Annotated in this window: 55 protein-coding genes and 1 pseudogene (2 of these 56 cut by a window edge); 21 read left to right on the top strand and 35 right to left on the bottom strand. The window is 69.2% G+C overall.

Annotated elements, in window-relative coordinates:
* The 4 genes in view from resB to AC1DH3_RS00545 are tightly spaced (at most 10 nt apart) and all read right to left on the bottom strand, a layout consistent with a single transcriptional unit that may run on beyond the window.
* On the bottom strand, nt 1–805 hold the start of the coding sequence (gene resB / locus AC1DH3_RS00560; RefSeq protein WP_476908386.1) for a cytochrome c biogenesis protein ResB. Its footprint begins 1,025 nt before the window's first position; only the first 805 of its 1,830 coding nucleotides appear in the window; its start codon is at nt 803–805; the stop codon falls past the left edge of the window.
* A complete protein-coding gene (locus tag AC1DH3_RS00555) occupies nt 805–1,560 on the bottom strand; it encodes a cytochrome c biogenesis CcdA family protein (protein WP_441416839.1) in 756 nt (251 codons plus the stop codon). The genes resB and AC1DH3_RS00555 overlap by 1 nt, the downstream gene beginning before the upstream one ends.
* A 10-nt stretch (nt 1,561–1,570) precedes the next feature.
* A complete protein-coding gene (locus AC1DH3_RS00550) occupies nt 1,571–2,182 on the bottom strand; it encodes a TlpA family protein disulfide reductase (protein ID WP_441416838.1) in 612 nt (203 codons plus the stop codon).
* Between the two features lie 2 nt (nt 2,183–2,184).
* Nucleotides 2,185–2,850 carry a histidine phosphatase family protein gene (locus tag AC1DH3_RS00545; RefSeq protein ID WP_441416837.1) on the bottom strand — a complete coding sequence of 222 codons (666 nt, stop codon included), beginning with the start codon at nt 2,848–2,850 and terminating at the stop codon, nt 2,185–2,187.
* A gap of 214 nt (nt 2,851–3,064) precedes the next feature.
* Here AC1DH3_RS00545 and AC1DH3_RS00540 point away from each other — a divergent pair, with 214 nt between their 5' ends.
* The 3 genes from AC1DH3_RS00540 (at nt 3,065) to AC1DH3_RS00530 (ending at nt 5,500) form a co-directional block, all read left to right on the top strand.
* Nucleotides 3,065–3,613 (top strand): YceI family protein, encoded by a 549-nt coding sequence (locus AC1DH3_RS00540; RefSeq protein WP_175321455.1) that lies wholly within the window; start codon nt 3,065–3,067, stop codon nt 3,611–3,613.
* Nucleotides 3,614–3,822: 209 nt separating this feature from the next.
* On the top strand, nt 3,823–4,407 hold the full coding sequence (locus AC1DH3_RS00535; protein ID WP_441416836.1) for a hypothetical protein: 585 nt from the start codon (nt 3,823–3,825) through the stop codon (nt 4,405–4,407).
* Nucleotides 4,408–4,621: 214 nt separating this feature from the next.
* Nucleotides 4,622–5,500 (top strand): GtrA domain-containing protein, encoded by an 879-nt coding sequence (locus AC1DH3_RS00530; protein ID WP_476908853.1) that lies wholly within the window; start codon nt 4,622–4,624, stop codon nt 5,498–5,500.
* A gap of 47 nt (nt 5,501–5,547) precedes the next feature.
* Here the strand turns inward: AC1DH3_RS00530 and AC1DH3_RS00525 are convergent, their stop codons facing one another.
* Nucleotides 5,548–6,243, bottom strand: coding sequence for a redox-sensing transcriptional repressor Rex (locus AC1DH3_RS00525; RefSeq protein ID WP_441416835.1), 696 nt, complete (start codon nt 6,241–6,243; stop codon nt 5,548–5,550).
* 103 nt (nt 6,244–6,346) lie between these two features.
* On the bottom strand, nt 6,347–6,619 hold the full coding sequence (locus AC1DH3_RS00520; protein ID WP_441416834.1) for a glutaredoxin family protein: 273 nt from the start codon (nt 6,617–6,619) through the stop codon (nt 6,347–6,349).
* Between the two features lie 121 nt (nt 6,620–6,740).
* Between AC1DH3_RS00520 and AC1DH3_RS00515 the strand changes: the two genes are divergently transcribed.
* Nucleotides 6,741–7,559 (top strand): HAD family hydrolase, encoded by an 819-nt coding sequence (locus tag AC1DH3_RS00515; RefSeq protein WP_441416833.1) that lies wholly within the window; start codon nt 6,741–6,743, stop codon nt 7,557–7,559.
* 163 nt (nt 7,560–7,722) lie between these two features.
* Here the strand turns inward: AC1DH3_RS00515 and AC1DH3_RS00510 are convergent, their stop codons facing one another.
* From AC1DH3_RS00510 to AC1DH3_RS00500, 3 genes are all read right to left on the bottom strand, one after another.
* A complete protein-coding gene (locus AC1DH3_RS00510; protein ID WP_003792170.1) occupies nt 7,723–7,821 on the bottom strand; it encodes a 30S ribosomal protein bS22 in 99 nt (32 codons plus the stop codon).
* 194 nt (nt 7,822–8,015) lie between these two features.
* Nucleotides 8,016–8,228, bottom strand: a complete 213-nt coding sequence (locus AC1DH3_RS00505; RefSeq protein WP_346957799.1) for a helix-turn-helix domain-containing protein — start codon at nt 8,226–8,228, stop codon at nt 8,016–8,018.
* 192 nt (nt 8,229–8,420) lie between these two features.
* Nucleotides 8,421–9,533, bottom strand: coding sequence for a 3-deoxy-7-phosphoheptulonate synthase (locus AC1DH3_RS00500; protein WP_476908385.1), 1,113 nt, complete (start codon nt 9,531–9,533; stop codon nt 8,421–8,423).
* A 290-nt stretch (nt 9,534–9,823) separates the two neighbouring features.
* On the opposite strand from AC1DH3_RS00500, the gene AC1DH3_RS00495 reads away from it, so the two are divergent.
* Nucleotides 9,824–11,194: an alpha-hydroxy acid oxidase gene (locus AC1DH3_RS00495; RefSeq protein ID WP_476892018.1), complete on the top strand. Its 1,371-nt coding sequence runs from the start codon at nt 9,824–9,826 to the stop codon at nt 11,192–11,194.
* Nucleotides 11,195–11,281: 87 nt separating this feature from the next.
* Here AC1DH3_RS00495 and AC1DH3_RS00490 read toward each other — a convergent pair whose 3' ends face one another.
* Nucleotides 11,282–11,824: an ArsR/SmtB family transcription factor gene (locus AC1DH3_RS00490; protein WP_476908384.1), complete on the bottom strand. Its 543-nt coding sequence runs from the start codon at nt 11,822–11,824 to the stop codon at nt 11,282–11,284.
* A gap of 89 nt (nt 11,825–11,913) precedes the next feature.
* Nucleotides 11,914–13,137: an acetoin utilization protein AcuC gene (locus tag AC1DH3_RS00485; RefSeq protein WP_476892016.1), complete on the bottom strand. Its 1,224-nt coding sequence runs from the start codon at nt 13,135–13,137 to the stop codon at nt 11,914–11,916.
* A 102-nt stretch (nt 13,138–13,239) separates the two neighbouring features.
* On the opposite strand from AC1DH3_RS00485, the gene AC1DH3_RS00480 reads away from it, so the two are divergent.
* Both AC1DH3_RS00480 and AC1DH3_RS00475 read left to right on the top strand, forming a co-directional pair.
* A complete protein-coding gene (locus AC1DH3_RS00480; RefSeq protein WP_476908383.1) occupies nt 13,240–14,673 on the top strand; it encodes a TrkH family potassium uptake protein in 1,434 nt (477 codons plus the stop codon).
* A gap of 40 nt (nt 14,674–14,713) precedes the next feature.
* On the top strand, nt 14,714–15,352 hold the full coding sequence (locus AC1DH3_RS00475; RefSeq protein ID WP_175321539.1) for a potassium channel family protein: 639 nt from the start codon (nt 14,714–14,716) through the stop codon (nt 15,350–15,352).
* A gap of 34 nt (nt 15,353–15,386) precedes the next feature.
* Here AC1DH3_RS00475 and AC1DH3_RS00470 read toward each other — a convergent pair whose 3' ends face one another.
* The 9 genes from AC1DH3_RS00470 to AC1DH3_RS00430 all read right to left on the bottom strand — a co-directional run bounded on the left by AC1DH3_RS00470 (nt 15,387) and on the right by AC1DH3_RS00430 (nt 25,655).
* Nucleotides 15,387–16,904 (bottom strand): FAD-dependent oxidoreductase, encoded by a 1,518-nt coding sequence (locus AC1DH3_RS00470; RefSeq protein ID WP_476908382.1) that lies wholly within the window; start codon nt 16,902–16,904, stop codon nt 15,387–15,389.
* Between the two features lie 75 nt (nt 16,905–16,979).
* The gene (locus AC1DH3_RS00465) at nt 16,980–17,564 is read right to left on the bottom strand and encodes an HhH-GPD-type base excision DNA repair protein (protein WP_441416826.1); all 585 of its coding nucleotides are present in this window, start codon (nt 17,562–17,564) and stop codon (nt 16,980–16,982) included.
* Nucleotides 17,565–17,620: 56 nt separating this feature from the next.
* The gene (gene proC / locus AC1DH3_RS00460) at nt 17,621–18,454 is read right to left on the bottom strand and encodes a pyrroline-5-carboxylate reductase (protein WP_476892012.1); all 834 of its coding nucleotides are present in this window, start codon (nt 18,452–18,454) and stop codon (nt 17,621–17,623) included.
* Nucleotides 18,455–18,701: 247 nt separating this feature from the next.
* Nucleotides 18,702–19,043, bottom strand: coding sequence for a YciI family protein (locus AC1DH3_RS00455; protein WP_441416824.1), 342 nt, complete (start codon nt 19,041–19,043; stop codon nt 18,702–18,704).
* A 185-nt stretch (nt 19,044–19,228) separates the two neighbouring features.
* The gene (locus tag AC1DH3_RS00450; RefSeq protein ID WP_476908381.1) at nt 19,229–20,248 is read right to left on the bottom strand and encodes a Ppx/GppA phosphatase family protein; all 1,020 of its coding nucleotides are present in this window, start codon (nt 20,246–20,248) and stop codon (nt 19,229–19,231) included.
* 91 nt (nt 20,249–20,339) lie between these two features.
* Nucleotides 20,340–20,789: an SseB family protein gene (locus tag AC1DH3_RS00445; protein ID WP_476892010.1), complete on the bottom strand. Its 450-nt coding sequence runs from the start codon at nt 20,787–20,789 to the stop codon at nt 20,340–20,342.
* Between the two features lie 130 nt (nt 20,790–20,919).
* Nucleotides 20,920–21,945 carry a type IV toxin-antitoxin system AbiEi family antitoxin domain-containing protein gene (locus AC1DH3_RS00440; RefSeq protein ID WP_476908380.1) on the bottom strand — a complete coding sequence of 342 codons (1,026 nt, stop codon included), beginning with the start codon at nt 21,943–21,945 and terminating at the stop codon, nt 20,920–20,922.
* A gap of 139 nt (nt 21,946–22,084) precedes the next feature.
* Nucleotides 22,085–24,823, bottom strand: coding sequence for a type I DNA topoisomerase (topA, locus tag AC1DH3_RS00435; RefSeq protein ID WP_476908379.1), 2,739 nt, complete (start codon nt 24,821–24,823; stop codon nt 22,085–22,087).
* Nucleotides 24,824–24,992: 169 nt separating this feature from the next.
* Nucleotides 24,993–25,655: an ArsR/SmtB family transcription factor gene (locus AC1DH3_RS00430; RefSeq protein ID WP_441416819.1), complete on the bottom strand. Its 663-nt coding sequence runs from the start codon at nt 25,653–25,655 to the stop codon at nt 24,993–24,995.
* Nucleotides 25,656–25,733: 78 nt separating this feature from the next.
* Here AC1DH3_RS00430 and AC1DH3_RS00425 point away from each other — a divergent pair.
* Nucleotides 25,734–26,942, top strand: a pseudogene (locus AC1DH3_RS00425) (MFS transporter); the annotation flags it as partial.
* A 96-nt stretch (nt 26,943–27,038) separates the two neighbouring features.
* Here the strand turns inward: AC1DH3_RS00425 and AC1DH3_RS00420 are convergent.
* Both AC1DH3_RS00420 and AC1DH3_RS00415 read right to left on the bottom strand, forming a co-directional pair.
* On the bottom strand, nt 27,039–28,676 hold the full coding sequence (locus AC1DH3_RS00420) for a DUF7059 domain-containing protein (RefSeq protein ID WP_476892008.1): 1,638 nt from the start codon (nt 28,674–28,676) through the stop codon (nt 27,039–27,041).
* A gap of 73 nt (nt 28,677–28,749) precedes the next feature.
* On the bottom strand, nt 28,750–29,505 hold the full coding sequence (locus AC1DH3_RS00415; protein ID WP_476908378.1) for a MerR family transcriptional regulator: 756 nt from the start codon (nt 29,503–29,505) through the stop codon (nt 28,750–28,752).
* A 198-nt stretch (nt 29,506–29,703) separates the two neighbouring features.
* Between AC1DH3_RS00415 and AC1DH3_RS00410 the strand changes: the two genes are divergently transcribed.
* The 3 genes from AC1DH3_RS00410 to AC1DH3_RS00400 are packed head-to-tail and all read left to right on the top strand — an operon-like array spanning nt 29,704 to nt 31,349.
* On the top strand, nt 29,704–30,159 hold the full coding sequence (locus AC1DH3_RS00410; RefSeq protein ID WP_441416816.1) for a hypothetical protein: 456 nt from the start codon (nt 29,704–29,706) through the stop codon (nt 30,157–30,159).
* Between the two features lie 40 nt (nt 30,160–30,199).
* Entirely contained in the window at nt 30,200–30,748 is a 549-nt protein-coding gene (locus AC1DH3_RS00405) for a hypothetical protein (RefSeq protein WP_476908377.1), read from the top strand.
* Between the two features lie 58 nt (nt 30,749–30,806).
* Entirely contained in the window at nt 30,807–31,349 is a 543-nt protein-coding gene (locus AC1DH3_RS00400) for a hypothetical protein (RefSeq protein WP_476908376.1), read from the top strand.
* 104 nt (nt 31,350–31,453) lie between these two features.
* Here the strand turns inward: AC1DH3_RS00400 and trhO are convergent, their stop codons facing one another.
* The gene (gene trhO / locus AC1DH3_RS00395; RefSeq protein WP_441416813.1) at nt 31,454–32,350 is read right to left on the bottom strand and encodes an oxygen-dependent tRNA uridine(34) hydroxylase TrhO; all 897 of its coding nucleotides are present in this window, start codon (nt 32,348–32,350) and stop codon (nt 31,454–31,456) included.
* A gap of 211 nt (nt 32,351–32,561) precedes the next feature.
* Between trhO and AC1DH3_RS00390 the strand changes: the two genes are divergently transcribed.
* Nucleotides 32,562–33,254, top strand: a complete 693-nt coding sequence (locus AC1DH3_RS00390) for a GNAT family N-acetyltransferase (RefSeq protein WP_441416812.1) — start codon at nt 32,562–32,564, stop codon at nt 33,252–33,254.
* A gap of 74 nt (nt 33,255–33,328) precedes the next feature.
* On the top strand, nt 33,329–35,743 hold the full coding sequence (locus tag AC1DH3_RS00385) for a DEAD/DEAH box helicase (RefSeq protein WP_441416811.1): 2,415 nt from the start codon (nt 33,329–33,331) through the stop codon (nt 35,741–35,743).
* On the opposite strand, the gene AC1DH3_RS00380 is transcribed toward AC1DH3_RS00385, so the two are convergent.
* The 7 genes from AC1DH3_RS00380 to ssd form a co-directional block, all read right to left on the bottom strand.
* Complete coding sequence (locus AC1DH3_RS00380) at nt 35,727–36,152, bottom strand: Rv3654c family TadE-like protein (protein WP_476892288.1); 426 nt, start codon at nt 36,150–36,152, stop codon at nt 35,727–35,729. The genes AC1DH3_RS00385 and AC1DH3_RS00380 overlap by 17 nt on opposite strands.
* A complete protein-coding gene (locus AC1DH3_RS00375) occupies nt 36,152–36,667 on the bottom strand; it encodes a TadE family type IV pilus minor pilin (RefSeq protein WP_476892003.1) in 516 nt (171 codons plus the stop codon). Before AC1DH3_RS00375 ends, AC1DH3_RS00380 begins: the two co-directional genes overlap by 1 nt.
* Complete coding sequence (locus AC1DH3_RS00370) at nt 36,664–36,963, bottom strand: DUF4244 domain-containing protein (protein ID WP_441416809.1); 300 nt, start codon at nt 36,961–36,963, stop codon at nt 36,664–36,666. The genes AC1DH3_RS00375 and AC1DH3_RS00370 overlap by 4 nt, the downstream gene beginning before the upstream one ends.
* A 141-nt stretch (nt 36,964–37,104) precedes the next feature.
* On the bottom strand, nt 37,105–37,521 hold the full coding sequence (locus AC1DH3_RS00365) for a type II secretion system F family protein (RefSeq protein WP_476892002.1): 417 nt from the start codon (nt 37,519–37,521) through the stop codon (nt 37,105–37,107).
* A 194-nt stretch (nt 37,522–37,715) separates the two neighbouring features.
* Complete coding sequence (locus AC1DH3_RS00360) at nt 37,716–38,357, bottom strand: type II secretion system F family protein (RefSeq protein WP_476892287.1); 642 nt, start codon at nt 38,355–38,357, stop codon at nt 37,716–37,718.
* A gap of 197 nt (nt 38,358–38,554) precedes the next feature.
* Nucleotides 38,555–39,766 (bottom strand): TadA family conjugal transfer-associated ATPase, encoded by a 1,212-nt coding sequence (locus AC1DH3_RS00355; protein ID WP_476892286.1) that lies wholly within the window; start codon nt 39,764–39,766, stop codon nt 38,555–38,557.
* A 56-nt stretch (nt 39,767–39,822) separates the two neighbouring features.
* The gene (ssd, locus tag AC1DH3_RS00350) at nt 39,823–40,929 is read right to left on the bottom strand and encodes a septum site-determining protein Ssd (RefSeq protein ID WP_476908375.1); all 1,107 of its coding nucleotides are present in this window, start codon (nt 40,927–40,929) and stop codon (nt 39,823–39,825) included.
* Nucleotides 40,930–41,209: 280 nt separating this feature from the next.
* On the opposite strand from ssd, the gene AC1DH3_RS00345 reads away from it, so the two are divergent.
* Both AC1DH3_RS00345 and AC1DH3_RS00340 read left to right on the top strand, forming a co-directional pair.
* A complete protein-coding gene (locus AC1DH3_RS00345; RefSeq protein ID WP_441416805.1) occupies nt 41,210–42,919 on the top strand; it encodes a bifunctional 3'-5' exonuclease/DNA polymerase in 1,710 nt (569 codons plus the stop codon).
* Nucleotides 42,920–43,087: 168 nt separating this feature from the next.
* Entirely contained in the window at nt 43,088–43,348 is a 261-nt protein-coding gene (locus AC1DH3_RS00340; protein ID WP_476892000.1) for a YegP family protein, read from the top strand.
* Between the two features lie 13 nt (nt 43,349–43,361).
* Here the strand turns inward: AC1DH3_RS00340 and AC1DH3_RS00335 are convergent, their stop codons facing one another.
* The 3 genes from AC1DH3_RS00335 to AC1DH3_RS00325 all read right to left on the bottom strand — a co-directional run bounded on the left by AC1DH3_RS00335 (nt 43,362) and on the right by AC1DH3_RS00325 (nt 46,346).
* Complete coding sequence (locus tag AC1DH3_RS00335) at nt 43,362–44,042, bottom strand: NUDIX hydrolase (RefSeq protein ID WP_476891999.1); 681 nt, start codon at nt 44,040–44,042, stop codon at nt 43,362–43,364.
* Nucleotides 44,039–44,809, bottom strand: a complete 771-nt coding sequence (gene nth / locus AC1DH3_RS00330; protein ID WP_476892285.1) for an endonuclease III — start codon at nt 44,807–44,809, stop codon at nt 44,039–44,041. The genes AC1DH3_RS00335 and nth overlap by 4 nt, the downstream gene beginning before the upstream one ends.
* A gap of 121 nt (nt 44,810–44,930) precedes the next feature.
* The gene (locus AC1DH3_RS00325; protein ID WP_476908374.1) at nt 44,931–46,346 is read right to left on the bottom strand and encodes a hypothetical protein; all 1,416 of its coding nucleotides are present in this window, start codon (nt 46,344–46,346) and stop codon (nt 44,931–44,933) included.
* Between the two features lie 442 nt (nt 46,347–46,788).
* On the opposite strand from AC1DH3_RS00325, the gene acs reads away from it, so the two are divergent.
* Genes acs through AC1DH3_RS00300 form a run of 5 tightly spaced genes read left to right on the top strand, consistent with a single transcriptional unit; the run spans nt 46,789 to nt 52,109 of the window.
* On the top strand, nt 46,789–48,825 hold the full coding sequence (acs, locus tag AC1DH3_RS00320) for an acetate--CoA ligase (RefSeq protein WP_476892284.1): 2,037 nt from the start codon (nt 46,789–46,791) through the stop codon (nt 48,823–48,825).
* Nucleotides 48,826–48,868: 43 nt separating this feature from the next.
* Complete coding sequence (locus tag AC1DH3_RS00315) at nt 48,869–50,110, top strand: protoporphyrinogen/coproporphyrinogen oxidase (RefSeq protein ID WP_476891997.1); 1,242 nt, start codon at nt 48,869–48,871, stop codon at nt 50,108–50,110.
* Nucleotides 50,107–50,529 (top strand): SRPBCC family protein, encoded by a 423-nt coding sequence (locus AC1DH3_RS00310; protein WP_476891996.1) that lies wholly within the window; start codon nt 50,107–50,109, stop codon nt 50,527–50,529. Before AC1DH3_RS00315 ends, AC1DH3_RS00310 begins: the two co-directional genes overlap by 4 nt.
* 57 nt (nt 50,530–50,586) lie before the next feature.
* Complete coding sequence (gene aroQ, locus AC1DH3_RS00305) at nt 50,587–51,060, top strand: type II 3-dehydroquinate dehydratase (RefSeq protein ID WP_441416799.1); 474 nt, start codon at nt 50,587–50,589, stop codon at nt 51,058–51,060.
* 2 nt (nt 51,061–51,062) lie between these two features.
* Entirely contained in the window at nt 51,063–52,109 is a 1,047-nt protein-coding gene (locus AC1DH3_RS00300; protein ID WP_476891995.1) for a DUF2332 domain-containing protein, read from the top strand.
* Between the two features lie 40 nt (nt 52,110–52,149).
* Here AC1DH3_RS00300 and AC1DH3_RS00295 read toward each other — a convergent pair whose 3' ends face one another.
* Nucleotides 52,150–53,331: a MarP family serine protease gene (locus tag AC1DH3_RS00295; RefSeq protein ID WP_476891994.1), complete on the bottom strand. Its 1,182-nt coding sequence runs from the start codon at nt 53,329–53,331 to the stop codon at nt 52,150–52,152.
* Nucleotides 53,332–53,524: 193 nt separating this feature from the next.
* Here AC1DH3_RS00295 and AC1DH3_RS00290 point away from each other — a divergent pair, with 193 nt between their 5' ends.
* Complete coding sequence (locus AC1DH3_RS00290; RefSeq protein WP_011693220.1) at nt 53,525–54,202, top strand: Crp/Fnr family transcriptional regulator; 678 nt, start codon at nt 53,525–53,527, stop codon at nt 54,200–54,202.
* A gap of 671 nt (nt 54,203–54,873) precedes the next feature.
* On the opposite strand, the gene AC1DH3_RS00285 is transcribed toward AC1DH3_RS00290, so the two are convergent.
* Nucleotides 54,874–55,643, bottom strand: partial view of an NUDIX hydrolase gene (locus tag AC1DH3_RS00285; protein WP_441416796.1) — the 3' portion only. The gene runs 142 nt beyond the window's last position; 770 of the gene's 912 nt are visible here — the last part of the coding sequence; its start codon lies off the right edge, out of view; it ends in the stop codon at nt 54,874–54,876.

Below are 55,643 nucleotides of genomic sequence, written 5' to 3'. Positions count from 1 at the left end.
GGATGGAGTACGGCTCCAGCTGGCTGCTCTGGAAATTGGTGCCCGGGGTGAACTGGTCGTAGCCCACCAGGGTGTTCACGAAGGTGTCCCCCTCGACCAGGATCCGTTGGCCGCTGTAGCCGAACAAGCCGCCGGCCGCGACGGACACCAGGACACCGATCAGGGCGGTGTGGAAGACAAGGTTGCCGACCTCCCGGAAGAAGCCGCGTTCCGCGCCGAGCGAGGGCCGTTCGCCGTCGCGGTCCCGCACATCGACGCGGTAGCCGCGCTTCCTCAGCAGGGCGGCGGCGTCGTCAATGGCCCGCGACGCCGGGATCCCGGCGTCGGCGGGGACCACCAGGGTGCCGTACTCGGGCAGCCGGGACAGCCGTGCCGGGGTGCGCGGGGGCTGGGAACGCATGGCTTTGTAGTGCACGATGGCGCGGGGCACGACGCAGCCGATCAGCGAGATGAACAGCAGGATGTAGATCGCGGAGAACCACGCCGAGGAGTAGACATCGTAGAGCTGCAGGGAGTCCAGGATCTTGCCGTAGTCCGGGTGGTCCTTGATGTACTGGGTGACCACCGCAGGGTTAGCGGGCCGCTGCGGGAAGAGCGATCCGGGCACCGCGGCGACGGCGAGCAGCAGCAGCAGGAACAGCGCGGTGCGCATGCTGGTCAGCTGCGTCCACGCCCAGCGGAGCATGCCCACCGGCCCCAGCGAGGGCAGCACAGCGCCTGCCTTCGCGGCTTCGACGGGACTGGTTCCGTGATCGGGCGTGCCAGGGGACGGGGATTTCTTCTCTACGTTCACTCGCTCGCTCATCAGATCGGCAATTTCACATCGGTTTGGAACCAGTACTGCAGCCCGGACACCCAGGCACCCCACACCCCGCTGGCCATCAGCACGCCCAGCACAATCAGGATTCCGCCGCCGGTGCGCTGGATGGCGAGCCGGTGTTTGCGGAAGAAGGAGAGCACCCCGACGCCGCGGCGGACGGCCAGGGCGATCAGCAGGAAGGGAATGCCCAGCCCAAGGCTATACACGAAGGCCAGCAGGGCGCCCTTCGCCGCGGACGATCCCCCGGAAAGACTCAGCAGCTGCACCGCCGAATAGGTCGGGCCGATGCACGGGGCCCAGCCGAGGCCGAAGGTGATGCCCAGCAGCGGCGCACCCCAAAGCCCGGCTGGCGGCTTGGCGTGGATCTTCGCGTCGCGCTGCAGCCAGGAGAAGCCGCCCATGAACACGACGCCCATCACGATCACCAGCACGCCGAGCAGTTGCGTAATCCAGGCGTTCTGCGAGCCGGTGATCAGCGTTCCCAGCTGGCCGAAGGCCCCGCCGAGGAGCACGAAGATCACCGAGAAGCCGAGGACGAACAATCCGATCCCGGCCAGCATCCGGCCCCGCTTCTGCTTCTGCAGGTCGACGCCGGTCAGGCCCGTCACGTACCCGAGGTATCCGGGCACCAACGGCAGCACGCAGGGCGAGAGGAAGGATACGAGTCCGGCCAGCAGCGCCACCGGGATGGCGAGCAGCAGCGAACCGTTCAGGATGGCTTCGGCGAAGGGGCTGTTCACGGCGCCGGCCTTACTCGGCCACGGCGGCGGCGATGAGGGACTTGAGGGTGCCCTTCTGGATTTCGCCAAGCACCCGGGAGGCGACTCGGCCCTGCTTGTCGAGCACCAGCGTGGTGGGGACCGCGCCGGGCGGAACCAGCCCGGAGACGGCCAGCAGAACCGCGCCGTCCTTGTCGTTGAAGCTCGGGTACGTCAGGTTGAAGGTCTTGTCGAACGCTTCAGCCGTTGGTTTTTCGTCCCTCAGGTTGACGCCGAAGAACTGGACGCCCTGGCTCTTGAACTCCTGGTGCAGGGCCTCCAGCGACGGCGCCTCCACCCGGCACGGCGCGCAGGCGGCGAACCAGAAGTTGAGCACCGTCACCTTGCCCTGAAACTGCGACGCCGTGACTTCGGTGCCGTCGAACAGGGTGCCCTTGATCTCCACCGGTTTTTTCCGGTCGGCAGCGGCGAATTCGGTCACCGAGCCGTCGCCGGCGACGTAGTTCTTGTTATCCCCCGCCTTGGCCTGCTTGGCGAGGTCGTCCTCCTGGGCGCAGCCGGTCAGGCCCAGCATGGCGGCCAGGGCCGCACCGCCGGCGGTGAGGACGCCGCGGCGGGACAGACGGGAGTCGTCGTCGAACATGTTCAGGCTCCCGGGGTGCTGGAGGCACCGGGCAGGAGGACGGCGGCGGGCTCGCTGTAGTCGACGCGAAGCAGCGTCCCGTCGTCGTTGAATACGAGGGAGGTCACGGAGGTGAGCGTGCATTCGCGCTTGCGCGGGTCGTGCCACAACGGCCTGCCCTCGGCGCTGAGCCGGGTGGCCCAGATGGGCAGCTGGTGGCTCACCAGGATGGCCTCGGCGCCGTCGCCGCCGAGCTCGACGGCCCGCAGGCGTGCGTCCTGCACCGCGGCGGTCACGCGCGCGGCCTGCTCTTTGTACGGCTCGCCCCAGGACGGCCGGAGCGGGTTGCGGAGCATCGGCCAGTGCTTCGGTTTGAAGATCTCGCCCTTGGACACCTGCATCCCCTGGAAGTAGTTGGCGGCCTCGATGATCCGCTCCTCGGTGGCGATTTCAAGGCCGAGGGCCTCGGAGATCGGCTGCGCCGTTTCCTGCGCACGGGTCAGCGGGGACGCCGCGAGGTGCACGATCTTCGCCCCCTGCGCGGCGCGGTCACTGAAGTGCTCGGCAAGCATCCGGGCCATCTGCTGACCCAGTTCGGAGAGGTGGAACTCGGGCAGCCTGCCGTACAGGACGCCTTCGGGATTGTGGACCTCGCCGTGGCGGAGCAAGTGAACAGTGGCTTGGGGCATGTGTACCAGTTTCTCAAAGGGCAGGGGCAATGACGAAATCTTCTACAAGAGGTAGAACTGAAACTTTTTGGGAAATGTTCCCCGGGGGTGGAATAAAAGATGCAAATGCATGTTTATACTGGGTGAAGCAGTTAGTTGAGACTTCAACCAATGAAGTGAAGACCGACGATCAGATGAACTTCCGCACGACCCACCCGACTCAAGGAGAATCACCATGGCACTTCCCGCCAACCTCACCACCGGCACCTGGACCCTCGACTCCTCGCACAGCGAAATCGGCTTCACCGTCCGCCACGCGGGCATCAGCAAAGTCCGCGGCCAGTTCAAGGAAGCCGACGCAACCTTGGACCTCGCCGAGAACGTCGCCGACTCCAAGGTGAACGCCACCATCAAGACCGCGAGCTTCGACTCCGGCGACGTCAACCGCGACGGCCACGTCCGCGGCGAAGACTTCTTCGACGTCGAGAAGTTCCCGGAGATCTCCTTCGTCTCCAACGCCATCGTCCCCAAGGGCGACGCCTACGAGCTCCAGGGCGACCTCACGATCAAGGGTGTCACCCGTCCCGTAGCGCTGGAAACCGAGCTCAACGGCGTGGCCGTTGACCCGTTCGGCAACACCCGCGCCGGCCTGACCGCCGAGACCACAATTAGCCGCAAAGACTTCGGCCTGACCTGGAACGCCGTCCTCGAGGCTGGCGGCGTGCTGGTCAGCGACAAGGTTGCCATCAACCTCGAACTGGCCTTCATCGCCCCCGCAGCGTAGTCCGCGCCGCCCCGAGCGGCGGACAGGGCCCGTCCACGCGACGCCCTCTTCAACACCCCGCGCCATCCCCGGATGGCGCGGGGTGTTTGGTTTAACCGGGGCCGCTTCGGGGGCTGACTTGGGCGCGTTCCACGAGCGCGCCGGGCGGCCTCCGCTCCCGCCCCGGAGTCAGCTAGGAACCACCGGTTTCGCGGTCTAAAGTGAAATCCATGAGCAATACCGGCGACGTCCCCGAGCCCGATCAGCCAGGCGCCATTCCGCCGGAACCGGGCAGCGTTCCGCCGGTCGGACCGGGTCAGCCCGGGCGGTTCGGCGGGTTCCGGATCGAGTGGCCGGCCGACCGGCCGCGGAACTTCCGGGACGCGCTCCCCCTGGGCGGTTATTCCGGGATCCTCAACCTCCCGGCCATGCCCACGGAGCTGAAGATCTCCTACTGGGTCTGGGTGATTGGCGGGTTGCTCGGCCTGCTCGCAGGCGTGATCGGGCTCTTCGGCACCCTGGTCCTCTTTGTGGTCTCGCCCCCGGCCGGCATCCTGCTGCTATTGCTGGTGCTGGTGGCGGTAGCCCTGGCCGCGGCACAGGTCACGCTGGCGATGAAGATGAAGGAGGGCTGGGAATGGGCCAGGTTCGCCCTCACCATCGCCGCTGGCGTCAGCCTGGTGCTCGCCCTGGCCAGCATCGGCGTCGCGGGGGGCGGAAGCTGGCCCGGCTTCGTCATAAGCCTGGTGGCGACCGTGCTGATGTGGCTGCCGAAGTCGCAGGCCTGGTTCGACGCGTTCAAGGGCCGTTCCTGACCTTCCTCGGCACCAGGCTGCTCCTCGGTGGCTTTGCCTCCGGAAACGCGGATACCCGCGTGCCGGCGGCTCCAAAAATGCCCCTCAGAATACCTCCGCGGAATGACCCAAACCGCCGCAAGCGCGGGGTACGGTGTAGTTAAACCATGCTGGGGGCAGGGTGAAGACACTGGTCCCGGTAGCCCATCCCGTCATCGAAATGCAAAGGACCGCCATGAGTAACCCGCCAGTCGAGCCTTCCAGCCCGGACGGACCCGAGTCGGGCAAGCAGGCTCCGCAGTACGGCCAGAATGCTCCCCAGTTCGGACAGCAGCCGCCGGCTCCGCAGTATGGGCAGAATGCCCCGCAGGCGCCCCAGTACGGCCAGCAGGCTCCGCAGTATGGCCAGAACGCCCCGCAGGCGCCCCAGTACGGGCAGCAGGCTCCGCAGTATGGCCAGAACGCCCCACAGTACGGGCAAAACGGGCCCCAGTACGGGCAGCAGGCTCCCGGCTATGGCCAGCAGCCGCCGGCCTACGGGCAGGCCCCGGGCCAGTTCGGCCAGAGCCCCTACGGCCAATCCCCTTACGCGCAGTATCCGTCGGAACTCCCCACCGGTGGAGCCGGGACCAGGCCGCCGCAGCTCGACCTCGCCTTCTGGCTCATCATCGGTGCGGGCATCCTGTCCCTCATCAGCAGCCTGGTTGTGTCCTTTACCGGGGCGGACTACTTTGAGACCGCGATGCAGCAGGCCGGCGCCCAGCAGGGCAGGAGACTCTCAGCGGACGAACTCAATGCGGTGCGGGCAATCGTCCCCATCAGCGGCATCATTGGCGGCCTCATCTCCTTCGGGCTCTACGCACTGGTCGCATTCCCGGTCCGCAAGGGCAAGAATTGGGCCCGCATCCTGGGAACGGTCTTTGCCGCCCTGTCGCTGTTTGGCCTGTTCGGCGGCGTATTCGCCTTCGGCGCCCTCTCCGGCGTGCTGCAGATCATCGTGATCCTGATGGGCGTGGCCGGCATCGTGATCCTGTACCTGCCGACGGTTTCCCCCTACTTCCAGAAGCAGCAGCCGTTCTCCAACCCGTACGCGCAGAACCCCTACGGCCGCTAACGAAGCACCGCTGCAGAGGGCGCGGGAGCCGGATGGGCCGACTGAAGTCAGTCGGCGTCTTCCGGGTCCTGCGCCCTTTGTGCGTGGTAGGCGAGAATCTGCAGTTCGGTGGCCATATCCACCTTGCGGAGATTGACTCCCGGCGGGACCTGCAGCATGACCGGGGCGAAGCTCAGGATGCTGCGCACGCCTGCGGCCACTACCCGGTCGCACACGCTTTGCGCCACGGCCGCGGGCAGCGCCAGGACCACCATGTTGGTCCCGGTGCGGCGCAGCACGGCTTCCAGATCTGCGGCGTCGCTCACCCGCAGCCAGCCAACCTCGCTGCCCACCACCATCTGGTCGGCGTCGAAGATCGCCACGATGTCAAAGCCCCGGGACTCGAAGCCGCCGTACCGGGCGAGGGCCTTGCCGAGGTTGCCGGCGCCGACGATCGCAACTTTCCAGTCATGGGTCAAACCCAGGGCCGCGGCAATGTGCCGGTTCAGGTACTGCACCTCATAGCCCACGCCCCGCGTTCCATAGGACCCCACATAGGAGAGGTCCTTGCGGAGGGTGGAGGAACTGACGCCCGAAGCCTCGGCGAGCGATTCAGAGGAGACCCGGTCCACCCCCTCGGCCAGCAAAGTGGTCAGGGCGCGCAAATAGATCGTCAGCCGCGCCACGGCCGCGGGCGGGATCTGCTTGGCAGCAGGTCCGGCCGCCCCGGGCAGGGCGTCGGGTGAAGAATCCAGCGAAGTCACTATCTGCTCCATTGCGTCGCGTTGTGACTCCACTCTAGAGCCCCCGCAGTTCGGGCCACAAAGCCGGGGACCGCGTCGCCGCAGCCGCTTGCCCGGGGTGCACTCAGGCTGACTGGCCGAGGGCGCGGCGCAGGGTTCGGGCCAGCCGAACCTCGTCGATCCGCCAGAAATCCCGCTGGACCCCGTCCACCAGCAGTACCGGGATCTCCTCGGCGTAGCGCTCGCGCAGGACATCGTCGTCGTCGATGGACCGCTCGGACCAGCCGAGTCCCAGCGCAGCGGTGACCCGGCCGACGGCGTCGCGCGCGTCCGCGCACAGGTGGCAGTCAGCTTTGGTGATGAGTACGACATCGGGAAGGGGCGCGGGTATGGCCATGGTTCCACGGTAGCCCGGCGCCCGGCCCGGCGTCGACGCGACCTGGTGTTCCAGCCGGGCGGCCGGTGCGGCGGGGCCCTTTCTGCGCGTGGGATCCCCCGCCATTGACTAGACTCGTGGCATGCCCGAGGAGAAGATCGTCGCTGTGGCCACGCGGCCTGTTGCGTCACCGCAGCACGGCGAAGCCGCCTTCTTCGACGTTGACAACACCCTTATGAGGGGCGCCAGTCTCTTCCACGTGGCCCGCAAAATGCATCAGCGCGGGGCGTTCACCATTCCCCAGGCGGCGGGCTTTGCCTGGAAGCAGCTGATGTTCGTGTTCCGCGGCGAGAACATGGACGACGTCCACGCCGTCCGCGACACCGCCCTGAGCCTCGCCTCGGGTTTCACCGTGCAGGACATCGAAGCCCTCGGCGAGGAAGTCTACGACGAGATGATCGAGTCCCGGATCTGGCCCGGCACCAAGGCCCTGGCCGAACAGCACCTGCGGGTGGGCCGCCGGGTCTGGTTGGTCACGGCCACGCCGATCGAGGTGGCCACCGTCATTTCCACCCGGCTGGGCCTCACCGGCGCCCTCGGCACCGTGGGCGAGATCCACGACGGCTCCTACACCGGACGGCTGGTGGGCGAGATCCTGCACGGCCCGGCCAAGGCCGTCGCAGTCCGCGGCATTGCCGAGGCGGAGGGCCTGGACCTGAACCGCTGCTGGGCCTACAGCGACTCCCACAATGACATTCCGCTGCTCAGCATGGTCGGGCACCCGGTGGCCATCAACCCCGACGCCCGGCTGCGCCGCCACGCCCGCGAACACAACTGGCCGGTCTACGACTTCCGGTCCGGCCGTCGCGCCGCGACCCTGGGCCTGAAGGCCGCAACCGTCGGCGGGGCCATCTACGGTCTCTGGCGGGGCTTCTCCCGCTTCCGCGGCCCCACGGCCTAAGCGCACTCCGGGGCCAGCCCGCTACGCGTTCGGACGGGCGCACCCCGGATCCCGGGTGCCCCTGTCCGGATCCGCCGCGTATTGCCGGATCCGCCGCGCGTTGCCGAAAAGAAAATGCCCGCCGCCGTAAAGGCAACGGGCATTGACGCCGTTCGAAGTATCTCTACTTCTTGTTGCGACGCTGGTGGCGCGTCTTGCGAAGCAGCTTGCGGTGCTTCTTCTTGGCCATACGCTTGCGACGCTTCTTAATAACTGAACCCACGAAAGTTCCTTACCGGCTAGATGCAGTACCTGCCCGTTGGGAAGGGTCCGCGGGCTAAGCAAGCAGACTGAACAACTGACAGGTTCTTACAATGACGTAAAACGTTCCTTAACAGGGTACCGCCTATCCGGGGCACACCACGACCGCAGGCCCCGGGAAGGGGTCTGCCGCGGCCCGGTGCGACAGCGGAAGACTCAGGCCGTCTCAGTACGTCCGTCAACAACAGCACCCTTGAGATACTGTTCGACGGCGTTTTCCGGAACCCGGTAGGAGCGGCCAAAGCGCACCGCCGGCATTTCGCCGGAGTGCACCAGGCGATACACGGTCATCTTTGATACCCGCATTACATCCGCGACCTCGGCCACGGTGAGAAAGCGCGCGTTGGAGAAGTTGGCCTCCGAAGACATTTCCCTATTCCTTTTGCTCAAGCGAACGGCTGCCCCGTCTGAACGACATGGCGGTGTGCCGATGCTGAGCCATCAAACAACCATGTGCTAGATACTCTAGGGGTTCATGGTGCCAATGTGAAAGGTTTCCGCAGGATTCTGCGAAGGATTTCCGCAGGATTTTCCCGCTTGGCCCCTCCTGCGCCCCCGCGTTCAACCCCGGACCCGCCGGGTGCGTGCCGACGCCGCCAGCTGGCCGAGCAGCGACGCCGTCACGTCCCAGTCCATGCAGGCATCCGTGACGCTCTGGCCGTACAGCAGCTGGTCGGTTCCCGCGGCGTGTTCGGCAACGTCAAGGGACTGCGCCCCGCCCACCAGGAAGCTCTCCAGCATGACGCCGGCGATGGCGGACGCGGAGGCCCCGCCGTCCTCGAGCTGGGCACCGATCTCCAGCGCGACCTCGGCCTGCCGGTGGTGGTTCTTGCCGCTATTGGCGTGGCTCGCGTCCACGATCAGCCGCGGGTTCAGCTGCCTGGCGGCGAGCCGGGCGGAGGCGGCTTCGACGTCGGCGGCGGAGAAGTTCGGGCCGTCGCTGCCGCCGCGCAGGATGACGTGGGTGTCCGGGTTTCCGGCGGTGCTGACCAGCGCGGCCCTTCCGTCGCCGTCGATCCCCAGGAAGGCCTGGGCGGCACCCGCAGCACTGCAGGCGTCAAGCGCTACCTGCAGGCCGCCGTCGGTCCCGTTCTTGAAGCCGATCGGCATGGAAAGCCCGGATGCCAGCTGGCGGTGGATCTGGCTTTCCGTGGTGCGCGCCCCGATGGCACCCCACGCGACGAGGTCCGCCATGTACTGAGGGCTGATGGGCTCGAGGAATTCCGTGGCGGTGGGCAGTCCCAGCGCGGTGACCTGGCGCAGGAACTGGCGGGCGGCGCGCAGACCCGCGGCAATGTCGTGGCTGCCGTCGAGCCGCGGATCGTTGATCAGGCCCTTCCAACCGACCGTGGTGCGCGGCTTCTCGAAGTAGGTGCGAATGACGATCAGCAGGTCTTCGCGGTGTTTCTCGGCCTGGCTGACCAGCCGGCGGGCGTATTCCAGTCCGGCCTTGGGATCGTGGATGGAGCACGGGCCCACGATCACCAGGAGCCGGTCGTCGACGCCGTCCATGATCGCGCGGACCTCGTCCCGGCCGCGGCCGACGACCTCGGAGCCGCGGGCATCCAGCGGGAGTTCCGCGATCATCTCCTGCGGGGTGGGCAGCGCGGTGAATTGGCTGACGCGCAGGTTGGACGTGGTCTGCTGGCTGTCAGGGGCTGCTTCGATGCTCATGGTGGGTCCTGTTCCGGGTGCGGAGCGGGCCCTGATCAGAACCCGCCGGAGAAATGGCGAAGGGCAGAGGATGATCTCTGCCCTGTTGGCTCTGAAGGTGTGTTGGATGCGTGTCAGTTAGACGCGGGCCCCTCCAGAGCCAACGAAAAATACGCATACCAACGGTTAGTCATGCCACCGACCATAGCTCCGTCAACAGCCGGAGGGCAAAGCGGCGCCGTAATATTCCGACGGCGTCCCTTAGAGTGTGGTTGGACCACAGACTGTGACGAGACGCACCGGAGGCAGCAATGACGCAACCCCCCATCATGGGCAACCCCGAGGCCCCGACGACGGCGGAGGACACCGCCACCAGCCATCACACCGGCGGGACGTCCGCCAACGGGACGCCCACCGCCGGCAGGGGCCCGGTGCCGCGCGGGGGCGGACTGCCTGCCGCCCTCAAGCGCCGGGTGCCGAAGTACGCTGACCTCGCACCGCTGATGCAATTCCAGAAGCCGGACTTCGGCCGCGAGGCGAAGCTGCGCCGGGCCAGCACCATCTGGGATCTGCGGGACATGGCCAAGCGTCGCACCCCGAAGGCGCCGTTCGACTACACGGACGGGGCGGCCGAGGCCGAGATCACCCTGCGCCGGGCCCGCCAGGCCTTCCTGGACATCGAATTCCGTCCCGGCATCCTGCGCGACGTCTCCAGCGTGGACCTCGGCACCGAGATCCTGGGCAAGGCCGCCCGGCTGCCCTTCGGCATCGCGCCCACCGGCTTCACCCGGATGATGCAGTCCGAGGGCGAGTACGCCGGTTCCCGGGCCGCCGCGGCCGCCGGCATTCCGTACACGCTCTCCACCATGGGCACCGCGTCGATCGAGGACGTGGCCGCCGCGGCCCCGGACGGCCGCAACTGGTTCCAGCTGTATCTGTGGACGGACAGGGACCGTTCGCTGGAACTGATCGAACGCGCCGCCCAGGCAGGCAACGACACGCTCATGGTGACGGTGGATACCGCCGTCGCGGGCGCCCGCCTGCGCGATGTCCGCAACGGCATGACCATCCCTCCGGCGCTGACGCTCAAGACCGTGCTGGACGCTTCCTACCGGCCCGCGTGGTGGTTCAACTTCCTCACGCACGAGCCGCTGACCTTCGCCTCGCTGTCGCGCTACACCGGCACCGTGGCGGACCTGATCAACTCCATGTTCGATCCCACCCTGACCTTCGCGGACCTCGACTGGCTGCGTGAAACCTGGAAAGGCAAGCTCGTGGTCAAGGGCATCCAGACCGTCGACGACGCGCGCAAGGTCGTGGACCACGGCGCGGACGGCATCGTGCTCTCCAACCACGGCGGCCGCCAGCTGGACCGGGCCCCCATCCCCTTCCACCTGCTCCCGGAGGTCTCCGCGGCGCTCAAGGCGGACAACAGCGACGCTGCAGTCATCCTGGACACCGGCATCATGAGCGGCGCGGACATCATCGCGGCACTGGCGCTGGGTGCGGACTTCACCCTGATCGGCCGCGCCTACCTTTACGGCCTGATGGCCGGCGGCCGGGCCGGGGTGGACAGGGCCATCCAGATCCTCGAGACGGACATGCGGCGCACCATGGCGCTGCTGGGCGTCAGCCGGATCTCCGAGCTCACCCCGGACCACGTCCGGCTCCTCGCCAGATAGCCCACGGTTCCGCGAGAGGGCAGTTCGCGGCAGTGTTTGTGCCGAACACTGCCGCGAACTGCCATCTGGGCGCGGCAGTGGGGCCTGCTACTTTTTCCGGCCGAATTTTGGCAGGTTCGCCAGCAGGTCCGCGGCGCGGGTGGCGGCGCGGCCAACGGTCCGGCCGATCTGCTGCGGCCGTTTGTCCTCCCCGGCGGTGCCGACGGGGAGGGCGACGGCGGGGCTGAGCGTGCTGCCCGCGGCACGTTCGGCCAACGCCGCTGCGGCCGGTTCCGCTGCAGTCGGCGGGGTAGTCACGGCGGCGGCAAGACTGTCCGGGCCGGGTGCCGGGGTGGCGGGCGGCGTCGAGGGCTCGGCAGCGGCAGCGCGGCCGACGTCGAACGTCTCGAGCCAACTGGCGACGCCAGCCAGCGGCTTGGGGTTGAGCGCGTAGTATCGCTTCTGGCCTTGGGCGCGCATGCTGACCAGGTCGGCTTCGCGCAGGACCTTAAGGTGCTTGGAAATGGTGGGCTGGCTCGCCTCGAGCTCCTGGACCAGCTCCCCCACCGCCTTGTCCCCGTTGCGGAGGGACACCAGAATGTCACGCCGGGTTGCCTCAGCAATGACGGCAAATACGTCGTCTGTCACCATGCCCTCCACCCTAGCGACATATACGCCGGATGGCATCCACTAATTACGGGCGTCTGCGCAGCCCTCGCCCGGCAGCCCGGAACCGCAGCCTAGTCGAACCAGGGATCCAGTCCGTAGAGCGGGAAAACTTCCTTGCGGGTGGCCATCACGGTGCGGTCCACCTCGTCGTTGGGATCGAACCCGACCTCCCAGGAACGCCACCAGAGATCGACGTCGTCGCCCATCACCGTAGGCGGTTCGACGCCGTACTTGGCTCCATATTTTTCTTGCACATATTGCCGCCAGTCCTCGGGGACGGCGGTCCGCAGCGGGACCGGGCGCCCGGCGGCGATCGCGATCAGGTGGCTCCAGGAGCGCGGGACCACTGTGATCACGTTGTAGCCCCCGCCGCCGGTGGAGATCCAGCGGTTCTCGCAGTAGCGGGCCGCGAGGTTGCCGATCGCCGTGGCGGCCTCCCGCTGGCCGTCCACGCTGATGTTCAGGTGCGTCAGCGGATCCAGGCGGTGCGAATCACAGCCATGCTGGCTGACGATGACCTCCGGCTCAAAGGCTCCCACCAACTGCGGAACGATCGCGTGGAAGGCCCGCAGCCAGCCGGCATCTCCGGTCCCGGCCGGGAGCGCCACGTTCACGGCGCTGCCCTGGGCGTTCGGGCCGCCGATCTCGTTGGCGAACCCGGTGCCAGGGAACAGCGTCAGCCCGGTCTCGTGCAGCGAGATCGTCAGCACCCTGGGATCGTCCCAGAAGATGCTCTGCGTTCCATCTCCGTGGTGCGCGTCGACATCGACATACACCACCCGTTGCACGCCGCCATCGAGCAGCCGCTGGATGGCCAGGGCGGCGTCGTTGTAGATACAGAAGCCGCTGGCCCGCTCGCGGGAGGCGTGGTGCATGCCGCCGCCGAAGTTCACGGCCCGGACCGCGCTGCCGTCCAGGATGGCGGCGGCCGCCAGCAGGGAGCCGCCAGCCAGCCGCGCGCTGGCCTCGTGCATGCCGGCGAAGGCCGGGTCGTCTTCGGTGCCGAGGCCGCGTTCCAGATCCGGGGTGTCCGGGTCGGCACTGACGCGGCGGACGGCGGCGACATATTCCGCGCTGTGCACGGCACCCAGTTCCTCGTCGGTAGCCACCGAGGGTGCCGCCACGCTGACGTGGTCCAGGTCCAACAGTCCAAGGCTCCGGGCCAGCCGCGCGGTGAGCTCCATACGTTCGGGCGCCATCGGGTGGCTGTGGCCGAAGTTGTACGCCGTCATGGCGGAGTCCCACACCACCGTCGTCGGCAGGGCGGTCTGGGCGAGTCCGGGCAGGAAGGTCATCAATCACAGGCTACCGGAGCGCACCGCCCCGATCCCCGTCGTTGCGCGGAATATAGTGGTTTACTACTGAAGGACACCGTTTCAACCGAGGACAAGCCGCACATGACGCAAAGCCAGTCGAGGTCACCGAGCCCGGCCAGCTGGCACCCCGGCCAGCCGGAGCGCGAGGGCCTGTGGATCTTCACCCGGCTGCGCGACTTCGTCGACGACATCGCCAACACCTCCCCGGCCCGCCTGGCCGTCTCCGCCTTCGCCGTGGTCGTCCTGATCTTTACCGTCCTGCTCACCCTGCCCGTGTCCTCGGCGACGGGGCAGGTGACCCCGCTGCACCAAGCCCTCTTCACGGCGGTGTCGGCGGTATGCGTGACGGGGCTGACCGTTGTGTCCACGGCGGCGCACTGGTCCTTCTTCGGCCAGCTCGTGATCCTGGTCGGCATCTTCGTCGGCGGCCTCGGGACCCTGACCCTGGCGTCGCTGCTGGCACTGATGGTCAGCAAGAAACTCGGTGTGCGCGGCAAGCTCATCGCGCAGGAGGCCATGAACAACGCGGGCCGCCTCGGCGAGGTGGGCACGCTGCTGCGGATCGTCATCGTCACCTCCGTGGTCATTGAGGCGGCCCTGGCCGCTGCCCTGGTTCCGAGGTTCCTGGCACTGGGCGAAAGCGTCGGCCAGTCATTCTGGCACGGCGTCTTCTACTCCATTTCGGCGTTCAACAACGCCGGCTTCACGCCCCATTCGGACGGCATCGTGCCGTACGAAACCGACCTGTGGATCCTGATTCCGCTGATGATCGGCGTCTTCCTTGGCAGCCTCGGCTTCCCGGTCGTCATGGTGCTGCAGCAGAACGGCCTGAACTGGAAGAAATGGAACCTGCACACCAAGCTGACCATCCAGGTCTCGCTGATCCTGTTGGCCGCGGGCACCGTGCTCTGGGGGCTGATGGAGTGGGAGAACATGCGCACCATCGGCGGCATGAGCCTGGGCGACAAGATCACGCACTCGCTTTTCGCCTCCGTGATGACCCGCTCGGGCGGCTTCAACCTGGTGGACCAGAACCAGATGGACTCCACCACCATGCTGCTGACCGACGCGCTGATGTTTGCCGGAGGCGGCTCGGCCTCGACCGCCGGCGGCATCAAGGTGACCACCATCGCGGTGATGTTCCTGGCCATCATCGCCGAGGCCCGCGGCGACGCTGATGTGAAGATCTACGGCCGCACCATCCCGGAGGGGACCATGCGGGTGGCCATCTCGGTCATAGTCGCCGGCGCCACCCTGGTGGCGGTCTCGGCGCTGCTGCTGCTGCAGATCAGCGGCGCATCGCTGGACCGGGTGTTGTTCGAAACCATTTCAGCGTTCGCCACCGTGGGCCTGAGCACCAACCTCAGCGCAGAGCTGCCCCCGGCCGGCGTCTATGTCCTCACCGTCCTGATGTTTGCCGGCCGCGTCGGCACCGTCACCCTCGCCGCTGGGCTGGCCCTGCGCCAGCGCAGCCAGTTGTACCACTACCCGGAAGAGAGACCGATCATTGGCTAGTTCCTCAGGCGCCGTCAACCGTCCCGCCCACAATGCGCCCGTGCTGGTCATCGGGCTTGGCCGCTTCGGCGCGTCCACCGCAGAACAGCTGGTGAAGCAGGGCCGCGAGGTGCTGGCCATCGAACGCGACCGGAACCTCGTGCAGAAATGGGCCAGCGTGCTGACCCACGTGGTGGAGGCCGACGCGACCAACATTGACGCCCTCCGCCAGCTCGGCGCGCAGGAGTTCAGCTCCGCCGTCGTGGGCGTGGGCACCTCCATCGAGTCCTCGGTGCTGATCACGGTCAACCTCGTGGACCTCGGCATCGAGCACCTCTGGGTCAAGGCGATCACGCCCTCGCACGGCAAGATCCTGACCCGAATCGGCGCCAACCACGTGATCTACCCGGAGGCCGACGCGGGGGTCCGGGCCGCGCACCTCGTGTCCGGCCGGATGCTGGACTTCATCGAGTTCGACGACGACTTCGCGATCGTAAAGATGTACCCGCCGCGCGAGACCGTGGGCTTCACCCTCGACGAATCGAAAGTGCGCTCGAAGTACGGCGTCACGATAGTGGGCGTGAAATCCCCGGGCGAGGATTTCACCTACGCCCGGCCCGAGACCAAGGTTTCCGCGCGGGACATGCTCATTGTCTCCGGTCACGTGGACCTGCTGGAACGGTTCGCCGCAAGGCCGTAGCAACGCTCCCCCGTGCCGGCGGCCGTCGCCGGGCCTAGAGGCCTCGGTGGCTGGAAGCAGTGACGTCCGGGGCGGGGCCGGCGGCCAGATTCCTTGTGGCCGGCCCCTGGATCACGGTGCCGTCAGTGCTGAACCGGGAACCGTGACAAGGGCAGTCCCACGTCACGTCCGTCCGATTGAACTCCACGGTGCAGCCAAGGTGCGTGCAGACGGCCGAGACCGCCTGGACGCCCCCCGTGGGACTGACGTACACGGCAGTTTTGGCGCCGTTGACGTCCACCACCTTCCCCTCTCCCGGGGCCACCGACGCCGGAACAGCGTCGGCGCCGGAAACCTCCTCCGCCGGGCTCGACCGCGCCGCCTGCGCGGCGCCGCCGCTTCGGTTGCTGTCGAACACCGCGGCCCACGGGTTGGCGGTGCCGCCCAGCGTGTCCCGGAGGATCAAGGCGGCGGCAGTGCCGTTGGTGAGGCCCCATTTCCGCAGCCCGGTGATCACGTGGACATGCCGGGACTCCGGAGCCATGCGGCCCACGTACGGCAGCCCGTCCTCAGGCATGGCGTCCTGGGTGGACCAGCGGAACGCGATCTCCCCGGCGCCCAGGCGGTCACGGGCAAAAGCCGCCAGCCGCCGGTATCGTTCGGCGGAATCAACGCTTTCGGCGGCCGGGTGTCCTTCGCCGCCGGCCAGCACGTAACTGGTACCTTCGACGTCGACGGTCAGGATCGAGCGCATCGGCTCATCAACGCTGACAAAGGTTGCGTCCAGCGGAGCAACTGGGCTCTTGCCGGCGACGACATACGAGCGGTGCGCGTAGCATCGCCCGGCGTAGAGCCCGCCGTCCCCGAACGGCAGGTTGGTCGCCACGATGATCTCCTTGGCCCGGACTGATCCCCGTTCCGTAACCACCACGGCCGGAGCGCCGTCGCGGAAGCTCGTAGCAGGCGACTGCTCAAAGACGAAGCTGCCGTTCCCGTCCACGGCACGGGCCAGACCCTGCACATACCTGAGCGCGTGGATCTGGGCCTGGCCGTCGAACCGGACGGCGCCCCGGACCGCGAAGGGCAGCGGCACCTCTGTCGTGAAGGAGGCCGGCAGCCCCAGCCGAGCGGCCAGCGCCGCTTCCTCCCGGACCAGCGCAAGGGCCTGCACGGATTCGGCGTAGGTGTAATTGGCCACCCGCCGGAAGCCGCAGTCGATTCCCTCCGCTGCCACAACGGCCGCGACGTGTTCAATTGCCGCCTCGTTGGCCTGCCCATAGATGCCAGCCGTGGAATCGCCGTGGCGGGCCGCAAGGTCGGAGTAGGCAAGCCGGTGCAGTGAGGTGACCTTGCCCGTGGTGTTCCCGGTGACGCCGGTGCCCACCCGCGCCGCCTCGAGCACGGCCACCGACTGGCCCGCCCGTTTCAGGGCCAGCGCGGTGGTCAGTCCTGCAATGCCGCCGCCAATCACGGCAACGTCCACGTCCAGGGACGCGTCGAGGGGCGCGTACGTTGCGGTTCCGCCGGTGGCAGACCAAAGGGAGAGTAGCCGTCCTGCCGCCTGTTCAGTCACGGTCCCGACCTCCACGCACTAGGTTCCCTCCGCCGTCGGGCGCGTCCCGGCGTCGCTGGCTGAGCTACCGCGGGGTCAGGGCCCGGCGGTCTTCGCAGTCTTCGCGGCGGCCTTGGCTGCCTGCTTGCTGGCCCGCACCTTGCTCAGCGACTCCGGATCCACGATGTCAGCGACGGACAGGAAGGCGTTCTCCTGTCCATAGTGGCCGGCGGCCTCGCGCCAGCCTTCGGCCTGGAGCCCGCACTGCTTTCCCAGCAGCGCCAGGAAGATCTTCGCCTTCTGCTCGCCGAATCCCGGCAACGCCTTGAGCCGGCGCAGCACCTCCTGCCCGTCGGGCCCGCCCTGCGTCCAGATGGCCGTGGCGTCGCCGTTCCAGTCAGTCTGTACCGTCTCAGCAAGGGCCTGGACGCGGCCGGCCATTGATCCGGGGAACCGGTGGACGGCCGGGCGCTCCTTGAACAACTCGACGAACCCTTGCGGATCGTAACCGGCGATCGCGGCGGGGTCCATGGACCCGAGGCGCGTCCGGATCTTTTCCGGGCCGGCAAAGGCCGACTCCATGGTCACCTGCTGGTCCAACAGCATGCCGGTGAGCAGGGCAAACGCGTCGTCGCTGAGGAGTTTGTCCGCTGCGGGATCCCCTGTGATGTGCAGTTCCATGGGTCCTATCCTGCCACCCGGTCCGGGCTGAGTCATGGGTTGCGCCCGCGTTCCGGCTAGCCGAGCTGCCTGGTGATTTCGGCGGCCCGCTCGGCGGCGGCCCGGGCGCCGTCGGCGATTATCGCCGGGAGTCCGCGCTCGTCGAAGGTGGCGATCGCCCGTTCCGTGGTGCCGTTCGGGCTGGTCACTGCCTTGCGCAGCGCCGCGGGGTCGGCGCCCGGCTCGGCCAGCATGAACCCGGCGCCGGCTACAGTTTCGCGTGCCAGCAGCAGCGAGAGCTCGGCGTCCAGTCCCAGTTCTGCCCCGGCGGCCGCCATTGCCTCGGCCAAGTAGAAGGCGTAGGCCGGGCCGGAGCCGCTGATCGCGGACAGCGCATCCACCTGTTCCTCGGGAATCTCGACGACGGTGCCGACGGCCGCGAAGATGTCCTTTGCCTGCTGCAGTTGCTCCGCCGAGCAGTGCTTACCGGCCGAGACGGAGACGACGCCGCGGCCAAGCCGAGCGGGCGTGTTCGGCATGGCGCGGATCACCGGCTGTCCGGCCGGGAGCGCCGCTTCCAGCTGCTCCAGCGACACCGCAGCGGCAACGCTGACCACGATGGTGTCCGGCGAGAGCGAACCGCTGATCTCCCGGGCCAAAGCGGCGATTCCCACCGGCTTGACGCCCAGCACCACGACGGCGGCGCCGGTGGCGGCCTGCGTGTTGTTCTCCGGCTCTTCTTCGCCGGCGATGGCCGTGATGCCGTGGTGCCGCTCAGCCAGTTCGGCCGCCCGACCAGCCCGGCGCACCGTGGCGACAATGTCCGCGGGGTCCGTGCCGCCCGCGATCATGCCGCCCATGATTGCCTCGTTCATTGACCCACAGCCCAGGAATGCGATTCGGTTGCTCATTCCCCCATCATTGCAGTCCGGCCCGATTCACAGCCAGCTCACATCCTGGGCGCAGCTTGCTCACAAAATCGGGGATTAGCGTAGGTACTACCTCATTGAGGGTGCGAGTGATGATAGGCAGTCATGCGGATGTCTGCCCGGCACCGGTGGGCTGTAGCGGGTTTCCCCCATTTTCCCGTTCCAGACCGCCGGTGCCTTCGCCGTTTAACAGCCCCGTAAGCAGCACACCGGTCCGGCTGGTGCTGGGCTAGTGCTGGATAGGCCGCACTTCGATGGGAAGGGTGGTGGCTCGGGTCAGCCGCCCGGCCCAGCCGAGGGCGGCGTCGAGGTCCGGTGCCTCAATAACGGTGAATCCGCCAAGGTGTTCCTTCGCTTCAACGAATGGACCGTCAGTGATGAGCAGCTCGGTGCCCTCCGGTCGCACGACCTTTGCGGTGTCGGTGGGGTGGAGCCCCGCGGCGAAAACCCAGGCGCCGGCCGCCTTCATTTCGCGGTTCAGGGCCTCCAGGTCCCGCATGATGGGTTCCAGGACTTCCGGGGCGGGGGCCGGGCCGACGGGCTGGTAAACGCTGAGCAGGTACTGGGCCATGGTGCTGTCCTCCTTGACGATTGGGCCGGTTCCTTACCGGCCTCTCACCTTGTAGACGAACGGCGTGCGTCCGGTTCGACACCTTGCTGCCGGAATTATCGGTTCGGAGCGAAAACCGTCCACCCGTCACCGGCCGACCGATGTTGCGTTGCGCCTGTCACGTGGCGCCTGTTACGGAGCGCTTGTTACGTGGCGCCGGGCCCGTCCGCGTCCGGTGACTGCGGCTCGGCGGGCTCGTCGGCCCGGGCTACGTGGGGCGCGGGCTGCAGCGGCCCCTCAAAGACCAGCTGATCCAGCCGGCGGAGGATCAGACCTTCGCGGAGGGCCCAGGGGCAGATCTCCAAGCTTGGAAACTCAAACATTTCGAGGGCCGCTTCCGCCACCAGCGCGCCGGCCAGAAGCTGGTGGGCGCGGGCTTCGGAGACACCGGGAAGATTCAACCGGTCCTCCACCTCCATGGCCGAGATGCGCTGCGCCCACAGGCCCAGGTCCGTGGCAAACAGTTCCCGTTTGACGTACGGCCCGGCCCCGCTGGGGGCGGCCCCGGCAATGCGGGCCAGCGAGCGGAAGGTCTTGGAAGTGCCGGCCACGTGGTTGGCCTTGCCCAGCTTCGCGAAGTCCCGCACCACGGGCTTCAGGGTGGTCCGGATATAACGGCGAAGCTCCTTGACGCTTTTGGCCGAGGGCGGGTCCTCCTGCAGCCAGTCACGGGTGAGCCGGCTCGCACCGAGCGGGACCGACGTCGCCAGTTCGGGCAGCTCGTCCTCCCCGTAGGCCATTTCGAAGGAACCGCCGCCGATGTCCAGGTTCAGCACGGGACCCGCGCCCCAGCCGTACCAGCGGCGGACGGCGAAGAACGTCATCGACGCCTCTTCGCTGCCGGTCAGCTCCCGGAGCGTCACGGTGGTTTCATGCTTGACCCGGGCCAGGACGGCGGACCCGTTGGTGGCCTCGCGGATCGCGGAGGTGCAGAACGCCAGCAGGTCCTCGGCCTTGTGTTTAGCCGCGAACTCCCAGGCTTCGAGGACGAACTCGATCAGTTCATGCTGGCCGGCGTCGTTGATGTTGCCGTCCGCGTCGAGGAACTGCACCAGGGAGAGTGGGCGCTTGTGCGAGGCGAACGGGACCGGGCGCGCGCCGGGGTGGGCGTCCACAAGGAGGAGGTGGACAGTGTTGGACCCGATATCGAGGACGCCTAGCCGCATGCTGCCATTATTCTCCCCGGAGGGGCTGTGCCCTAACCGGGCGCAGCGGCGAGACCTCGCGCCGTGGCCCGTCCCGCTTAGGCCCGGGCGCTTAGGCCTGGCTGTCGTCCTGGGCCGAGTCCGGCTCCTGCTCGGACGGCTTGAAGTCCCGGCGGATGTTCGCCACGCCCTCCGGGTCGATTTCGAAGCCGTAGACGGCGCCGGGGTTGATGACCATACCCAGCTGGTCGCCGAGGTTGCCGATGATTGCCGAGCCCTGGGTGCCGAGCACGTTCGGCGCGGCGGCGAGGAACTGTTCCGCCACACGGCTCGGGTGCGAGAAGACGGCCAGCACGGGCTCTCCCGCAGCGTTGGCGAGCACCAGCGGCTCCACCTGGGAGTCCGGGCCGTCGATCGTGTCGGAGCTGACGATGTAGACCTCGTTGTTGAGGAAGGACAGGATGACCTCCACCGGGTTGGCGTCCGGCTGCTCCCCCCGGGCGAGCTTCTCTTCGAGGTCGTTGAGCGGCTGGAGATCCATGGGTTCTGGCTGTTCAGTCATGTTCCTACTCGATCACGTCACGCCCCGGTCCGCAATTCCTTCCTGGGCGCCCGGCCGGTTCGCGGTCTCCGTCCACGCTCGCGGCACTGACACCGCGAGCCCGGCTCAAAGCCGCGAGCAGACGGCAATCTCAGCGCCCGAGCACCTGAAGCAGCCTCGTCTTCAGCTCGTGCTCGCGGAACAGGTCCCGCCATTCGACCCGGATGAACCTCCAGACCAGCTCCATCAGTGCCTTCTCGCGGCGCCGCTCGGCAAAAATGGCCTCGGCAGTGGGGTCATAGTCGAAGTATTTGCCGCGGCCATCAAACTCCATCGCCACCAGCCGCTCCGGCCATGCGCAATCCAGCCTGTACGTACCGAGCCGCGTCCGGACCTCGAACTGGAGCTGCGGAGCAGGAAGCCTCAGCCGCCGGACCAGATCGCGGAGTAGCGTTTCACCCGGCGACTCGGACAGCGGATCCGCATGGGCGAGCACCTTCTTCAACGTCGAGACGCCCGGCGCCCCGCGGAGCCGGGCGCACTCCAGCTCCACCGCCTCCCGCCCGGCACCGAGTCGCAGGGCATGGTCCATCAGAATCAGCCCCTGCGCATAGTTCAGGACGAGGCCGCTGTCCGCGGCCGTTCGGGCCAGCGACGTAACGCGATGCCCGGCCACGTGCACGACGTCGGCGGGAGTCAGCGCACGGGTATGCGCCCGCACGTCGCCCGCGTGGCCACCGGTCGACGGGAGGAACGGCACCGTGAGGTGGATGGTGTCGTCTACTTGCCACAGAAAGAGGCCGTGGAGCCGGGCTGCCGTGGTGTGGCTGAACACGTAGGCGCCCGTTGAGCTTGTCAGGCAGCGGTGGGCGTAGGCCTCGATCCGGCAGCGCGAGGCACCGTTCGCATCGAGTGCTGCCCAGAAGGAGCGGCGGACATAGCAGCCGCGGCGCAGCTTGAGGAGGGCGCCGCCGGCAGCCAGCTGCCGAATTTTCCGTGCGGACAGGCCCCGGTCCAGCAGTTCCTCGGTCCGCCACAGGTTGACGGCTTCGGGAAGCTTTGGGTCCAGGGCTGCTGCCGAAGGTCCCGGGCCGGGCGTCAACGGACGGGCCGACTCAGCGGAACCGGCCCATACAACAGCGAGGGGGTCCTCAGGCTGGGTGGGGGGGTACTCCATGGCGCCAGCCTGCCGCCACCGCTCCCCTTCCGAAAGTCCGCGATGGACCTATGTGCACAACGACTCGCGGGTTCCGTCCGCCGTCGGCGTCTTCTGACGTCGAGCTGGGAAGGAACCCGCGAGCGGGGGCGAAGTGCACCTACTTCTTGGCGGCGGCCTTGCGGGCGGGGGCCTTGCGGGCCGTCGTCGTTCGCTTGACCGGGCCCTTGGCCCGCTTCTCGGCGAGGAGTTCGACGGCGCGTTCCCGGGTCAGTTCCTCGATGGCGGTGCTGCGCGGCACCGTGATGTTGGTGACGCCGTCGGTGATGTACGGGCCGAAGCGGCCTTCCTTCACCACGATGTTCTTCTCCGAGACCGGGTCCGGGCCGAACTCCGCCAGCGGCGGGACGGCGGCGCGGGCGCCGCGCTGCTTGGGCTGCGAGTAGATCTCCAGTGCCTGTTCCAGCGTGATGGTGAAGATTTCCTCCTCCGAGCCGATGGAACGGGAGTCCGTGCCCTTCTTCAGGTACGGGCCGAAGCGTCCGTTCTGCACCGTGATGGGGTTGCCCTCGGCGTCCTGGCCGAGCACCCGCGGCAGGCTCATCAACTGCAGCGCCTCATCGAGGGTCACGGTGTCCACGCTCATGGAGGCGAACAGCGAGCCGGTGCGCGGCTTGGCCTTGACCGGCTTCTTCGGCGGCTTTGGCTTGCCGTTCTTGTAGTACTCCACCGGCTGGTTGGCGAGCTGCTCCTCGGTCATCTCCGGGATGATCTCGGTGACGTAGGCGCCGTAGCGGCCGTTCTTGGCCACAACGCTGTGCCCGGTGTGCGGGTCCGTGCCCAGCACGCGCTCCTCCGGGGCGGCGGTCTCCATCAGCTCGACTGCCTTGGCGGCGGTGAGCTCGTCCGGAGCCAGGTCCTCGGGGACGTTGGCGCGGGCGGACTCGATGACTTCGCCGGTCTTCGGGTCCACGGTGGGGACGGAGCTCTCCAGGTACGGGCCGAACTTGCCGACGCGCAGCGTGATGCCGTCGGTGATCGGGATGGAGTTGATTTCGCGGGCGTCGATCTCGCCAAGGTTGTTGACGATGCTCAGCAGGCCGGGCTCGGAATCCTGACCGAAGTAGAAATGCTTGAGCCAGGCGGGTCCGGCTTCCTGGCCGTTGGCGATCTTGTCCAGGTCGGCTTCCATGTCGGCAGTGAAGTCGTAGTCCACGTAGTCGTGGAAGTGCTGTTCGAGCAGCCGGATCACGGAGAACGCGATCCAGCTCGGGACCAGCGCGGAGCCTTGCTTCCGGACGTAGCCGCGGTCCTGGATGGTGGAGATTGTGGAGGCGTAGGTCGACGGGCGGCCGATGCCTTTCTTTTCCAGTTCCGCGGTCAGGGACGCTTCGGTGAAGCGCGGCGGCGGCGAGGTTTCATGCCCGACGGCGACGATCTCCGAAGCGGTCAGCGCGTCGCCCTTGGCCACGTTGGGCAGCCGGCGCGCTTCCTCGGAGTCCTCGTCTCCGCGGCTCTCGTCCTTGCCTTCCTCATAGGCGGCGAGGAAGCCCGGGAAGGTGATGACGGTGCCGGAGGCGGAGAACTCGGCGTCCCGGCCGTCCGCCGCGCCACCCACGGTGACGGCGCCCAGTCGGATGGTCGCGGTGGAGCCCTTCGCGTCGGCCATCTGGGAGGCGACGGTGCGCTTCCAGATCAGCTCGTAAAGGCGGAACTCGTCGCCGGAGAGCTGCTTGGCAACCTGTGCCGGGGTGCGGAAGGAGTCGCCGGCGGGGCGGATGGCCTCGTGGGCTTCCTGCGCGTTGGCTGCCTTGCCGCTGTAGACGCGGGGCGAGGCCGGGACGTACTCGGGGCCGTACAGCTCGGAGGCCTGGCGCCGCGCGGCGGTGATGGCCTCGTTGCTCAGCGCATTCGAGTCCGTACGCATATACGTGATGTAGCCGTTTTCGTAGAGCCGCTGGGCCACCTGCATGGTGCTCTTGGAGGAGAAGCGCAGTTTGCGGCCGGCCTCCTGCTGCAGCGTGGAGGTGGTGAACGGCGCCGCGGGACGGCGGGTGTAGGGCTTGGTGTCGACGGAGCGGACGCGGAAGTCCGCCTCCTGCAGGCCGGCGGCCAGGGCGCCGGCGAGTTCCTCGTTCAGGTGCACGACGCCGCGCGAGGTGAGCTCGCCGGCGTCGTTGAAGTCCCGTCCGCTGGCGACCTTGGAGCCATCGACAGCAGCCAGCTTGGCCTTGAAGGAGCCGGATTCCGCGCCGAACTGGCCGGTCAGGTCCCAGTAGGACGCCGACTTGAACGCCATCCGCTCCCGTTCCCGGTCCACCACCATGCGGGTGACGACGGACTGCACGCGGCCGGCGGACAGGCCGCGGGCCACCTTGCGCCACAGTACCGGGGAGATTTCGTAGCCGTAGAGGCGGTCCAGCACGCGGCGGGTTTCCTGCGCGTCCACGAGGTCCTGGTCCACGTCGCGCAGGTTGTCCATCGCGCGGTGGATGGCTTCCTTGGTGATTTCGCCGAAGGTCATCCGGTACACGGGGACTTTGGGCTTGAGGACTTCCAGCAGGTGCCACGCGATGGCCTCGCCCTCGCGGTCCCCATCGGTTGCGAGGTAGAGGGCGTCAGCGCCCTTGAGCTGGGCCTTGAGTTCGGCGACCTTTTTCTTCTTGTCCGGAGACACCACGTAGTACGGCTTGAAGTCGTGTTCAATGTCGACGGCGAACTTGCCCAACGGCGTTTTCTTCAACTCTGCGGGGAGCTCCGAAGGCTGCGGCAGGTCGCGGATGTGACCGATGGAGGCCTCAACGATGAAACCTTCGCCCAGGTACTTGGCGATGGTCTTGCTCTTGGCGGGAGACTCCACAATCACGAGTTTCTTGCCGGTGGGGGCCTTGCTTGGCACGGTGCTCCTACAGAAAAAGGTTGCTCGGGCAGATGCGCCCATACCCGCCTAGTTCACCATATTTTGCAGATTCCCGCGCATCCGGGTGCAAAAGTCAGTCTCCCGGGCACGTCTTGCAAACGTAACGAAGCACCCACAGTTGCGGCCTTCGGGAGCGCCGCGCTGCCGCTTAGGACGCCGGCGCGGCCTTGCCCCGGTCGTCCGGAATCATCGACCACATGGTGGCCATCCGGACAGCCCCCTCGGGCACCCGGTCCGGGTCCTCGAGCTCGTAGTCCCTCAGCAGGTCGAAGAGCCTCTCGTTCAGCTCTCCGGCCTGGGCCGGGGTCAGGTACAGCAGGTTGCTGGCCAGCACCACGGAGGAGGTGCCGTCCACGGCTTCGCCGCGCTGGCGCCGCTCGTCCCGGGTCCTGGCGTAAGCGTTGACGCGCCGGCGGTAGGCGTCCAGCTCCAGGTCCAGCACGGCGAATTCCGGACTGGCCACTCCCCCGCCCGAATTGATGGTGAAGTCGGTGCCGGCGGCTTTCCAGCGGCGTTCGCGGGCATCGCCGGCGGTGGCCGCGGGCACCACGATGCCCCACTTCTGCAAAGCGCGCAGGTGGTAGCTCATGGCGCTCGGGGTGAGGCCGGTCTGGGCGGCAAGTTCGGTGGCGGTCCGGCTCACCTGGGTGGAATACAGCTCGGAAATGACCTCGAGCCGGGCGGCGTGGGCCAGCGCCCGGATCGCCTTCGGGTCGGTGATTTCGACCTTCTTTTCCGGACGCGGCCTGCGCTTGGCGGCCGGAGCGGCGGTCTCGGCGGGGCCGACCGACTTGGGAGTTTCTGCATTCACGCTTTCAGTCTACCGACGCCTGCCAAACTATGAAAGAAATGCTTGACACTACCGACAGGGGCGGGATACCTTGCGGTTATGAAACACATACTTCATAAAGTGCGCGGCGCATCCGGCGAGCCTTCACTTTGGCGCAACCGCGACTTCCTGCTCGCCAGCAGCTCCCGGTTCCTGGCGACCGCCGGCATGGGCGCCGTCGTCGTCAGCGTCATGCTGCACCTGCAGAACGTCGCGGCGGACGGTGCGGCACCGGCTGCCGGCCCATGGCTCGTGGCGGCTTACCTGCTGTGCTCGGCGCTGCCGCTGGTCCTGCTGGCGCCGTGGGCGGGCCGGCTCGCCGACACGCGTGATTCCCGCACGCTTGCGACGGCGTCGTCCGTGGTCAGCGCCGTGGCCGTGGCGGGCATGGGCGTAAGCCTGCAGTACCTGGACAACCACATCCCCGTGCTGTTCGCCATGACGTTCCTGCTGGACGCCGCGCAGGCCGTGGCGGGGCCGACCTGGCAGGCGCTGCTGCCCCGGATCGTCGGAGAGGAGCGCACCCCGAGGGCGATGGGCACCATGCAGGCCACCATCATGATCGCTGGAATGGCGGGCCCGGCCGCGGGGGGCCTGCTCAGCGGCTGGGGCGGCTCGGGGCTGGTGTTTGCGGTCGCGAGCGGCTGCTATCTGGCCATGGGCGCCGGTGCGCTGCTGATCCGCACCCGACGCGGGACCGCGGCCGAGCTGGCCGGCCGGGACGCACCGGCGCTGCTGGATGGCCTGCGGCTGATCCGCCGGGACAGCCTGGTGTGGGCGCTGGTGCTCGGCGCGCTGTTCTTCATTGTCGTCGGCGAGGCCACCAACGTGCTGGAAGTCTTCCTGGCCCGGGGCGAGCTCGGCGCCACCGAGACCCAGTACGGTCTGCTCGCTGCGGCCTTCGGGCTCGGCATGGCGGTGGGCGCGGCGCTGGCCGGACGGATCAAGACGCCGCCGGCCCGGCTGCGTGTGCTGCTCGCCAGCATGGCCCTGACCTCGGCTTTCCTGGCAGTGATGGGGCTGGTGCCCAGCGTGGGGCTGCTGTTCGTGGCCTACACGGCGATGGGCACGGCCTGCGGCGCCCTGAACGCCTGCTTCGGTGCGATCGCGATCCTGCGCATCCCGGAGAGCGGGCGGGGCCAGGCGATGGCGATCATCGGCGGCATGACCCGCGCCGTCTCCATTGCCGCCCTGGCCATCGGCGGCCTGCTCGGCGCACTGCTGCCGGTCCGGCTGAGTTTCCTCATCACAGGGGCGGGCGGCGTGCTCGTGGCCCTCGCCGTCGCCGCCTACGTGCTGCCTCGCTTCGGCCGCGAAGGCGCGGTGCCGCTCGCGGTGCCGGTGCCGGTGCCGCCGTCGTCCGTCTCAGGCGGGGAGCAGGAAGCCGTCGCGCACCAGGTTGGCCACCTCGTCGAGGAGCCCCTGCCGGAACGCCGCGCTGTCATATCCCTCGTAGCCGCCCAGCAGGGCGTCAAGGGCGCCGATGATCTGCCCGACGGAGAGCTCGCCGTCGCACGCTGAGACAAAGCCGGCCAGCTCGGTGCTGAGCAGGTTGGTGCGGCGCAGCCCCGCGCCTTGGCGCAGCAGGATCACGCCGGGGTGTTCGGCGCCGGGACGCTGGTGCCGCTCCTCGGTGACATCGTCGGCCACCAGCAGGTGCGCGGATTCCAGCTCGTGCGCGGCCAGCCAGTCGGCGCGCTCGACGGCGGCGCCCAGGTGCGGGCCAACGGGCTGTTCGATCGGGTAGGTAATCTCCTCAAACCGGGACATCACCGGCCGGGCGCCGGCCGCGGGTCGCCGCAGCCAGATCATCCCGAAGCCGATGGCCTCCACGTTTCGGGACGCGAAGTCGTCCAGGTAGGCGGCATAGGAGTCCTGGTAGAGCCGCCGGTCGCGGGCCTCGGAGGCGTCCCGCAGCCAGGTCTCTGCGTAGTCTTCAGGGCTGACCTGCTCGCGCTGGATGAACCAGACGTCTGCGTCCGGGCTGGCCCAGCTTCGCGGCCGGTCGGCCCATGCGGCGCCCGCCGGGATCTCCCAGTTGCCCAGCAGCTGGGCTGTCCCTCCGGGGGCGAGGACCGAGGGGAGGTCCCGGACAAGCGCGGCGACGATGTCATCGCCCGGCAGGCCGCCGTCGCGGTAGGTGAACTGGTCCGAGGCGGTTTCCCCGGCCCCTCGCGGAGTGATGACGAACGGCGGATTGGAGACCACCAGGTCGAATTCCTGCCCCGCCACCGGATCCAGCAGCGAGCCCAGCCGCAGGCTCACCCGGCTTTCCGGCTCGGCGGGGTCCAGGTGCAGCGCCGCCGCGTTCAGCATCAGGTTGAAGCGGGTGAACGCCAGCGCCCGCTCCGAGATGTCGGTGGCAGTGACGTGCTCGGCGTGGTGCAAGAGTTGGAAGGTCTGGATGCCGCAGCCGGTGCCGAGGTCCAAGGCGCGGGCCACGTGCCGGCGGGCGGTGACCTGCACCAGGGTGGTGGACGCCTGACCGATCCCCAGCACGTGGTCATGGCGCAGCACGCCCGGGCGCTGGTGGGCGGCCAGGTCGCTGGCCACCCAGAGCTCGGCCCCGCCGCTGCTGATTGTCTCTTCACCGGCGGCGCCCTCCCAGCCGTACGGCCGCAGATCCACCTTCGCCTGGACCAGGCCCTCCGGGGACGGCTCCACGAGGCCCAGTTCCACCAGGCCCGCCGTGCGGATGCCGGGCAGTGCGGCGTCAAGGGTCCCGGCCGGCTGCGGCTCGGCCAGCAGCCACAGGCGGACGACGGCGGCGAGCGCCGACGTCGTCGTCCCGCCACCGACGGCGGCCTCGGTGGCGATCAGGGCGGGGATGAGCTGGTCCCGGCCCAGGGCCGCGTGGGCGGCCGGGCCCAGGAGTTCGGCCACGCCGTCAACCGTGTAACCGATGGCGCGCAGGTCCGCGGCGAGCGCCTGGAGCAGGTCCGGGAAGTCGCTGCGGGGAGCGTCGGGGGTGTTGCCGGCCGTGAAAAGCGTAGAAGGAGTCACCGGACAAGTTTAGGCGCGGCACAGGTTTAGGTGCGGGCCCGCCGGCCCCCGCCGAAGCGGAGGTGCTGCCGCGTCAGAGGTTCTTGCTCGCGTAGGCCCGCAGCGCGTCCCGCACGAACGCGGCGCCGGCGGCCCCGCCGTAGTTCGCGGCGAAACGCGGATCTGCCACGTACATGTCACCGAGACCTGACACGTATTCCCTCACGTTCCCTCCGCCGGCCGCCGGGGTCCCCGGAATACCGGTGAGCCATTCGACCTGGCGCCGTGCGAGGTCCTGCGCTTCCGGACCGTCCGGGGCGGCACCCGATTCGGCCGCGGCAATCCATTCCCGGCCCAGCTGCTTGGACCGCTGTTTCCAGGCGTCCTTTTCGGCGGCGCCCATGCCGCGCCACCAGGCGTCGCCCTGCGCATAGGCGGCCGTGCCCCAGCGCCCCTCCACCTCGTCCTTGTACTGCGTATGGTCGAAGCCGTCGAACATTTTCTCTGCCATGGGTTCCCTACCTGCCTTGACTTCCCTGAGTGTGTGTTGGACCGAGGCGATCTGCCGCGCCAGCCGGTCCTGCTCCTGGCGCAGCCACTTGAGGTGGCCGGCCAGCGCGCGTTCGGCCTCCCCCTCGCGGGCGAGCGCCTCGGCGATTGCCGGCAGGCCGAGGCCCAGTTCCCGCAGCAGCAGGATGCGCTGCAGCCGGAGCAGTGCGGCTTGGTCGTAGTACCGGTAACCGTTGTCCCCGGTGCGGCTGGGCTTGAGCAGCCCGACGGCGTCGTAGTGGCGCAGCGTCCGGCTCGTGGTGCCCGCGATCTTCGCGATCTGCTGCACGGACCAGTCCATGGCTGTCGTTCTCCTCAACCCTGGAGCGCCCGGACTATCGGGCCGCTACCCCGAGTCTAAATGTTGACGCGGCGTCAAGGTCAAGGCTTCTTCTCGCCTGGCCCGTGCCGGGGACGAGTGCGGGAGCTGATTGCCGGCTAGCGGCCACGGGACGACGGCGGGGCAGGGACGGCACGCCCCAGCGGGTAAGTTGGAGGCATGCTTTTCGCTCCGCCCTCACCCTCCCGCCCTCGCGCTCTCGGGCGCCTCTTCGCCGCCGCGGCCGGCGTCGCCGTCGTGCTGGGAGCCTCGGCGTGCTCCGCCGGAGGCTCTATCGAATCCGCCGACGTGAACGCTTGGAAGGCCACCGCGTTGCCGTCGGCCAGCGGGATCGTCCTGGCGGACGCCGGCAAGATCCTTAACCGCGATCCGGTCGCCAAGGACGCCAGCGTCCCGGCCGGCAACTACACCTTGACGATGAGTTGCGACGGCGGCGGCAAGGAATTCTTCGAGGTCACCCTCGACGGAAACCACCTCACGGAAGCCGGGGCCGCCTGCAACGGCAGCCGGGAGACCGCCAGGATCAAGGTGCCCGCGGCGGGCACGCTGAAGATCAGCGCTTCGAGCGTGGACGCCCCGCTCATCTTTGCCTACCAACTGGTGGCCGCAGCCTGATGTGACTTGCGCCGGCCGGAAGCGTGGCTAGGCTCGGGGCATGGTTGCTACTGGGGGTAGGCAAGGGGTCCGTGTTTGGGCGCCGACGTTCGCGCTGGCGCTCTGCGCGGCGGTAGCGCTGGCCGGCTGTGAAGTCGCGGACGACGTCGGGCTCCCGGCGACCGACGCCGGGCCATCGGTCCGGTCCGCTGCGCCGCGGCCGCCACTGCCAACGCAGGACCCGGAGCTGGCGGCCGAAGCGGCCAAGAACCTGACGGAAGTTCAGCGGCTCCTCGGTGCCCCGCCCAAGACCGAACTGATGTCGGCTTTAGGCGGGATCGGCTTCCGACAGACCGCGCCGGGCGCAGCCAAGGGCCCGTATACCGTGACAGTGGCCTGCGCCGGAACACGAAACGTACTCCTCACCGTTTCACAGCCTGACCGCCGGCCCGGAACCAGACTGCAGCTCAACGTCAGGTGCGGGCGCAGCGTCCAGAAAGCCGTGAAGCTCGAATCGGGGCCGATCACGGTGCAAATCGAGCCGAGCTCAACCGGGTCGGATCCAGGCGCCGCCGTCGGGTTCCGGCTCGAGCGCCGCCCTTCCGCTTAGAAGCGCGCCGGACCGCCGGGCTCTGGCCCGCCGCCGCGGCCGGGCTTAAAGTCTGAGTATGCCCACCGCGCAGGCACCCCTCCCGCTGCGGTCGCGCGGCATGCTCACCGCCGTCGTGCTGGCCGTTGCACTGGCGTGCACTTCGGGGCTGGCCGGTTGCGAGTATGAGTACGATGACGGGCTTTCGGCCCGTGATGTGCCGTCGCAGGCGACCACGTTCACCGACGCCGCCCTCCCCCAGGACCTAGGCCTGAACCGGCCAGTGACCGGGCCGGAACTCAAACACTGGGTGACGGAAGTGTTACCGGAAACCCAGGGCCAGGTCTTCCATACCGGCTACGGGCTGCTGGAGGCCGGCGCGACGCGCGATGAAACCACCACGCAACTGCCGAGCGGAACCTATGCCCTGACCCTGGTCTGCCGAAGTACCCGGCGGGTGTCGTTCGCCATCGTGGACAAGGCGAGCATTCTGGTGGACTTGAGCCTGCGGTGCGGCACGCCACGGGTCAACGTGGTGCAGCTCGGCGCGGACACGGTGCTGAGGGTCCGGATCGGGTCCCTGGCGCCGGCGAATTTCGCCTACCGCGTGAGCCGGATCTGAGCCCGGCGCCGTAGGAGCCGGAGGGCTCAGGCGGCGTCCTCAGGCGGCGTCCTAAGGCGGGGTCCCCAGGCGGCGTCCTAAGGCGGGGTCCCCAGGCGGCGTCCTCAGGCGGCAGCGCAGCCGTCCGGGCAGCGCAGCGTCGCCGGGTCCGAGGCGCAGTCAATGCAGTACAGCGTCAGCGTGCGGCAGCTGGGGTTGGAGCAGTTCTCGAACTTGCTGGTGGGCGCCGCGCAGCGGACGCACTGGCCGATGGTCTTTGCGTCCTCGCTGAACTCCAGGTGCATCCGCTTATCGAAGACGTAGAGGGAGCCCTCCCACAGCCCCTGGTCCTTGAACGCCTCCCCGTAGCGGACGATCCCGCCGTCGAGCTGGTAGACCTCCTTGAAGCCGCGGTTGACCATCAGGCTCGAGAGGACCTCGCAGCGGATGCCGCCGGTGCAGTAGGTGACCACGGGCTTGTCTTTGAGGGCGTCGTACTTGCCGGAGTCCAGTTCCTTGATGAAATCGTGGGTCGTCGCGACGTCGGGGACGACGGCGTCCTTGAATTTTCCGATCTGGGCTTCGAAGCCGTTGCGTCCGTCGAAGAACACCACTTCGTCCCCGGCCTGCTTCTTCGCTTCCACGAGCCGGTGCAGTTCCTCGGGCGCAAGATGCGTCCCGCCGCCGACGACGCCGTTTTCGTCCACCTTGAGCTCCCCCGGGGCGCCGAAGGAGACGATCTCGTCACGTACTTTGACGCTCAGCCGGGGGAAGTCCGCGGCACCGCCGTCGGACCACTTCACGTCGATGCCGCGGAAGCCCTTGTATTCGCGGGTCGTCTTGACGTACTGCTTGACGGCGCCGATCTCGCCGCCGACGGTCGCGTTGATGCCGTCCTTGGAGATGATGATCCGGCCGGTCAGCCCGAGCTTTTCGCAGAGGGCGCGCTGCCAGAGCCGGACGGCGTCCGGGTCCGCGATCGGGGTAAAGCCGTAAAAGAGCACAATTCGATTCAAAGCCACGTATTTAAGCGTACTGGGCGGGGCAAAACCCGGCGCCGGGCGTTGCGGGATGGAGGCGCCACGGATGCCCCACCCTCCGGGGTCCGCCGCGGACGCCATACGCCCGGGCGCCGCGGCGTGCGACCGGCCCGACTGTCACAATTGCGTAAGCAAGCGGCCCCGCGGATCCCGGCCCCTGTTGCTTGCGGCGGGGCTGGAATACGCTCATCTCATGAGCCTTGACGCCATGGTTGACGACACCACCCACCTCCTTGAGGTCTGGGTTGCCGGGTGGGCCGGTTGCCGGGGTTATGAGACCCGCAGGGAGGGCCGCTTTCCCGCCGCGCTGAGGGCGGACACGACCCACGAGTGGGAATATTTCGCCCATGACCCCTCGGATTCCGAGTTCGAGGAGCTGGCCGCCAAGACCGCCGAGGTCCCGGCCCGGATCCTTACGATCCTCACCAACGACGTGGCGCGCTACTCCGCCCTGGCCGAGAAGAACGGGCTGAACGTCACCTCGGCGTCGCAGACCATGATGATCGTGGACATGGAAACCCAGGACGCCGAGGACCCCTGGCTTCCGGACGACGATCTGCGCTGGGTGCCGTCGACCACGGGCGGTGTCCACCATGCCGTCGTCTATGCCGGCGAAGAGGTGGCCGCCAGCGGGCGGGTGTTCGTCGCGGACCACACCGCCGTCTTCGACAAGATCGTCACCGAGCCCGGGTTCCAGCGGCGCGGACTCGGCAGCTTCATCATGCGGGCACTGGCCGCCCAGGCGTTTGAACACGACGTCGAAGGCGGGCTCCTGCTGGCCTCCCTGGACGGCCAGCAGCTGTACTCGCATCTCGGCTGGACCACGGTGTGCCATGTGCTGATGCTTTCCGCCTCGGACGAGGGCGCCGACCTCTCCGTGGGATGAGCGGGTTCCCTGCCCCGGCGTCGTCGGTCCGTGAACCCGCGGGTCGATTTGAGCCCGGGTGAAACAATGTTGGAGTGAATCCACATGAGTCTCTGATCCCGTTGCTGGGCCGCGGCCCGGACCCGGAACAGCTGCGGCATGTGCGCACGATTCCCGCCCGGAAGGCCGTCAATGAACCGTGGCCGGAGTGGGTGCACCCCGACTTGGTGCAGGCCTACGGCTCTCTCGGCATCCACGAGCCCTACCGTCATCAGGTGCAGGCCGCCGAACTGGCGCACGCAGGCGAACATGTGGTGATCGCCACCGGCACCGCCTCCGGCAAGTCCCTCGCCTACCAGCTGCCGGCGCTGGATGCGGTCCACCGCTCCGAGCTGCGCGTTCTCGCCGACCCGGGCAAGATCCACGACGACGGCGCCGTGACCCTCTACCTCTCCCCCACCAAGGCCCTGGCCGCCGACCAGCTGGCCGCCATCCGCTCGCTCAAGCTCCCCACTGTCCGCGCGGAAACCTACGACGGCGACACCGACCCGGCGTCCCGCCGCTGGATCCGGGACCACGCCAACGTCATCTTGGCCAACCCCGACATGTTGCATTTCGGGATCCTGCCGAACCACACCTGGTGGGCTCGATTCTTCCGCCGGCTCCGCTACGTGATCGTGGACGAGGCACACAGCTACCGGGGCGTGTTCGGATCGCACGTGGCCAACCTGATGCGACGGCTGCGACGGATCTGTGCCTACTACAGCCCCGGCACGTCCCACCCCGGACCGGTGTTCATCGCCGCATCGGCCACCGCATCCGACCCCGGCACCTCCTTCGGCCGGCTCATCGGCGCCCCGGTCCGGGCGGTGTCCGAAGACTGTTCGCCGCACGGCGCCACGACCGTGGCGTTCTGGGAACCCGCACTGACCGAGCTGCGCGGCGAAAACGGCGCCAAGGAACGCCGAACCGCCGTCGCCGAAACCTCGGACCTGCTGGCCAACCTGGTCTCCTCCCGGATCCGGACCATCGCGTTCATCAAATCGCGCCGCGGCGCCGAGACGATCGCCTCCATCACCAAGCGCCTCCTGGACGAAGTGGACCCCAGCCTGCCGCAGCGGGTGGCGGCCTACCGTTCCGGGTACCTGCCGGAGGAACGGCGGGCACTGGAAAAGGCGTTGCGCTCCGGCGAGCTGCTGGGTGTATCGAGCACCTCCGCGCTCGAACTTGGCATCGACATCTCGGGGCTCGACGCGGTTCTGGTCGCCGGCTGGCCGGGAACCCGGGCGTCGCTGTTCCAACAGATCGGCCGGGCGGGCCGCGCCGGACAGGACGCCATTGCCGCCTTCGTCGCGAGCGACGATCCGCTCGACACCTATCTGGTGAACCACCCGGAGGCGATCTTCGACGTCTCGGTAGAGGCGACGGTCTTCGACCCCTCCAACCCGTACGTTCTGGGCCCCCACCTGTGCGCCGCCGCGGCGGAACTTCCGCTGGGCTATGCGGAGCTGGAGCTGTTCGGCCCGACAGCCGAGAAGCTGCTGGACCAGCTGGTGGTCCAGGGCTACCTGCGCAAACGCCCCGCGGGCTGGTTCTGGACCCACCCCCAGAGCGCCGCGGCCATGGTGAACCTGCGGGCCGACGGCGGCGGTCCGGTGAGCATCGTGGACGCTGACACCGGCTCCCTGCTCGGCACCATGGATTCACCCCAGACCCACTATCAGGCGCACACCGGCGCCATCTACGTTCATCAGGGCGAGAGCTACGTCGTCGAGGATTTGAACGAAGGCGAGCACTGCGTCGTGGTGCGCCGGGCCAACCCCGACTACTACACGACCGCGCGCGACGTGACGCAGATCGAGGTCCTGGAGACACTCCGCACCACGCAGTGGGGGGACGTCGCGGTGCACTTCGGTGACGTGAAAGTGACGACACAGGTGGTCTCCTTCCAGCGCAAGGCGCTGATTTCGAACGAGATCCTCGGCGAGGAACCGCTGCAACTGGGCGCCCGGGACCTGTTCACCAAGGCGGTGTGGTTCGTGATGGACAACCGCTCCCTGACGGGCGCGGGGCTGATCGAGGCGCAGTTCCCGGGGGCTTTGCACGCGGCCGAGCACGCGGCCATCGGGCTGCTGCCGCTGGTGGCGTCCAGCGACCGGTGGGACATCGGCGGAGTGTCCACGGCCATCCACGCCGACACCGGGGTGCCTACGATCTTCGTGTACGACGGCCACCCCGGCGGGGCCGGCTTCGCCGAGCGCGGCTACGACAAGGCCAGGGTGTGGCTCTCCGCGACGCGCGACGCCATCAAGGCCTGCGAGTGCGAGTCCGGCTGCCCGTCCTGCGTGCAGTCCCCCAAGTGCGGCAATAAGAACAACCCGCTGGACAAGGACGCCGCCGTCACGCTGATTGAGATGCTGCTGACCGACGCCACCGATCTTATGGGCGGCCCTGCCGAGGAGCAGGGGGCAGCCCCGGCCGCCGGGCACGTCATCAGCCAGCCGGGTTAGTCCGGCGCCCGCTTACCGGATCCCGGATCCCGGGAGCCGGTCCGGGGTCCTCTGCCGGCGGAGGTCCGGCCCTCGCCAGGCCGGTGGCCGGACCGAACACCGTGCGGGATCGCAGTTCCGTGCGGACCCGGACGGTGTCGCCGGGTTCGACCAAACAGCCCACCAGCCGCGCATCATGGCGGCCGGCGACGTCGGCGGCGACGGCACACGGCTCGCCGGCGGAGAGTCCACGGGCGGCATCCGCGGCTGCGAGTGCCGCCAGATCCGCCGCAGCCGCGGCTTTCGACGCCATCACCGCGGCCTGGCCCAGCAAGACGACAGCGGTCATCGCGAGCAGCAGCACCATCCCCAGGCCCAACGCCACGGCGCTGCCCGCACCCAGTTCAGGGTCCCGCACCACGGGCGGCATCACGCGCGCCAGCCCAGGGCAAGATCCGCCGTCGCGGGAGCGGAGAGGGCAGGCGCGTCAGAGGATTCACTCCTCGCCCACGCTTTCGCGGTAAGGGTCCACGGAACCAGCGGACCCATCGCACCGCTGACGGTTCCGGACACCGTGACGCTGAGCCAGACCCCGTCGGAGGCCACAGCGGCCAGCGCCGAATCACCGGCCAACCGCCGGACGATTCCGCCGACGGCGGCGGCGTCCTCACCGCGCGCGAGCGCCCTCGCGCCGGCTCGCGCGGCTTCCTCCAGCCGGAGTTGCGTCAACCCCGCGGCGGACCCCGCCAGCAACAACCCCAGCAGCAGCACAACGGCTGGCAGCGCGACGGCGAACTCGGCCGTTACCGCGCCCCGGGCGGCTGCTGCGGCTTGGCCCGCACGGGATCCCCGCTTCGCTGCGTCCAGGTGCTTCGGCAGGCACCATCCCGGTTGTGCGGACGCCTTGGCCGGGGCCGCCGGCGCACTCCGGGATCCCCGGGTCACGGCAGTGCCAGCGCCGTGCGGATAAGGTTCAGCAGGAACCCCCGGACCTCGTCGCTGCGCATGATCAGCACGAGCAAGCCGGCGAAGCCGACGGCGGCCAGCGTGGCAATGGCATATTCAGCCGTGGCCATTCCCGCTTCGGAGCCGGGGAGCTTTTTCCAGCTGCGGGCCGGCCGGGAAGAGTCCCGCACCGGCGGTGCCTGCCGGGCGCCGGGGTAGATCTCCCGCACCTCCGCGGTTCCGGTGTCGGCGTCCGCGCGGTCGGAGCCGGCGGGGGCGTTTCGGTGGAGTGTCATGAGCTTTCCTCTCAGGCGATGCCGGCGCAGTTGCCGGCTGATTCCAATGTCGCGCCCGCGCCCGTCGCCGGTAAGGGCGATGCATGGCCAAGTGGACAACTTCGGCTGTGGAGGACGAGTCGGCGCGCCGGGCGGCAGCCGTCAGGAGCCATGCGGCACCATCGCGAGCAATACCGGCACAATGCCCAGGCACACGAAGGCGGGCAGCGAACACAGCCCCAGGGGGATGACCAGCTTCACGCCCAACGCAGCGGCCCGCTGCTCGGCGGTCCGGAACTGCTCGCGGCGGAGCCGGGCGGCCTGCGCATAGAGGATGGCCGAGGACGGCACGCCGGTCAGCGCGGCGAAACCCAGGGCATCGCGGAGGGCCTGCAACTGGGCGGGGATCGCGCCGCAACTACGCCATGCAGTCTCCCAGTCGGCGCCGATCGCGAGGGCGGAGACGACCGGGACCAGCGGACGCCCGATCGCGGGGTCGGCGTGGACGGCGATCAGCTCCAGTGAGCGCCCCAGCCCGGATCCGGCGTCCAGCATGGCACCGATCAATTCCAACATCATGGCCGGATCACGAAGGCCGCCCACGTGATCCGCCGCCGCGCCTGTGCCGTCCGGTCGGGCACCCGCGGGAGCCCTACCAGGCGGACGCCGGCCCAGCCGCCTCCAGCGCAGGCCCGCGCGCCGCTGGTCTGCGAGCGCCACGATCACTGCGGACGCCAGCAGGCCGGCCACAGCGAGACCGCCAGCCTGCGGTATCACCGCTGCCGCCCGGCAGCGGCCCGGACGAGACGGGCGGACCAGATCCGGCCCGCGGCCGTAAGGGCCAGCCCAGCAACGAGGGCCGCCATGCCCAAGGGGGTGCCGAGCAGGATGGTCGAGGGATCCACGCCGAGCAGGACACCGAGGACGAGCCCCAGGAAGGGCAGCCAGGTCAGGATCCGGACGGTGGCCTTGGGCCCGGCCAGTGCGGTCTGCCGTGCGGCTTCGGCGTCGTCCTGGGCCTCCAGGTGAGCGGCGAAGCGCGTCAGGACCTCGGCGAGGGGACAGCCGGTGGCCTCGGCGATGTCGAAGCAGGCCGCGAGTTCCACCCAGATTGCCCGCTCCCTTCCGCCGGGGCCGCGGCGCGCAGCATTGCCGGTGCCGGTCCCGGCGCCCTTCCGGATGGCCGCGGCGACCGGGGAACCCCTCAAGGCCGCAGCCCGGGCTGCGGCCAGGATCGCAAGCGACGTCGCGCCCAGACCATGAGTGGGCGCGGCGCGGTTCGGGCGCCCACCCCCGCCCTTCGTCCGGTCCGGCTCCCGCAGGTCACCATAGAGAAGCCAGAGTTCCTCCCACAGCCGCGCAGGAGTCCGGCCGCCCTTCAGCAAGGCGGCCAACTGCTGCACCACCACGGTCATGGGGACCACCGCCTCGGCTCTACCCGTCCCGCGCCACAGCGCTAAGCGCCCACGCCGTCCTTGTCCCGGCCGCCCGAGGGCCGGTGCCCCGGCGGCGCCCACGGAGCGCAGAGCCCGCTGGAGGCGCCGGCCGGACGCCCCTGGCGGCGCGAATGCCAGCCAAGACGCGAGGGCCAGAATTCCGGCCAAGACGGTCGTCATGGCGGGCCGGCCGCCAGGCTGGGCACGCCGGTCCCGGGGCCAGCAGCCGGGTCCAGGCCCAGACGGGCCGCCAGCTCGGGCCACGCGGGCCCGGCGCGTACCTCGCCGCCCACCGTTGCCAGCGCCACGGCTACGGCCAGGCCTGACACGCCTTCTCCGACCAGTCCCACGGACGCCACCTGACGGCCTAACCGTGTACGTTCCAGATGGACGACGGCGTCGAGGGCGCTGGCTGCCTGAAGGCGCACGGCGTCCGGCCCCATCCCCGCGAGCGCGCCGAGCGCCGTCAGCCGGGCCGGGACCGCGGCGGCGGTGTTGGCATGGATGGTGCCGCCGGCTCCAGTGTGCCCGGTGTTCATCGCGGAGAGCAGCTCCCGGACCTCGGCGCCGCGGCACTCCCCCACCACGAGCCTGTCGGGCCGCATCCGCAGGGCCTGCCGGACCAGCTCGCCGAGATCAACGGCGCCGCCGCCCTCCAGGTTGCTGTGGCGCGATTCGAGGGACACCACGTGCGGATGCACCGGGTTGAGCTCCGAAGCATCCTCGATCAGGACCAGCCGCTCCCCAGGTCCGCAGAGCCCGAGCAGCGTGGCAAGCAGCGTTGTTTTTCCCGAGCCCGTCGCGCCGCTCACCAGAAAGCTCAGGCGGCGCGCCACCATTCGCGTGAGGACGTCCTGGATGAACGGACCGAACATACCGCCACGGGAGAGCTCGTCCAGCGAGAAAACGGACTCACGGCGGATCCGCACGCTCAGCAGCGTTCCGGCCGTGGAGATCGGCGGCAGCACTGCGTGGATCCGGTAGCCGCCGTCGAGCCTGACATCCACGCAGGGCGAGCTGTCATCCAGCCGCCGGCCGCCGGCGGCCACGAGTCGGGCGGCGAGGGCTCGGACCTGGGCCTCGTTAGCAAAGGCGACCGGGGCGCGTTCAAGCCCGCGGCCACGGTCCAGCCACACCGAGTCCGGACCGTTGACGAAGATGTCCGTCACGAGCGGGTCGCGCGCCAGCGGCTGCAGCGGTCCCAGCCCATTCAGTTCCGCGCTGATGCTTTCGACGGCGGCCAAGGCACCCGCTGTGCCAAGGAGCTTGCCGCTGGCCTGCACGGCCGCCGCCACCCTTGACGGGGTGACCGGGCCGGCGTCGGCCATGACCGATTCGCGGACCGCCTCGAGCAGCCGCGCATCTACCCGCCGCTGGGGCGCGCGCAGTTGCCTGCGGAACCGTGGACGCTCCGGCTCCGGCGGGTCCGCGGCCAGATGCGAACTCACGGGAACCCCTCCGTGCTGAAGGCCAGAACTCCTTCGGTGAAGCGTTGAACGCTCCGCCGTCCCCCGGCGTCCAGCAGGCGCCCGAGTTCGGTGGCGGCGGCCGTCCCCCGGACCTCGGGCATAATGCCCTGCACCGGGAGCCCCACGGCTTGGGAAATCAGCTGGTAGTCGAACGCGACCCCGGGTTTCGTCCGGATCACCAGTGCGGTCTCTACAGGCGGTAGCTCCGGCACCAAACGGGCGGATGCCACCGCCGCCCGGAGCTGGGCGGGCAGCACCACGACGACCCGGTCGCATTCCCAGGCGAAGGTCCGCAGTGCCTCGCGTCCGCGGCCGACGTCCAGCACCACCAGCTCGTAGCAGCGACGCGCGGCGTCGAGCACCCCGACGACCGCGGCCGTGTCGATGGCCTGCGGCCGCTCCCGGCTGCCCGGCCAGGACAGGAAAGAGAACCCGCCCGCTTCGGGCAGCGCCTCGTGGAGCTGATCCGGATCGATGCTGCCGCTGGCCTCGGCGAGGTCCGGCCAACGGAGCCCGGGTTCTTCTTCGGCGGCGAGGGCCAGTTCGAGGCCGCCGCCCCAGGGGTCTCCGTCGATCAAAAGGACTCTGGCTCCCAGCCCCGCGGCGGCCTGGGCCAGCCAGATCGCGGCGGTGGTTGCCCCGGCGCCGCCGCAGCCACCAACCACGCCGAGGACATGCCCGCCCGGATCCGGGGCGTGCGATCGGCTGAGGTACTCGGCGAGCCAGGGTCCGCCCTCGGGGAGGACGGCCACCCGTTCGGCACCCATGGCCGCGGCCAGCTGCCAAAGCCTGTCGCCCTCACCACTCAGTCCTACAAGAACGGCCGGTGCACGACGCCGGATCGGGAGTTCCCGGACGTCACTGCCCACGAGCACTGCGCCAGCAGAGTCCCAGTACGGGACCGCTTCCGCGGCATCCCCCGCCAGGCTAAGCTGCCGGCCCGCCGCGGCCACAATCCGTTCCACCTCCCCCCGCAGGACCTCGGACCCGGTGACCAGCAGCGTCTCCGCCGCCCCGTCGGGAAGCCACGAACCGGGGTCTGGCCCCGGGTCCGGTACCGCTGGGGGCCCGGCCCTGGACACGGGCTGTCGGGACGGCGCCTTACTGGTAACTGGCTCGGGTAATTGATGCCTGCTCATGCCTCCACTTTCGGCGCTGCGGACGCCGCAGCCGCCCGCCGTCTTCGGCTATGTGGAAAACCGGGCCGCCTTCGGCTTGGCCCGGCGCTGCCCGGCCCGACTTGGGCGCGGCCCGGCCCGACTTGGGCGCGGCCCGGCCCCGCCCGGCTTGTCCCGGCGGGCCGGTACGACCCCCGCCCGAGCCGGTCCGCCGGAAGCACAACGACAGGGCAGAATTGAGCCTATGCATCTGCTGCTCGCCGCCCACGCCGACGGCGCAGCCCTACAACGACTCACGCCGTCGGGCGCTCCCGATCCCGCCGCCCCGGAACCACGCATCGTCAGCGCCGCCGAGCTGCCCGGCGTCGTGCGGCAGCTGGAGCTGCAGCGGCCGCGCTGGATCTGGCACCGCACGCAGGACTGGTACCCGGCGCTGCTGGCCGCAGGGGTCGAGCTGGAACGCTGCCATGACCTGACGCTGTGCGGCGCCATCCTGGCCCATTCGGAGTTCACTGCGCACACCGAGTATGCCCGGAACGCGGAGAAGCTCACCCAGGATGACGACGTCCAGCAGCCGCCACGGGCCCTGCAGCCGCCTCCGCCGCCCGCGGACCAGGGCGCCCTGTTTGAGGACCCGGGCCTGCGCGCTGCGCCGCGGCACTCCCCCGAGGAGCTGCGCGCCGAGTACGCCGCGCAGCAGGAAGCACTGGCGGGCGTCGCTCTGGACGGGGACCGCCGAAAGCAAAGGCTCCAGCTCCTTCTGGCCGCCGAGTCCGCCGGGGCCATGATCGCCGCCGAGATGCAGCACACCGGCGTTCCCTGGCGCGAGGAGCTGCACGAACAGATCCTCGCCGACTACCTCGGTCCGCGTCCGCCGCAGGGCCACCGTCCGGCCAAGCTCGAGGCCCTCAACAGCGAACTCCGCCGGCTGCTGCAGTCCCCGGCACTGAACCCCGACTCCCCGCAGGAACTGATGCGGGCCCTGCACCGGAACGGCATCGAGGTGAAGAGCACGCGCCAGTGGGAGCTGAAGGAATCCAGCCACCCGGCGATCGAGCCGCTGCTGGCCTACAAGAAGCTCGCCCGGCTCCACGCCGCGAACGGCTGGGCGTGGCTGGATGCCTGGGTCAAGGACGGCCGCTTCCAGCCCGAATACGTGGTGGGCGGGGTCGTGTCCGGACGCTGGGCCTCCCGCGGCGGCGGGGCGCTACAGATCCCCCGCCAGATCCGAGGCGCCGTCCACGCCGACCCTGGCCACAAACTGATCGTCGCGGATGCCTCGCAGCTGGAGCCCCGAGTACTGGTGGCGCTGGCACAGGATTCCAAGATGGCGGAAGCCGCCCGCGACAAAGACCTCTACGCCGGCATCGCCGCTCAGGGTTTCGGCGGTGACCGGGCCAAGGCCAAGGTCGCGCTGCTCGGCGCGATATACGGCGCCACCACCGGCGAATCCGGCCGGCTGATGCCGCAGCTGGCCCGGACCTACCCGCGCGCCGTCGGCTTCGTGGAGCAGGCAGCCCGCGAGGGCGAGGCGGGTAAGACCGTCACCTCCCGGCTGGGCCGCAGCAGCCCGCCGCCTTCGGAGCGGTGGCTGCACAGCCAGCAGTCCGCCACCGCGGAGGAACAACGCCGGGCCGAGTCGCTGGCGCGCTCTCGCGGACGGTTCACGCGCAACTTCGTGGTGCAGGGTTCCGCGGCCGACTGGGCGGCCTGCTGGCTGGCGGAACTACGACGGCGGCTGCGGGGACTGCGCGCCGACGGCTCACCCGCCGGGGAACTGGTCTTCTTCCTGCACGACGAGGTCATGGTCCATTGCCCTGCCGACGCCGTCGATGCCTGCATCCGGGCGATCGAGGAATCCGCGGCAGCCGCCAAGGAGTTGCTGTTCGGCAGGATCCCGGTGGAATTTCCGGTCAGCATCGCCGTCGTGGACTCCTACGACAACGCCAAATAGCTGCCCTCAACCGCTGCCCGACGCCGGGCCGGACGCCCCGGGTAACGTACCCGCCGGTAGCGTTGCGCCTGCTCCGTGGGCCCCGTTACAGTCGAAAAAGGCCGGCGAAGATCCCGAGTGATCCGCCGGCGCAAATGCAACGAGGCAGGGAACCGGGGAGGCAGCACAGTGGCTGGCGTATTCGAGATTGCAGCGGCCGGAGACGAGTCGTATTTCTTCAAGCTGACGGCACCGGACGGGACAGTAGTTGCCGTTTCACCGCTTTTTAACACCATCAAGGGAGCGGCCGCCGGCATCACGGCAGTGCGCGAGAACGCCGCAACCGGGCTGGTCGTTGACCGCTCCGCCCGGAAGACCGTCACCCAGTCCGCGAGCAAGCCCGCCGCGACGTCGTCCTCGCGGCCTGCGCCGCTGCTGACAGCGCGCTAGCGAAGGCGCGCCGCTACCCGTCGATCCCGTGCAGGCGCGTCCGGTCCCATGGGACTGACCAGCCCAGCTGGTCGAACAGCTGGTTGAGGATCATGCCGGTGAAACCCCAGACCACCACGCCGTTGACGGTGAAGGCCGGGCTCTGAAAGGTCTGGCCGGCCCGGCTGACGGTTGCCATCACCCTGTTGTCGGGGTCGAGCAGGTCCCGGACGGGCACCCGGAAGACCTGTGATGACTCGCCGTAGTCCACTACCCGGACGGGTGACTGGGACGCCCACCAGCCAAGGACGGGCGTGACCAGGAAGTTCCCGCGGGGCAGCGCCAGTTCGGGCATGACGCCGAGGACCTCAACGCCCTGCGGATCCAGTCCTGTTTCCTCTTCGGCCTCGCGCAGGGCGGCCTCAACCACGGTTTCGCCGGGGTCGATGCCGCCGCCGGGGAACGCCACCTGTCCCGGGTGGTCGTCGAGGGTCTGCGCGCGCTGGAGCAGCAGCACGTCCAGGTCCGCCGGCGCCAGCAGCTTCACCGACGTCGCCGGGACATCGTCCAGCGAGCCGAACAGCATCAGCACGGCGGCACGGCGCACCCGTTCGCCCGGCTCAACGGCCAGTTCGCGCCAGCGCGGATCCGGCGACGGGGCCGTCCCGGCCTGCACCGCGGCTACAAGGTCAATCAGGTCCTGGCGGGCGGTCATTGCGGCCTTCTCTGCGATTCCATCCGGATTTCCGCGGCCCGGTGGGTTTCGGCCAGCAGCTTCGCCAGCAGTTCTTCCTGGCCCGGGGCCAGTTCGTACTTCAGCAGCTTCCTGGCCTTCTCCGGATCGGTCTCGCCGGCTCCGTAGCTGGGGCACCAGTTCGCCACGGCGCAGGCGCCGCAGGCCGGTTTGCGGGAATGGCAGACGCGCCGGCCGTGGAAGACGACTCGGTGCGAGAGCATGGTCCAGTCTTTCGGCTCGAACAATTCGGCGACGTCGGATTCGATCCGGACCGGATCGTCCGAGTCCGTCCAGCCGAAGCGGCGGGCCAGCCGGCCGAAGTGGGTGTCCACCGTGATGCCGGGGATCCCGAACGCGTTGCCCAGGACGACGTTGGCGGTCTTCCGTCCGACGCCGGGCAGCTTCACCAGGTCTTCCAGCCGGCCGGGCACCTCGCCGTCGTAGTCGTCGACAAGCTTGGTGCCCAGCGCCATCAGGTTCCGCGCCTTGGCCCGGAAGAACCCGGTGGGTTTGATGATGGCTTCCAGGTCGGCGGGCTCGGCCTCGGCCATGCTGCGGGCATCCGGGTACCGGGCGAACAGCAGCGGCGTGATCTGGTTGACCAGCACGTCCGTGGTCTGGGCCGAGAGCACCGTGGCCACCACCAGTTCGAACGGGCTGCGGAAATCCAGCTCAGCATGCGCATAGGGATACTGCTCGGCCAGTGCCTTGTTGATCCGGCGGGCGCGGCGCTTGAGCCCCAGCAGCGTCTCCCCGCCAGCCTGCGCACGGGGCTTCGCTGTGCCGGTTTTGGCTGTGCCGGTTTTCGCCCTGCCGGGTTTCGCGTTGCCGGTTTTCGCGCTGCCGGGTTCGGTGGCCACGGTCCGGCTAGCCGCGTTCGATGTTGCTGAGGTCCCGGAGCACGCCGACGCGGCCGTCCGTGTGCTGGACCAGGAACTCGTGGCCGCGGTCCTCAAGGGCAAGGACCCAGCCGCCGGGTTCGACGACGAACGCCGGGGCGCCGCTGCGCTCGTCCACCGCGGTGCGGGGCTGGTCGACGGCGAACCAGAAGGCCTCGTAGGCAGGCTGGGCCGCCTCGCTCTCGGGACGGCTTGCGGGGTCCACGGTGGCGCCGATCGGTTCCTGCGAACGGACCTGCGGGGTGAGGGCGGTGGGGGCTTCATGGCTTGCGGCGGAAGGTGCCGCGGCCGATGCCCCCGCCGGGATGCTGGCCGCCTGGGTCGCTTCCAGACCCGCGCCCTGCGCGGCGGGTGCCGGAGAAGTGACCGGAGAGGTGACCGGGGACTCTGCCGGAGCGGACGCGGCGGGCGCCGTGGCAGCCTGGGTCTGCTCGGCGGCAGAAGGCACCGCTTCTCCTGCGGCAGACGGGGCGTACGCCGCCGTCGGGGACGGGAGGGCGGCAGCGGTCTGCTCCGGTGAGGCGGAAGGAACGACGCCGTGCGCCTGAGTGGCCGGCTCGGCAGCCGCGGGACGGGCGTACGCGGCAGCGGCACCGGCGGCACCTGCAGCAGCACCGGCCGCGGTGCCGGCAGCGGCACCCGTCGATGCCCCGTGGGCTTCGTGGGCCTGCGGCGCGGCCTGGGCCTCGCCCGCCTGCTTGCCGGGGGCTATGCGCTTGGCCCAACCGGCCAGCGCGCCGCCTCCCGCCCTGGGAGTCTTGGCGTCGCTGGCAGCCTTGGGGGCCTTGGGGGCACGCGGCTTGCGGACCGGCTCCGCGGCTTCGCGTGCCACAACGTGGGCGGGGACTTCGGCGCGGTGCAGGAAATCACCGGCGAGGCTGGGAATCAGCCGCGCCAGTACGGTCGCGGTGAAGAGGCCGAGCGCGCCGACGAGGCCCAGCAGGAGGCTCGGCACGAACGCGCCGGCGGTCGCCAGGAAAAAGAAGGCCAGGCTGAAGGACGCCACAACGGAGGCGAACTGGTCAATCGAGAGGGAGCCGATCCGGATTTTCGTGCCCGGGCTGACCCGTCGCGCCACGAAAAGCGCAGCGACGATCACCGGCAGCAGCACGCCGAGGCCGAGGAAGAAGAGGCTGCCCAGGTTCCACAGGTTGTAGCGCTCGGCGAACATCGGAATCAGGGAGGCGATGAAAAGCACCAGCGTGGAGCCGAAGACGGTGAGGTCGCGGACCGTGAAAGGCCCCAGGACGGCCTCGTTGTTCTTCGAGTTCGGCTTGTCCACCGTAAAGCGTGGCTGTTCCCCCCGCCCGCTGGACTGCGCCGGCCCTGTCTGGCCTTCGGTGCGGGAGGGCGCATGGAGCTGCCCGTTGCTTTGCTCGTTCATTCTGTTCTCCTTAGCATGGCCGCACTCTGGACAGTGCCGCCTAACGGCAGGCAAAAACAGGACCGCCAGCGGTCCTGTTGCCCCCATCGGATGTCACAACTCCATCTCAGCCTAGCCAAGTGCAGGACCGATCACTACTGCCCGGACGTCACTCCAGCACCAGTGCGCGGCCCCTTTCGCCCTGCGCGTAAACCGGGGTGCGACGCCGATCCGGGCCGGCCGTGCCCGCACCCGGACCACTCGGCGCTTAATAAACACCGCTCACGGCGCCCTTTGTGACGGGGCACACGTTCTGTCGCACCCGGGCGTTAGTGTGTATTTCGGAACAGCTCTTTGCGGTACGCCCGTGACCAGCCGATGCCCGATGCCGCGCAAGCGGCCCGGCGCCGCGGCGGCCACGGACGTTCCGTGCAGCACGGATCGATGAATGATGAGGTTCACCATGTCCCAGCAGACCCCCGGCTCCGCCACCACGACTCAGACGCCCCGGCACGGCGATGCGTTCGAAAACCTGTCGCAGGAGAACCGCAGGTTCGCCCCCTCGGCCGAATTCGCAGCCAACGCCGTGGTCACCGCCGCCGACTACGCCGAGGCCGACGCGGACCGGCCGGCCTTCTGGGCCAAGCAGGCCCGCGGGCTGCTGAGCTGGAGCAAGGACTTCACCCAGACGTTGGACTGGTCCGACCCGCCGTTCGCCAAGTGGTTCGTCGGCGGCGAGATCAATGCCGCGTACAACGCCCTGGACCGGCACGTCGAGGCCGGCAACGGGGACCGGGTTGCCATCTACTTCGAGGGCGAGCCCGGCGACACCCGCAGCTACACCTACGCGCAGCTCACCGAAGAGGTCAAGAAGGCCGCCAACGCGTTCGAATCCCTCGGCGTGGCCAAGGGTGACCGCGTGGCCGTGTACCTGCCGATGATCCCCGAGGCCGTCATCACCCTGCTGGCCTGCGCCCGGATCGGCGCGATCCACTCGGTGGTGTTCGGCGGCTTCTCCGCCGAGGCGCTCCGCTCCCGGATCGACGACGCCGAGGCCAAGCTCGTGGTCACCGCCGACGGCACCTACCGCCGCGGCAAGCCCAGCGCCCTCAAGCCGGCCGTCGACGAGGCGCTGGCCCACGAGGGCGACGGTTCCGGGCACACCGTCCAGAACGTCGTGGTGGTCAAGCGCAACGGCCAGGACGTCGACTGGCACGAGGGCCGGGACCACTGGTGGTCCGACACGGTCGGCGCCGCGTCCGCCGAGCACACCGCCGTCGGCCACGACGCCGAACACCCGCTGTTCATCCTCTACACCTCCGGAACCACCGGCAAGCCCAAGGGCATCCTGCACACCACCGGCGGCTACCTCACCCAGGGCGCCTACACGCACAAGGCGGTCTTCGACCTGCACCCGGAAACGGATGTCTACTGGTGCACGGCCGACGTCGGCTGGATCACCGGCCACTCCTACGTCGCCTACGCGCCGCTCATCAACGGAGCCACCCAGGTGATGTATGAGGGCACCCCCGACTCCCCGCACCAGGGCCGCTGGTGGGAGATCGTGGAGAAGTACAAGGTCTCCATTCTCTACACCGCCCCCACCGCCATCCGCACCTTCATGAAGTGGGGCAAGGAAATCCCGGCGAAGTCGGACCTGTCCTCGATCCGCGTCCTGGGCTCGGTGGGCGAACCCATCAACCCCGAGGCGTGGATGTGGTACCGGGAGGTCATCGGCGCCAACGCCGGGAAGAACGGGGAGAAGAAGGAGAACCCGGCCCCGATCGTGGACACCTGGTGGCAGACCGAAACCGGCGCGCAGATGATCGCGCCGCTTCCCGGAGTTACCGCGACCAAGCCGGGCTCCGCCCAGGTCCCGCTGCCCGGCATCGCCGTGGACGTCGTCGACGAAGCCGGCGAGTCGGTGCCCAACGGCGCCGGCGGCTACCTCGTCATCCGCGAGCCGTGGCCCGCCATGCTGCGCGGCATCTGGGGTGATCCGGAGCGCTTCAAGGACACCTACTGGTCCCGCTTCGAAACGATGTACTTCGCCGGCGACGGCGCCAAGAAGGACGACGACGGCGACATCTGGCTGCTCGGCCGGGTGGACGATGTCATGAACATCTCCGGCCACCGGCTCTCCACCGCCGAGATCGAATCCGCCCTCGTGTCCCACCCGGCCGTGGCGGAAGCCGCCGTCGTCGGCGCGGCGGACGAGACGACCGGGCAGGCCGTCGTGGCGTTCGTGATCCTGCGCGGGGACGCGGTCAACTCGGGCGACGCGATCGTCCAGGAGCTCCGCAACCATGTGAGCAAGGAGATCGGCCCGATCGCCAAGCCCAAGACCATCCTCGTGGTGCCGGAACTGCCCAAGACCCGCTCCGGCAAGATCATGCGCCGGCTGCTGAAAGACGTGGCCGAGGGCCGCGAGGTGGGCGATGCCACCACCCTGGCCGACAACACCGTGATGGCACAGATCGCGCACTCGCTCAAGAAGTGAGCACGGACCCGGGCCGGGCTGCACGGAACGGAATCATGCGGCCATGACGGATTCGTGCGAGGTGCTGGTGGTCGGGGCCGGCCTGGCCGGGTTGCAGTGCGCCCGGGAACTGCAGGCCGCCGGGCGCGAGGTGGTGGTTTGGGAGGCCTCCGACGCCGTCGGGGGCAGGATCCGGACGGACCGGGTGGACGGTTTCCTCGTGGACCGCGGCTTTCAGGTCCTGAACCCCGCGTACCCGGCGGTCCGGCAGTGGGTCGACGTGCACGCCCTGGCGCTGCAGGCCTTCGGTGCCGGCCTCCGGGTCCGGCTGCCGGACAACCTGGCGGTCCTGGCCCACCCCCTGCGGGAGCCGGGGCTCATCCTGCAGACCCTCCGCAGCGGAATTCTCAGCCCCCGCGCCGTCGTGGGGCTGCTGCGCTGGGCCGCCCCGGCCTTCGCCGGGCCCCTTCGGCGGAGCGGCCAGGATGTTGCGTTGCACGACGCCCTCGACCGGGCCGGCTGCTCGGGCGAACTGCGCACCGTGGTGGAGCGGTTCCTCGCCGGCGTACTGCTGGAGGACGAGGGCAGCACCTCCAACAACTTTGCCTTGCAGCTGGTACGCGTCTTCGCGGCCGGGGTTCCCGGACTGCCGCGCGAGGGCATGCAGGCCCTCCCGCAGCAGCTGGCGGATGCCCTGGCCGCCCCGGTCCGCACCTCCACCCGGGTGGAGAAGATCACGCCGGACGGGAACGGGGCCCTGGTCACCGCCGCGGGGACCGCCATCCGGGCCCGCCACGTCGTTCTCGCCGCCGATCCGGTCGACGCGGCCAGGCTCGCCGGGAGCGAGGCGCCCGCCATGAAGGCAGTGCTCACGCACTGGTTCGCCGCCGACTCGGCACCCACCGACGCGCGCATGCTCTGCATCGACGGCCGCACCCGCCCCGGCGGACCGCTGCTCAACGCGGCCGTCATCTCCAACTCGGCACCAAGTTACGCGCCTGCCGGCCGGCACCTGATCCAGACCTCTGCCCTGTTCGGCGCGGGCCGGCCGGTTCCCAGCGACGCGGACGTCCTCCGGCACGCCGGGGACATTTTCGGTTGCTCCACGGCCGGCTGGGAACTGGTGGCAAGGCACGAAATCGCGCACGCCCTGCCCGTGCAGCCACCCCCGCTGCGGACCCGGCAACCGGTGGAGGGCCCGGACGGGATCACCATCTGCGGCGACCACCGGGAGACGGCTTCCATTCAGGGCGCGCTCGTCAGCGGCCACCGCGCCGCGCTGGCCGTCCTGGGCCGGCCCGGGTGACATTCTCCGTTTCGCGCCGGGTTGCCGCGCCCGCCGGCGTGGTGTGGAAGCTGCTCACGGACACCGGGAAGTGGCCGGCGTGGGGGCCATCGATCACCGGCGTCGAACCTGCCACCGATGCGGGTGCCCTCCCGGGACTCGCGCCCGGCAGCCGCGGAAAGGTACGCACCGTCCTGGGGCTAGCGCTCCCGTACACCGTGACAGGGTTTGACGCCGGCCGGTACTGGTCATGGTCCGTTGCGGGCATCCCGGCCACCGGCCACCGGGTAACCCCGCAGGACGACGGCTGTCTGCTCACCTTCACCGTGCCCTGGTGGGCACCGGCCTACCTCCCGGTCTGCGCCCTGGCACTGCGGCGGATAGAACGGCTCGCAACCGGTCCGGGGACCCCTGCCGGGCGCGGACCTGACCGTGATTGATGAACTCCGCAAGAAACAGCAGGGTACGGTCCGGCCCAACGCGATACATTGGCAGGCATGAGCGAAGCCACCCCCTCGGACGCCCGTCGCGGCACCATCCTGGTCCTGAACGGGCCCAACCTGAACCTGCTCGGCACCCGTGAGCCCGAAAAGTACGGCACGGCCACACTGGCCGACGTCGAACAGCTCGCCAAGGACACCGGAGCGGCGCACGGGCTCGACGTCGAGTGCTTCCAGTCCAACCATGAGGGCGCCCTCGTGGACGCCATCCACGCCGCCCGCGGGAAGGCGGTGGGCATCGTCCTGAACGCCGGCGCCTACACGCACACCTCGGTGGCGATCCGGGACGCAATAACGGCCGTGCAGCTGCCCGCCGTCGAGGTGCACATCACCAACGTGCACGCCCGGGAAGCGTTCCGGCACCATTCCTATCTTTCGGACATCAGCAAGGCCGTGATCGCCGGCGCGGGCATCCTCGGGTACCGCTTCGCCGTCGAGTACCTCGCCGAGCTGAACGCGGGCCGGGGCTGATCATGTCCCCCGCGCCGGAGCCCCCGGGGACAGCCGACTGGTACCGCCATTTCGGCACCATTGACGCGCCCGGCAACTCCGCGTGCTATGCGGAGTGGTCCACGGCCATCGCGGACGACCCCGAGCTGATCCGGCGCATCGACGAGTGGCCGCACAACAAGCGCCAGCCGCTGCTGATGCTGGCCGCCGCCCGATTCCTCGGCGCCCGGATCGGCCCCTACGCCGGGTTCCGGGACTTCCTGGATACCCACTGGGACGGGGTCTCCCGGATTGTCCTCTCCCGGTCCACCCAGACAAACGAGGCCGGCCGTTGCGCCGCCCTGCTCCCGTCCCTGGCCCGGATCGCCGCCGCGGAGGGACGCCCGCTGGCCCTCATCGAGGTCGGCGCTTCGGCAGGACTGACGCTGTACCCGGACCGCTACGGCTACGAGTTCGACGACGGCTCCGGCGCCGTGACGCGGCTGCTCCCCGCCGGTGCCGCGCCCGGGGCTTATCCCGTGCTGCGGTGCGCCACGGCCGGCCCGGTGCCGCTGCCGGCCGCGCTGCCCGCGGTGGTGTGGCGCGCCGGCATCGATTTGAACCCTTTGGACATCCGGGACCCCGACGACGTCGCCTGGCTGGAGGCGCTGATCTGGCCGGAGCAGGACTTCCGCCGCGAGCGGCTGCGGCAGGCGATCGCCGTCGCACGGACGGATCCGCCGCTGCTGGTGGCCGGGGACCTCAACGAACAGCTTGTGTCATTGGCGCAGCAGGCGCCGCCGGAGACCGCCCTGGTGGTCTTCCACAGCGCCGTCATGGCGTACCTCGACGCCGCCGGCCGCGAACGTTTCCGCGACGCCATCGCCCTGCTGGCCGCGGACCGGGGCTGCCACTGGATCTCGAACGAGGGCCACACGGTCATCCTGCAGGCGGACGGCTCCAGCGTGGTTCCCGAAATGGACGAATCCCGACTCCGCGGCCGCTTCCTGCTGCTGGAGGACGGCCTGCCCGTGGCCATGGCCGGCCCGCACGGCCAGAGCCTGGAGTGGATCGAAGCGGCCCCGGCCTGACGGCGCCAACCGGCGGTTCCCGCCGGTTTCCTGCCGCCGGCTATTTCTTAATGCACTGGCCCGGAGAGACGGCGTCGCCCAGCCCGGGGGCCTTTGCGGCCACGGGGCCGAGGTCGTTCATGGTGATGGCGAAGCCCAGCGAGGGCTCGGAGGTGGATTTCGCGAAGACGACGCCGGCCACCTGGCCGCCCGTGGTCAGCAACGGACCGCCGGAGTTCCCCGGCTGCACGTCGCCCGCGAGCCGGTAGACATCCTCGGCAGCGGCGTTGTTGCCGTAGATGTCCGGGACCAGGACGGTGGTGATGTCCCGCACCGTGGCCGGCTTGGACTGGAACGGACCGCCGTGCGGGTAGCCCGCGAACGCCGCCGGGCTGCCGGCCGGAAGGTCGCGGCCCAGCGACAACGGCGCGGCGCGCAGCCCGTCCACGGCCAGGACGGCGAGGTCATGCCGGCTGTCGAAGTAAACGACCCTGCCGGGGAGGGCTCCGCCGCCCGGGACCTCGACAACGGGCTCCGGGACGCCGGCCACCACGTGGGCGTTCGTCACGACCCGGCCGGGCGAGACCACAAAGCCCGTTCCGGTCTGGTTCTGGCCGCACTGGTAGGCCGTCCCGGCAATCTTGAGCACGGAGGCGGCGGCCTTGTTCAGGGGAGGGGTGTCGGTGCTGGCGTCGGGCACGGGCACGGCCCGTCCGCCGACACCCTCGAACAGGGTCGGGATGCCATCGCCGATCACGGCCGAACGCAACTGCGCCATCGACGTCTTCAGCGGCGTGGGGGTGACGCCGTCGATGAAACCGATCACCTTGGAGTCGGCCAACTGTTGGGAAACAAAGGGAACGCCGAGGGCGCTGATACTGAAGGCCAACATGGACATCACGAGGGCGGACACGGCGAGATTGACCCCGCCGCCCACCACCCGGTCGGCAAGTCGGAGCGGACTGATTTTGACGACGCTGCGGATGCGCCGCCCAATCATGGTGCCGAGGCCGTGCCCCAGCATCATCAGCAGCACGGCCGTGGCAATGATCGCGGTGAGCCGCCAGCCGGGATCGTCGACGAGGTCGCTGACGATCGGGACAGACAGGAAGGCGGCCACGGCGCCCGCCGCGAACCCGGCGATTCCGCCCAGCGTCACTAGGAAGCCGTTGCGCAGGCCATAGATCAGGTAGGACAAGAGCGTCAGCATCAACGCCAGGTCCAAGATGGTCAAGCCGAACACCGGGGCTCCTTAGTGACTGGTAGGAACCCCATTCTACCGGCGCGGACTGACAGTTTGCCGGGGGCCCAAGGCGGCCCGGACCGTCACCCGCCCGGCGTTTCACGCGTTTCGGTGCCAAGTACGTCACAGAAGCCTCAAAATTCTGAAACAATGGCTGAAGCGCCCCAGCCGACACAGTAAGTCAGGAGATTTCATGGATATCGAGGTATTGCGCCGCGCACCCCTTTTCGCCACGCTCGACGACGAGGCGTTCCGTCTGCTGACGGACGAACTCACCGAGGTGGACCTCTCACGCGGAGCCTCGGTATTCCGGGAAGGCGACCAGGGTGACCAGCTCTACTTCATCGTCTCCGGCAAAGTGAAGCTCGGCCGCACGTCCCCCGACGGCCGCGAGTCGCTGCTCGCCATCCTCGGCCCGGGCGAACTGTTCGGCGAAATGGCGCTGTTCGACCCGAGCCCGCGCACCGCAACGGCCACCGCCGTCTCCGAGACCCGCCTGGCCGGGCTGAAGAACGAGAGCCTCAACGCCCTCCTGCGCACCCGCCCCGAGGTCTCGGCCCAGCTGCTCCAGGCCCTGGCACGGCGCCTGCGCCGCACCAACGATTCGCTCTCCGACCTTGTCTTCTCGGACGTCCCGGGCCGCGTGGCCAAGGCGCTGCTGGACTTGGCCGACCGCTTTGGCCGCCCGGCGACGGACGGTGTCCTGGTGGCCCACGAACTCACCCAGGAAGAACTGGCCCAGCTGGTCGGCGCCTCCCGCGAGACCGTCAACAAGGCCCTGGCCGAGTTCGTCCAGCGCGGCTGGCTGCGCCTCGAGGCGCGCGCCGTCGTGATTCTCGACATGCAGCGCCTCCGCCAGCGCTCCCGCTAGGCACAGCCGCCGCAACGCGAGCCTTAGACACAGAGGGCCGGCCCKTTTTCMCGGGCCGGCCCTCTGCGGTTTTAGGTGTTGTTCTCGGCTTCTTCCGGCGTTACGGAATCTGGGTCTGGCCGGCGGGACATGTCCATCCTTCGCCAACGCTCCCGCGGGACATGTCCATCCTTGGATGCCACGAGTGGGCACATACCCACTATGTCCAATGCCCAACCGGCGCAATAGACATGTCCGGTGGTCGAGGCGAGGCTCCAGCTGGCATGTCCTGCCCTTGAGCGAAGGCCCGGCGGACATGCCCATCCCTGCACGCCAGGGATGGACATATACCCAATATGCCCATTCCTCAGCGCCAACGATGGGCATGTCCAGCCATGGGCTCAGGTCCGGGCGGGCACGTCCATTGCCCGGCGCCAACTATGGGCATGTCCAGCCATGGGCTCAGGTCCCAACGGGCATGTCCATTGCCCGGCGCCAACGATGAGCATGTCCAGCCATCGGCTCAGGTCCGGGCGGGCATGTCCAGCCATCGGCTCAGGTCCGAACGGGTATGTCCATTGCTCGGCACCAACAATGGGCATGTCCAGCCATGAGCTCAGGTCCCAACGGGCATGCCCACTCCTCGGCACCAACGATGGGCATGTCCAATGGTCGGGCCGAAGCGGCCGACTCTACCGTTCCCGCTGCGGTTCCCCGGCGACGGTCTTGGCGGCCTCGACTTCCAGCATGAGCCGGCCGTCTTCCTCCACGAGGGCCGGCTGATAGGCGTGGGCCTTGCGCTTGTAGCTGAGGTAGGCGATGCAGCCGTTAGCGGCGGCCATCTTCTCCAGCATGATCTCCGAGCCCGGGACCAGCAGCTGGCCGAGCTTCAGCCCCACGGTGTTGGGCTGGCCCACCTCATCGCCCAGCGCCGTCGTGTCGCGCTCGGCAATGACCTTGCGGACGCACACCCAGCGCGCCCAGACACCCTTGCTGGCCAGCAGCGAGGGCTGCTGGTTCATCGGGATGGTCGCGGCAAAGTACCGGGTGTTGAAGCGTCGGTGGGCGAAGTCGGGGCTGAGCCAGTTCACCAGCGGCTTGAGCAGATCGGTCCGCACCGAAAGCCCGCGCTTGGCGAGCACGTCGGTGAAGGACTTTTCCTGGTCGGCGACGGCCTCCCGGGCGCGCATCCACTCGGCCGTGGACGTCGCCTCCACCGTGGTCGACAGGTCCGGACCGGCCAGCAGGACTCCGGTTTCCTCGAACAGCTCACGGATGGCGCCCACCACGTGGCGTCGCGCCAGGCCGACGTCGGACGTGCCCATCTGCTCGGCCCACCATTGCGGCGAGGGGCCAAGCCAGCCCACGGCGTCGTCGTCGGACGTCTCGAGCGAGCCGCCGGGAAAGGCGAGGACGCCCAGCGGCGAGGACCCGGGCCGGTAGCCCAGCCAGGTCTCCAGGC

Source organism: Arthrobacter sp. 05L428, from assembly GCF_056397665.1.
Note: the sequence above shows the minus strand (reverse complement) of the source record. Positions and strands in the feature narration are given on the sequence as shown.

Excerpts from the sequence above, each read along its gene's own strand:
- AC1DH3_RS00550 (WP_441416838.1), bottom strand. The coding sequence starts at position 2,182 with ATGTTCGACGACGACTCCCGTCTGTCCCGCCGCGGCGTCCTCACCGCC.
- AC1DH3_RS00545 (WP_441416837.1), bottom strand. The coding sequence starts at position 2,850 with ATGCCCCAAGCCACTGTTCACTTGCTCCGCCACGGCGAGGTCCACAAT.
- AC1DH3_RS00540 (WP_175321455.1), top strand. The coding sequence starts at position 3,065 with ATGGCACTTCCCGCCAACCTCACCACCGGCACCTGGACCCTCGACTCC.
- AC1DH3_RS00535 (WP_441416836.1), top strand. The coding sequence starts at position 3,823 with ATGAGCAATACCGGCGACGTCCCCGAGCCCGATCAGCCAGGCGCCATT.
- AC1DH3_RS00530 (WP_476908853.1), top strand. The coding sequence starts at position 4,622 with ATGAGTAACCCGCCAGTCGAGCCTTCCAGCCCGGACGGACCCGAGTCG.
- AC1DH3_RS00520 (WP_441416834.1), bottom strand. The coding sequence starts at position 6,619 with ATGGCCATACCCGCGCCCCTTCCCGATGTCGTACTCATCACCAAAGCT.
- AC1DH3_RS00515 (WP_441416833.1), top strand. The coding sequence starts at position 6,741 with ATGCCCGAGGAGAAGATCGTCGCTGTGGCCACGCGGCCTGTTGCGTCA.
- AC1DH3_RS00505 (WP_346957799.1), bottom strand. The coding sequence starts at position 8,228 with ATGTCTTCGGAGGCCAACTTCTCCAACGCGCGCTTTCTCACCGTGGCC.
- AC1DH3_RS00500 (WP_476908385.1), bottom strand. The coding sequence starts at position 9,533 with ATGAGCATCGAAGCAGCCCCTGACAGCCAGCAGACCACGTCCAACCTG.
- AC1DH3_RS00495 (WP_476892018.1), top strand. The coding sequence starts at position 9,824 with ATGACGCAACCCCCCATCATGGGCAACCCCGAGGCCCCGACGACGGCG.
- AC1DH3_RS00490 (WP_476908384.1), bottom strand. The coding sequence starts at position 11,824 with ATGGTGACAGACGACGTATTTGCCGTCATTGCTGAGGCAACCCGGCGT.
- AC1DH3_RS00485 (WP_476892016.1), bottom strand. The coding sequence starts at position 13,137 with ATGACCTTCCTGCCCGGACTCGCCCAGACCGCCCTGCCGACGACGGTG.
- AC1DH3_RS00480 (WP_476908383.1), top strand. The coding sequence starts at position 13,240 with ATGACGCAAAGCCAGTCGAGGTCACCGAGCCCGGCCAGCTGGCACCCC.
- AC1DH3_RS00465 (WP_441416826.1), bottom strand. The coding sequence starts at position 17,564 with ATGGAACTGCACATCACAGGGGATCCCGCAGCGGACAAACTCCTCAGC.
- proC (WP_476892012.1), bottom strand. The coding sequence starts at position 18,454 with ATGAGCAACCGAATCGCATTCCTGGGCTGTGGGTCAATGAACGAGGCA.
- AC1DH3_RS00455 (WP_441416824.1), bottom strand. The coding sequence starts at position 19,043 with ATGGCCCAGTACCTGCTCAGCGTTTACCAGCCCGTCGGCCCGGCCCCC.
- AC1DH3_RS00450 (WP_476908381.1), bottom strand. The coding sequence starts at position 20,248 with ATGCGGCTAGGCGTCCTCGATATCGGGTCCAACACTGTCCACCTCCTC.
- AC1DH3_RS00445 (WP_476892010.1), bottom strand. The coding sequence starts at position 20,789 with ATGACTGAACAGCCAGAACCCATGGATCTCCAGCCGCTCAACGACCTC.
- AC1DH3_RS00440 (WP_476908380.1), bottom strand. The coding sequence starts at position 21,945 with ATGGAGTACCCCCCCACCCAGCCTGAGGACCCCCTCGCTGTTGTATGG.
- AC1DH3_RS00415 (WP_476908378.1), bottom strand. The coding sequence starts at position 29,505 with ATGGACTGGTCCGTGCAGCAGATCGCGAAGATCGCGGGCACCACGAGC.
- AC1DH3_RS00410 (WP_441416816.1), top strand. The coding sequence starts at position 29,704 with ATGCTTTTCGCTCCGCCCTCACCCTCCCGCCCTCGCGCTCTCGGGCGC.
- AC1DH3_RS00405 (WP_476908377.1), top strand. The coding sequence starts at position 30,200 with ATGGTTGCTACTGGGGGTAGGCAAGGGGTCCGTGTTTGGGCGCCGACG.
- AC1DH3_RS00400 (WP_476908376.1), top strand. The coding sequence starts at position 30,807 with ATGCCCACCGCGCAGGCACCCCTCCCGCTGCGGTCGCGCGGCATGCTC.
- AC1DH3_RS00390 (WP_441416812.1), top strand. The coding sequence starts at position 32,562 with ATGAGCCTTGACGCCATGGTTGACGACACCACCCACCTCCTTGAGGTC.
- AC1DH3_RS00380 (WP_476892288.1), bottom strand. The coding sequence starts at position 36,152 with ATGCCGCCCGTGGTGCGGGACCCTGAACTGGGTGCGGGCAGCGCCGTG.
- AC1DH3_RS00370 (WP_441416809.1), bottom strand. The coding sequence starts at position 36,963 with ATGACACTCCACCGAAACGCCCCCGCCGGCTCCGACCGCGCGGACGCC.
- AC1DH3_RS00365 (WP_476892002.1), bottom strand. The coding sequence starts at position 37,521 with ATGATGTTGGAATTGATCGGTGCCATGCTGGACGCCGGATCCGGGCTG.
- AC1DH3_RS00360 (WP_476892287.1), bottom strand. The coding sequence starts at position 38,357 with ATGACCGTGGTGGTGCAGCAGTTGGCCGCCTTGCTGAAGGGCGGCCGG.
- AC1DH3_RS00345 (WP_441416805.1), top strand. The coding sequence starts at position 41,210 with ATGCATCTGCTGCTCGCCGCCCACGCCGACGGCGCAGCCCTACAACGA.
- AC1DH3_RS00335 (WP_476891999.1), bottom strand. The coding sequence starts at position 44,042 with ATGACCGCCCGCCAGGACCTGATTGACCTTGTAGCCGCGGTGCAGGCC.
- AC1DH3_RS00325 (WP_476908374.1), bottom strand. The coding sequence starts at position 46,346 with ATGAACGAGCAAAGCAACGGGCAGCTCCATGCGCCCTCCCGCACCGAA.
- acs (WP_476892284.1), top strand. The coding sequence starts at position 46,789 with ATGTCCCAGCAGACCCCCGGCTCCGCCACCACGACTCAGACGCCCCGG.
- AC1DH3_RS00315 (WP_476891997.1), top strand. The coding sequence starts at position 48,869 with ATGACGGATTCGTGCGAGGTGCTGGTGGTCGGGGCCGGCCTGGCCGGG.
- aroQ (WP_441416799.1), top strand. The coding sequence starts at position 50,587 with ATGAGCGAAGCCACCCCCTCGGACGCCCGTCGCGGCACCATCCTGGTC.
- AC1DH3_RS00300 (WP_476891995.1), top strand. The coding sequence starts at position 51,063 with ATGTCCCCCGCGCCGGAGCCCCCGGGGACAGCCGACTGGTACCGCCAT.
- AC1DH3_RS00290 (WP_011693220.1), top strand. The coding sequence starts at position 53,525 with ATGGATATCGAGGTATTGCGCCGCGCACCCCTTTTCGCCACGCTCGAC.